The following is a 56,125-nucleotide window of genomic DNA, read 5'->3' on the forward strand; positions in this document are numbered from 1 at the left end:
TTTCCGCACCCCTTATGTGCTTTCTATACTTCTCGACCCCTATTATTCTTCCTTCATAGCCCCCGAGGGCAAGCTCGATGAGTATCGTCCCACTCCCGCAGAAGGGGTCTATGAACGGCCCGCCGTCCGGCTCGGCCAGCTCTATGAGCGCGTTGGCTATGCTCGCCTTGAGGTGCGCGGGGTGGTTGTAAACCCTCCACGGTCTCTTGTGGAGCGAGGAATCGCCGGTGGTGTCTATTCCAAGGAAGAAGACGTCCCCAACAAGTTCCGCCCTGAATATCACCGCAGGATGGTCGAGGTTCACCCTTGGAGTCCCGAAGCGGGAGAGCCTATCGAAGATGGCCTTTCCAACGGTTCTTGAGATGTCAAGGCTCGTTATTTTGTGCTCGCCCTTCCGGAAGGGCCTCACTGCAAAGGACTCGCTCGTCTTGACGTACCTTTCCACTGGAAGCCCTGAGACGAAGTCCTCTATCCTCTTGAGGGCAACCTCCGGCTCATTTTCCTCAATCCCCTCGAACCTCTCGCTCGCTATCTCCATGATCACGCGGTGGAGGAGCCTTGAACGCTCGTTCAGATAGGTTGAAACGCTCAGCTCCCTTTTCCTGCCCTTCTCGTCGGTGTAGTATGCCCCATCCACCTCGGCCAGAACCCTGCCCTCAACGCCTAAGGGCCTCTCCTCCACCCGAAACGGAACTCCCAGCTGGGAGAGCAGGTTCTCCACCTCTGACTTCGCCAGGTCTTCGATCCCTTTTGATGTTGTGAGTAGGAACCTCATGGGTCAGACTTGGAGGTGGTGTATAAATATCTTTTGAGGCGAGCGGGTTGTTGGGCCCGCGGTAAGGAAGAGAAAATTAAGAGGGAAACCAAACATCATCGAAGCCGAGTTTTATCTTGTGGACTACTCTTCAGTTTTAGAGAGAGGAAATCACGGCGCCCGTTTAAAGCCGTAGGCCTCAAAATCCCCGTCAAAGGTAAAAGCTTCTTTTATACCGAGCCTCTCCATGATGGCGAAGCTCAGGCAGTCTGTAACGTCCATCCCGTCGTGGTCGTCGAACCTCTCGAATATCTCCCACGCCCTCTCCCAGTCCTCCTCGGTTTCGTTTTCGACCCTTACGAAGTGGCTTGCCTCTATCAGCCTCTTGAGTTCAAGCGCAACCTTTTTTCCAGCCCTCTTCGATGCCCCGTTGAGGAACTCCATCAGGACGGGGCGCCCGATTACGAACCTCGCCCCGGACACTGCCTTAGACTCAAAGAACTCCACGGCCCTTTTGTGGTTCTTGTCGTTCGGGTTGAAGAACGCTATCAGCGCACTGGTGTCCATGTAAACGAGCTCTGGCTTGATGGCCTTTCCGCGCTTTCTCTTCCTCACTCGCTTGACCATTCGACCGTCCCCCACTCGTCCTTCTCGCTCTCATCCTTCTCGGCCCTCTTCAGGAGTCCGATGCCCTTCCAGAGTGGGTCTTCGTGTACCTCACGGAGCATCTCCTTCTCGGCACTCTCGGCGTACTCCCTGAGAATTTCCCGCAGAATCTCTTTGAGGGGCACCCCTCTATCCACTGCCATCGCCTTGAGTGCCCTGTAAGTCTCCATGTCGAGCTCGGTCTGAACTATCTTTGTGGAGGACATTTATAGTCACCTTAATGAAATATTGCATTTAAAACTAATAAATTTTGCTATCAAATGTAATGATGGAGAACAGAAAAATTGCCTCACTCCATTATCGCAACCACGCCCTTCCACTTCTTCCCGAAGCACTCGCTGGCTAAGATGTGCTTTCCGGTAAGCTCTTCGAGGAGCCTCAGTCCGGGGTGGCACTTCTTGAAGCCCGTCGCTATGCCGACGGTGAATCCCTCCACCTCACGGATTCCAACCCTCTTCTGGCCATCGAGTTTCTTCTCCAGAGTTTCCCCGTACTTCCAGAGTATTCTCCTTGGATCGAGGAGGACGTCCCTCTCTATGCCATCAAGCACCTCCTCGAAATCCCTCACGAACTCCGTCCTGCTCTCCTCCCTCCCGAAGAGGGTGAAGCGACCTGTCTGCCACTCGCGGAGGAGCCACCTCGCGGTCTCCTCGAGGTCAACCTCCCCTCCTGCTTTAACCAGCCCGCGCCTCTCTCCTATCCTTCTCAGGACGGCCTCCACGTCGTCGAAGTTATCCACCCCAAACTTCTCGGTTAAGGCCTCCCGACGCGTCTCTATAATGCGTTCTATGAGACGGAGTGCCGGCGGCACGGGGTTCTCTATCTTGTCCGCAGGGAAGCCGCCACGTATGACGAGCTCGTCGAAGTCCTCGATGGGCACAACCCCCGGGCTGTCCAGGAGCCATATCTTCTTGCTTAGCTTTATGAGCTGCTTCCCCTTCGTGTAGCCGGGAATGGGGGCGGTTCCTACCGCTCTTTTGCCCTTCAAGGTGTTGATTATCGTGCTCTTTCCCACGTTGGGGTAGCCTATGAGGGCCACCTTAACCCGCTCTTTCTCGTCCAGATGGGGTTTTGCGAGCTTTTTGATCTCTTTCCGGAGTATTCCAGTTCCCTTCCTCTCGCGGGCGGAGATGAAGACAACAGGGATCTCGCTCTTTCGCTTGTATTCCTCCGCCCACTCCTTTGGAACCAGGTCCGCCTTGTTCATGACTATAAGCAGGGGCTTTCCCTCTTCCACGATGATACGCTCCAGCTTGAGGTTCCTCGTGCCTATCGGGTCTCTCGCGTCAACTACCTCGATTATCATGTCCGCCTCCTCTATTACCTCCCTCACCACTCTCCACGCTTTCTTCTGCTTCATCTCTCACCACCGTTATCTCAAATATAACCGTCCCGCCGTCTGTGTACGGTGCTCCGGGATCGAGGCACTGGACGTAGGCTTTCTCTCCCCTGCCTAGGCCTAGCTCCCTCGCCTTAATACCCTTTCGGAGGGCCACGAGATGGGGAAGGAAGGAGGCAAAGGCGTGGGTGCAGAGGGCGTCGGTCTCTCTGAGGTTCACCCGGGGGCCCTCGACGACTATCCTGTCCCCCTTTTTGAAGACCGGGCATCTCCCCCTAACTTCGACAACTCGGATTACTACCCGCTCCATGCTTCTCACCGAAACTTAAATAAGGTTATTACTCATATTAATGACTTAGGATATCCAGTCTCAAAGTTGGGGTATCGGCATAACTCTCATGGTGGTGTCGGCTGTGTCTGAGAATATTGAGGAAAAGATTAGGAGATTACGTGAGCTGGGTAAAAGCGCGGCGGAACCGGAGCCTGTTGTTCCTGCAAAGCCCGCCCGCGTCGGCAAACCTCCTCGCAGACCCTCCAGAATTGGAAGTTTAAGGCAGAAAGAGCGTCGTAAGAGGGTTTTAATCGGTGCCATGGTCATAACAATAATCGCTATAATCATAGTCGCTTTTGTGTACACTTATATGCAGAACCAGGAGGTCAAGAAGCTCCAGAGCGCAAAGCAGGCCAAACTCGCGGAGGTCAACAAGTACTTCACGGGCAACCTAAGCAACGACCCGGTTAAGGCCCAGCTGATATCGCAGATCAACGCCGCCAAAACCGTGGAAGAGGTGAACGCCATAGACGTCAAGGGCGCCTACCAGCGTAGAGTCCAGGAGCTGAAAGCGCAGGAAGAACAGAGAAAACAGCAACAGCTGATGGAGGAGCTGAACGCCCTCAAGGAGCAGAAGAAGGCGGAGGTTGAAGCTGCATTCACCCCCCTCCTCGCGGAGCCCCTACCCTCCGACCTGAAAAACGAGGTAATCTCGACCCTCAATTCCCTCGAGGGGACTATAGACTCCGCCACATCGAAGGAAGAAGTTGGCACGGTTGACCCGACCCCCTACCTCAACGACCTGTGGAGGAAGTACTACTACTACCTCATAGACTCCGTCCCGACGGACAAGGTGGTCCTCAAGAAGGGCTCGGAGAAGCACATCTACACCAAGGTCGAGGCCAAATACGAAATAAGCAAGGTTGAGAGCTACACCGAACTCCTCCAATACGAGGTCACGAAGGCCGAGATGGTGAGACTGGCCCTCGTTCTCACGAGGGAGAGCGTTGTAAACGGCTACCTTGAGCCTGGAGCGAGGGTGCAGCTGTTCGCCAAGAACGGGAGCAACGTTTACGTTAGGATAGTTGATGAGGGATTCGTGAACGCGGTACTCCTCCCAACCCAGGCGGGGAGCATCTCAGTCAGCGAGAGCCAGAGTGATTCCTCCTCCTACACCAACCAGGCCAGCAGCTCCTACTCCGAGACGAGCTCCAGCCAGGAGAGCTACCAGCCGGGAAGCCAGAGCCTTAGCAATTCGGAGTCATCAACCTACAGCGACCAGCAGACAACGGGGCAGACCTCAACGGAGTCCTCAAGCGCCTCCTACACCTACAGCACGAACCTCGCCGAGATACTAAAGGCGCTGGCCGCGGGTAAGATAGTGGCTGGGGAGGACGTACAGCGGACCCTCGACCGCTACGGATGGAAGCTACTCGACCTGGAGCAGGCCACGAAGATGATGGTCCTTGACCCCAACACCCCTGTACTCGTTATAGTGGAGGTTCCCTCCGAGCTGGTGCCCGACATACTGACCTACAAGAACCAGCTCTACGTGGCCGAGATAGTGGGGTGATAGCATGAAGAAGTTTTCTTTCTTCTTTTTTGGGTTTTTGTTAGTTTCGGCTTCCCTTGCGATGGCCCAGAGCTACTCCCTCCCGGGCCAGGGTTACAATAACATAGGTATTAGCGCGTACGCCCTCGTTGATTTGAACCTCACCCTCGTTAACGAGGCCCCGTTTGATAAATTCGTTCTCCTCAACCCTCACTTCAACTACACGATATACAGGGAGAAGGGGGACCTGGTTTTTGGGGCCAACCGCTCGTTTAACCCCACAACCAACATGATGAACTACTACTTCGGTTTCTGGATTAAGCCCTATGAAGTTTTGAAGGTCAACATCAGGACCGTCGAACCCCTCACGGTGAACCTCACGGTTGAGGACGACGGAAACAACGTTCCCTACTCCCGCAGCGTCACCTACAGCGGTTCCGCTGTTTACGTGAACGCCGATGGTACCGAAGATGTGAACTTCTTCTACGGCACCCTCTATCCAAGCCTCATACTCTACCCCCAGAAGTACTACGACCCGAGGTTCCTCATGGGTGTTGACCCCTACATAAAAGTTCTCGAGTACGATGGAGAGGTTACCCTCGTCATCCAGGACGTGCCCGATGAGTTCGGGCTTTTCAGGGAGGTTTTTGCTGTTGGAGTGCCCCTCCTCTTCGAGGATGCTTACATGTACGACTTCACCCCCGAGTACACCATGAAGTACAGCGAGTACGTCCACGACTTCCTCCCAATGTACCTCGGCACCCCCTCCGTGGAGAGGGAAAAAGAGGATAAGAACGAAGAACACACCTCAAAAACGACCATGTTCTCTCTGACCGATAGTCTTCTGACTGGAGGCAAGGTTAAAAAGCCTGAGCCCGTGGGTAGGAAGAAGATAGAACCCTTTGATTTCCCCGTGTGGATAGTGTGGTTTGGAGGGGACCGGTTCGAAATAAGCTATCGTGTGAAATGGACAAATGAGGAGAGGGTGAGCTCACTTGGAGGAGAAAAAGAAAAAATCCGGTTTGTCCTGGATAGAAGAGATATTAGGTAATGAGAACGCTCCCCTTGATAGCCTCATCAAAAGGGAGGAGGAGCCCAAGAAGGAGGAGGTTCCTCCCAAACCCTCCAGCCTATTTGATATTCTGGGCAGCGAGAAAAAACCCTCCAGAGAGGAGATACTTCAGAAACGGCCCGTAAGACAGGAAAAGCAGGCAGCGGAGGCTTCACCCGCCGCTGCTGTCCCACCGGCCCGTCCGGGAGGTGGAATGAGCCTCCAGGATCTTCTCGGAGCCACTCAACCCAAGAAGCTTCCCATACCCAGCGTCTCCATGGGGGAGGGTGTCAAGGTTCTCGACGCCTACGGAAACGTACGCATCCTCCGCATAAAGGGAGAGCCCGTCCCGATTTACGAGCTCAGGATGCCTCAGCTCTCGAGGGAGGAGGAGAAGCTCCTCAAGATGGTGAGGGACAGGGCGATAGTGGAGATTCAGATTGATCCCGAGAGCATACCCAATCCCGAGGAGAGGAGGAGGGTATTCATAAAGGCAGTGAAGTCCATGGTCCGCGAGATGGCGCCCACACTGTCCGAGGGAAAGGCGGAGGTCATAACCGAGCTCATAGTGCAGAACATGATAGGCTACGGCAAGATTGACCCCCTCATACGAGACGACAACCTGGAGGAGGTCATGGTCATAGGAACAGGGAAGCCCGTCTACGTGTGGCACAGGCGCTTCAACATGTGCAGAACCAACATAGTCTTTGAGGAGGATAAGGAGATACTCCACATAATCGAGCGCATAGCAAGGGAGGTAGGGAGGAGGATAGACCAGCAGAGCCCCCTCCTGGATGCGAGGCTCTCCGATGGCTCCCGTGTTAACGCTACGATTCCGCCGATAAGTCTTGAAGGTCCAACCATAACCATCCGTAAGTTCAAGAAGGATCCCCTCACGATAATAGACCTCATAAAGTACGGTACCCTCAACTCGGAGATAGCGGCGAGGCTCTGGGTGATGGTGGACGGACTCGGCGTCAAGCCCGCCAACGTCCTCGTGGCGGGTGGAACGGGTTCAGGTAAGACGACCCTTCTAAACTCCCTCGCGATGTTCATCCCTCCAAGCGAGCGCGTTATCTCCATTGAGGACACCGCCGAGCTCCAGCTCCCAATAGAGCACTGGGTCAGGCTTGAGACCCGGCCGCCGAACATCGAGGGCAAGGGAGAGGTCACGATGGACGACCTCGTTAAGAACACCCTCCGTATGCGTCCGGACAGGATCATAGTCGGTGAGGTCCGTGGTCCGGAGGCAAGGACGATGTTCACGGCCATGAACACGGGACATAATGGTGCCCTCTACGACTTCTCGGTCATACAGCTTTCGGACGGGAGGTTCGAGCTCATAGGGGACCTAGTTGGTAAGCTCTTTGAGAAGTACTCCAACAGGGTTGAGACCTACAAAGACCTCGAATACATAACACTCGATGAGAAAGATCGCTTTGAGGTGGTGAGCGTCGGTCCGGACCTCAAGGCTGGAAAGCACGTTGTCTCAAAGGTATGGAGGAGGAAGGTCAGGGAGGGCGAGAAGCTTCTGAGGATAAGAACAAGGACCGGAAACGAGGTCATCCTCACCAAAACCCACCCGTTCTTTGTTTTCTCCGATGGCGATGTCGTGAGAAAAGAGGCAGAGAAGCTCAAACCCGGAGACAGGGTCGCGGTGATGCTCAGACCTCCGAAACCCCCACAGAGGAAGGCTGTGGTGTCTCCAGAGGTCTATGCTGGTATAAGCGACTATTATCTTGTTCCCAATGGGAAAGGCATTGTTAAAGTTCCCAACGACGGAATTCCACCAGAAAAGGCACAGTTCCTGCTCTCAATGAACTCAAACCGCGTTAAGCTGATCAGGGAGGTTGATGAGAGGTTATCCTACATAGTCGGTGTTCTCCTCGGGGATGGATATCTCTCTTCAAATGGGTACTATCTCTCCGCCACCTTCGATGAGATGGAGTACATGAACGCGTTCATCGAAAGCGTGTCCAATTTCCTTCCCGACACCAAACCAGCTATAAAGGACAACGGCACCAGTACCGTCGTTACATACGGCTCAAAGATCTTCGCCGAGATGCTTTCCCGTATATTCAATGTGCCTAGGGGTAAAAAATCCTCCGTGTGGGATGTTCCTGACGTCGTACTCTCCAACGATGACTTAATGCGCTACTTCTTGGCGGGCCTCTTCGATGCCGACGGCTACGTTGATGAGAGTGGTCCTGCGGTGGTTCTGACCACAAGGAGTGAAAGCGCCGCCAGAAAGGTCTGGTACGCCCTTCAGAGGCTCGGAATAATAAGTACTGTCTCAAGGGTTAGAAACAGGGGCTTCAAGGAGGGGATGATATTCCGCGTCACGATAAGCGGAGTCGAGGATCTGGGCAAGTTCTACCGGCTAATTCCCCTCCGCCACTCCAGAAAAATTGAGAAGCTTGAAAAAATCCTGAAGGAAAAGAAAGCCTGGCGCGGCAGGAGGACCTATCGTGTTCCCATCTCAAGCGGCATGATAAGGCCCCTCCGCCTGAGACTTGGACTCACGGTTTCAGACCTCTCAAAACTGGCCTCTCACCATGCAGGTGAGAAGGTCTCGGAGAGTCTCATAAGGCACGTGGAAAAGGACAGGATGGGGGAGATACGCCGCACCGCCCTCAAGGGAATCGCCCTCGCGTTCCAGCAGGTGGCCAAGGACATCGGGGATGAAGAAGCCTGGGTAATGGCCAGGCGCCTTGAACTGATAGCAGAGGGCGACGTTTACTGGGATGAAGTGGAGGGTGTGGAGGAGGTCTCACCTGAAGAGCTTGGTATAGAGTACCTCTACGACCTCACCGTTGACGATGACCACAACTACGTCGCCAATGGCATACTCGTCTCGAACTGTATGGGCACTATCCACGCCAACAGCGCCCGTGAGACCATTGTGAGGCTCGAGAGCCCGCCCATGAACGTCCCGAGGATCATGATTCCCGCTCTCGACGTCATCCTAATGCTCGTCAGGTTCCACAGCAGAAAGAAGGGAACCATAAGGCGCGTCACGGAGATAGCTGAGGTGTCGGGAATAGAGGGCGAGAGCGTTCAGCTCAACAAGCTCTACAAGTACGATGCCGCTAAAGATGAGCTCGTCTCAACGGGCGTTCCCAGCAGGTTCATAAACGTCCTCGCCCAGCACACGGGTATGACCCCCATGGAGCTTGAGCTTGAGATAGAGAAGCGCCGCCTGCTTCTCGACTGGATGATAGAGCGCGGAATCAGGAGCATCGAGGAAGTCGGCCACTACATAAAGGAGTTCTACATTGACCCGGAGGCCCTCCTGAAGCGCATAGGTGCATCCACGGAGACATCAGAGGGCATAAGCAAGAGAGCGCAAAGACTTGTGTAGGTGATGCAAAATGGGGCTTGGTGACGCTTTCATCCATTTTTTGGAGAAAATAGGGGAGCGTACAATAGAGGTTAGTGAAACCACGATCCTGCACCGCATTCCCGAGAGGGCAACGATACAGGAGCGCCTCCAGCTGCTCAAGCAGATGCAGGAGGAGATTGAGAAGGAGAAGGAGAGCAAGAAGGAGGAGGAACTTGATCAGATACTCGAGTGGAGGACGGAGGTGGAAGTTCGGGAGCCCATGATGAAGCGCCTCGCCGAAGCCCTGAGCCAGCAGATGAGGGGCCCCATAGAGTACCTGGCCCACTCCATCAAGGGTCTGGACTACGACCTCTACAGGGCCAACATAAAGACCGCCCCCAACGTCTACGTGGCCCAGATGATCATAGTGGCTATCGTGATGGGAATCTTCTCCGGCATATTCATGTTCCTGATGATGTTTCCCCCTGATCTCTCCGTCATGGTGGGTTTTCTGGGCTTCATAGCAGGTTTTCTTTACATGCGCAACTACCCCAAGATAGTCTTCCGCTCGAGGCTCTCAGAGTGTGAGAAAGCCCTCCCCTACGTCCTGAGGCATCTTGCCTCGCTCTTGAGTGCGGGTGTGGGTATAGCGGAGGCCATGATATCTGTTGCCAACGCAGACTACGGCCCAATCTCGGAGGAGTTTGAGCTTATAATAAAGGACATGCGCTCCGGGGCTTCCCTCGAGGACGCCCTCGAGAGGTTCGAGAGGAAGATGGGCTCGGAGAACATAAGCCGCGTTGTCAAGCAGATACTCAGGGCGGTTAAGTTCGGTGGGAACCTCGCGGACATTCTCTACAAGCTCGCGGAGGACTTCTCCTTTGAGTACCGCATGAGGCTCCTCGACTACGTGCAGAAGATAAACGGTTTCGCCTTCATCTACATGTTCCTCTCAGTTGTGATGCCCACCATGTTCCTAGTGGCGATACTCGCGGCCTCGGCGATGAGTCAAAGGCTCGTCCTCCCGCCCCAGGGAATGGCAGTGCTCCTGCTGTTTGGATTCCCCTCACTCTCGCTCCTAATGGTGGTTATGATAAAGCGTAGGGAGCCCAGGTGATAACGATGGCTAGAATATCACTGCTTTCAGGCCTTGTGAAAGTCACGAAGAAAGTGATCCCTGAGAGGTGGCTCAAGAGGTACGATGCCTACCTGTACTCCGCTGGAATAGGCTTCCTGGCCGCGGAGTACCTCACGGTTACGATACTCTTCGCGGTGCTCCTTGGGCTCGTCGTTGCCCTCCTCAACCCGCTGTACGGTATAGGGACGGCCCTTGCTGTGGGGCTGGGCATCGGTGTCTTCTACCCATACTGGCGCACGGCCAAGAGGATAGAGGATATGGAGAGGACGCTCCCCGATGCCTTCTTCTACCTTGCAAGCTCCCTCAGGGCGGGTATCTCCTTTTCCGAGGCCCTTGAGGAGCTCACCACTGCGCGCTTCGGTGCCCTGACGGATGAGTTCAAGAAGACGGTCTCCGAGATAAAGAAGGGGAGGCCCACGATAGAGGCCCTTAGGGCCTTCGCATTCAGGAACAGAAAGTCAAAGGTCATCTACCGCTCCATGATGATAGTTATAGAGGCCTTTGAGCGCGGTGCTCCGATGGCGGACGTTCTCGTCGCGGTTGCCAACGACGTCCGTGAGATACTCAGGATTCAGAGGGAGAGGAAGTCCTCGACAGGAATGCAGACCATGTTCTTCATAGTGGCCAGCGGTGCAGTGGGCCCGATGATACTCGGCATACTGCCCAAGATAATGTCCTCCATGACCGCCTCGGGCACCTTTACACTGCCCATTGACACCATAAAACTAATCCTGCTGGGTTTTGTGGTCCTTCAGGCCATCGTTTCCGGCCTGGGCATAGGGGTAATAAGAGAAGGGAAGTTTTCAGCGGGCCTCAAGTACAGCGGAATGCTCGTGGTAATGGGCGTTGTTGTCTTCCAGCTAATAGGAATATTGAACATAGGGTTCTGAGGGGTTACTCCCCCTCAGCCTCGGCCTTTTCTATGTCCACAATCTCGACCTCGAAGATGAGGGTCTTCCCTGCGAGCGGGTGGTTGAAGTCGAGCTTAACCTTGTCCCCTTCCACTCCCGCTATCTTCGCTATACCGCTGTCGGTCATGACGTACATGCCAACCTCCGGTGTGAGGCCGACCTCCTCGAACTGTGAAGCGTCTATGTCCACTATGAGGTCCTCCCTCGGCATACCGTACCCGAGTTCAGGTGGTACCGTGACCGTCTTCTTCTCCCCAACCTCCATTCCGAGAAGCGCCTCGTCCAGACCGGGGATGATCTCTCCAACGCCGACGTTGACACCGAGGGGACCGTACTCCCTTTCCTCCACGTAGATTTCGTTTTCCTTTGCGATGTCCTCGTAACTCGTGTCAAAAACTTCCCCGTTCTCAAACCTTCCGATGTAGTTAAAAACCACAAAATCTCCTTTCTCAACTTTCATACTTTCACCACACGTTTATATTCGAGGGTAGTAGGCGGTAGCCTTTATAATGCTTTTGGCCATTGTTACCCATTTATGGGTGGGAGAAGGTTATATACAATGCCGCGTATACTAACACGGTGAATAAGGTGGGATACTTCAGGGATATTTTGGAGGAGAGTTTCGGGAACTTGAGAGTTAAGGAGGTGTACTCAACCACCCTGGGCAACAGAAACGTGGAGATTCTGGAGGTTGAGGTGGACAAGGGAAGGTTTCTGGCAATGTTTCAGAGCGAGGAGAAGAAGCACGGCCTCTACCTCTGGTCGCTGATAATAACGAGTGCCAATAACACGCGCACGATTCAGGGTATGGACAGGATGGACACCCTTGAACTCCGCATACGCGACAACATAAAGTCAATAATAGAGGGGATAGAGGGTTAATCCTCGGGCAGGAGATAGTAGACGTAGTGGGGCCTGTTCCGCACCTCGTCAATGAAAACCACAACGCCGTTCTTCGGTGGTTTAAGGTAGTGCACCTCACCCTTCTTGGTCGTTACAGCCGCGAAGGCGTCGCTCTTCCTGACGCGGTTTCCAACGTCGGCTATTGGCGTTTTAACGAACCCCTCCACCGGAAGAAGAAGCAGCTCGTCCCCCTTCTTGAGCCTTATCTGGGTTCTCCTGTCCGGGAGAACGATTATGGCATCTACACTCATCCTCATCTCGTGGGCATCAACATAAAGGTAAAAGCGGTCGTAGACTTCCTTCCTCAGGAACTTGCTCTCCTCGGGGGTTATGAACCCGGGAAGTGAGTCTCCCTTTGAAAGCCAGACCTCAACGTTCCCCTGGATTACAACGCAGTCGTAAAGTGCCTTTCCTTCCTCAAAGCACTCCTCGTAGGGAGCCTCCACGAAAAGCATTGGCATCTTCTCCATTCCCTCACCTCCGTAGTGAGGGAGGCCGCAAATTATTTAAGTTTTTTTAATTTAATGGTTTGGGATTAAAATGAGGAAGATGGCCGTTGGTTATATTCTGCTTTTCCTCCTTCTATCCGCGGCGATGCTTTCAGGTAGGGTAAGCAACGTGGAAATCCATTCCGCCAACTACAGCTATGTGGGGCCGATGCTCTTCTGGGCGTTCTTCTTCGCGAGTGCGGTCGTTCTTGCTATCATGCTCCTCATGATGCGCGACCCCTTCCAGCGTCCCCCGGAGGGGAAGCTTGACCTATGGAACATCGTGGCGTACATGGCGGTCATACTTGTCATGGTGGGCCCCGCGGTTCTGCTGCGCAGGTTTAGGCGCCCCGGGGCGATGACCACCCCCGGAAACACCACTTCCGGCCCGATTGCGGGGGAAGCCACCAAAGCCGCCGTCCACTCCCCCGTGATTCAAAAGTTCGTTAGTTCAGACTACGTGAGCGGGGCGCTCATCGTGGCGGCCATAGGTGCGGTTCTCGTGGGTGTTCTTGTTTACACAGCCTTCAAGATGAGGGAGGCCATGAGGGTCAGGAAAATACGGGAGGAGCTTGAGAGCTTTGAAAGAAGGATGGAGGAGGGAGATTTCGACCTGAACAGGGATCCAAGGGAGGTAGTGGTTGAATCATACCGCAAGGCGGTGCTTTACTTTGACATGATAGGCGTCCCATACAGGGAGAGCTGGACACACTGGGAGCACTACGGCGTTGTGAAGTACCGGAGGGATGCCTTCAGGGAGCTGACGCTCCTCTTTGAGAAGGCCAAATACGCCCCGGAGAAAGTAACTACAGAGGACGCGAGGAGGGCCTACGCCCTCTACAGGAGAATAAGGGGTGAGGGAAATGAGGGCTGAAAGGGCCGCTTTCCTTTTAATAATCGCCATACTCCTCGCGGGGGCGTCTTTCGCGGGCTCCTACGGATTAAGATGGGTGTTCCTCCTCCTCGCTTCGATGGGTATGTTCGTACTCTTCCTCGCGGAAGCGAGGATTTACTATGCCGAGAGGCCGCGGAGGGAGAAGGAAGAGGAGAGAAAGGACGAGTTCGAAAGAATGACTCACCTGATTGAACTCGCTGGAAAGGGAAGCACGAGCCGAAACATACTCTACGAGCGCCTTATCGAGCTCTATGCCCGCCTGGAGGATAGACCGATCTCGGAAATTAAGAGCGATCCACCCGCGGCCCTCCGGGAATACTGGAAGGGTGATTTTTACGATTCCCTCGATGGGACGCTATCCGGAATTGAGGAGGAGATAGAAAGGAGGTTGAAGGTATGAAGGTGGAAGAAGTTCACCTTAAGGGTAAGGAGGTACTCAACGAGGTTTCTAGGGCGATAGTCGGCAAGGAAGATGTCCTCAAACTGATACTCACCACCATCCTCGCGGACGGCCACATACTCCTTGAGGATCTGCCCGGACTGGCCAAGACCCTCATGGCGAAGAGCTTCGCAAGGGCTCTCGGGGTGGAGTTCAAGCGCGTGCAGTTCACTCCGGACTTGCTTCCGAGCGACATACTCGGTGTGAGCGTCTTCAACCAGAAGAGCCTCGAGTTCGAGTTTAGAAAGGGGCCGGTATTCACGAACGTCCTTCTGGCCGATGAGATCAACCGCGCCCCTCCAAAGACGCAGAGCGCCCTCCTAGAGGCCATGCAGGAGCGCCAGGTAACCATAGAGGGGAAGACCTACGCCCTAAAGCGCCCCTTCATAGTGATAGCCACGCAGAACCCCATAGAGCAGGAGGGAACCTATCCTCTCCCGGAGGCCCAGCTCGACCGCTTCCTCGTCCGTTTAAGGGTGGGCTACCCGAGCAAGGACGACGAGATGGAGATCCTCAGGAGGAGGATAGAGAGGAGACAGGACGACGTGGAAATTCGGCGGGTGGTGACGCCGGAGGAGCTCCTCGAGATGCAGAGGGCCGTCGAGGACGTCTACATAAGCGACGCCACCCTGCAGTACATCGTGGACATTGTCGAGGCCACGAGAAACGACAGGAGGAACATCGAGATAGGCGCCTCCCCCAGGGGCAGTCTGGCCCTCATGAAACTCTCAAGGGCCTACGCCGCGCTGGAGGGCAGGGACTACGTTATCCCCGACGACGTTAAGGCGGTGGCGGTTCCGGCGCTGAGTCACAGGATAATCCTCAAGAGGGAGCTGTGGTACCTCCACGTGAGCCAGGAAAAGGTGGTTTCGAGCCTCCTTGAGAAGGTGCCGGTACCAAAGTTCGAGTGATGGCTATGGAGCAGATGGCTACCTCAAAAGCGGCCCTATTCCTCGTGGCCCTCTGGAGCGTCCTGCTGATGGCCTTCGGGCTTACCCGGTGGGAGCTGGTCTACCTAGCCCTGCCTTTCGTGGCGGTACTGACGGTGGCGCTCCTCTTCTTCAAACCCGTGCTGGACGTGGAGGTGGAGAGGGCCATCCCCAACGAGCGCATTCTCGAGGGGGAAACCGTCGAGATTAAGCTTAAAATCCGTTCCCGCGAGAGGATACCGAGCCTGCGCCTCGTTGACCTCCTTCCCCCGGGTCTTGAGCTGGTTGAGGGCAGTTCAGAGTTCATACTATCACTCCACAGGGGTGAGGAGAGGGAGCTGAGCTACAAGGTGAGGATGAGGAGGGGAATCCACGAGTTCGAGGGAGTTGTACTCGAGTACCGCGACCCCTTTGGCTTCTTCTTCATCTCCAAGCGGGTGGAGCTGTACGATGAAATCGTCGGTGTTCCGAGGCTGGAGGATGTCATAACCCCCTACTCCACGAAGGGAACCAAGGTCACCGTCGGCCCGCTCCCCAGCCCGAGGGTGGGGGAGGGCGTGGAGTTCCACGCCATCAGGGAGTACCAGCCGGGAGATCCCCTCAAGATAATCAACTGGAAGGCGAGCGCGAGAACCGGAAAGATAATGTCCAACGAGTACGAGAGCGAGAGGAAGATAGACGTGGTTGCAATCGTTGATGCAACGTACAAGGGGAAGGGCGTCTTCGACTATTTGATACGGGCCGCTGCATCCTTCCTCCTCGATGCGCTCAACAACGGCACGAGCTTTGGTCTGCTCATAGCGGAGGAGGTTCCGCTCTGGATAAGGATAGACTACGGGAAGAGGCACTTCTTCAAGTGCGTTGACTTCCTTAGCATGTCCAAACCGGACAGGAACAACATGATAGCCTACCAGGTGGAGCACCTCCTCAGGACGCGCTTCCCCGCCAGGGTGCAGGTGCTCTACTTCTCCCCCCTCGTGACGGAGGAGGGCATTGAGGCGCTCAAGCTCCTCTACCGCTACGGCTACAACGTCGTGGTGATAACCCCCAACCCCTACTCGGGCATAGAACCCAAAACGAGGGAGGAGAAGCTGGCCAGGAAGTTCCTGCTGATTGAGAGGAAGGCCCTTCTGGCGAAGCTCGCCGCCTACGGTCTGATAATTGACTGGGACGTTAGGAAGCCCCTTAAAACGGCCATAGGGGAGGTGGTGCCCGTATGAGGCCAAGGATAAGGTTCTCTGTGCTCCCGTTCTTCCTCCTGCTCCTCCTCACCTACGGCACGCGCTTTTTCGTCCCCTCCCTGCTCCTCGCCCTCGGTTTTCTATCCTACGCCATGGGCATGCTCGCCCTCCTGGCCCTCGTCCTCTTCATAGTTTACTACAGGGCGGGCGGCCTCTACGGGATGGGGCTTGTGGCTCTCTCCCTCCTCTTCCTCGAGAGTGCGGAGATGGACAGGAAGAGGGCCCCCGGGGAGCACTACCTCATACTGCTCCTGGCGGTCTTCCTTGCGCTGCCCCTCTACTACCTCGTCGTGGGACTCGCACCCCTGATGCCCTCCCTGGAGGTTACGATGGTGGCGGCGCTGATGGTGGTGCTCCTCTATCTCGTCTCGAGGCTCGTGGTCGCTGAGCAAACTAAATAAAGGAAGTGGTAGTAGGGGATAAAGGGGGTAGTGATGGCGATCTTCGGTGGGAAGGAAAACAACGTGTTCGAGGTCATTGAGGAGCACCTCAAGGCCGTGGGAAAAACCCTCCAGAAGTTCAAGGAGCTTGTGGAGGCGTACGTTGAGGGGGACGAGGAGAGGGCCAGGGAGCTCATGGGCGAGGTGGAGGATGCCGAAAGGGAAGCGGACGGCCTCAGGAGGGGCATAGAGGAGATGCTTTACGGTGGGGCATTTCTCCCGTCCAGCAGGGGCGACTACGCCAGGCTGATAGAGGTCGTGGACAACGTGGCGGACGCGGCCGAAAGCGCCGCCCACGTTCTTATACTTGCGAGGCCCAAGGTTCCGGGGAGCCTGAGGGAGGAGATAATCAAGACCGTCGAGGCCGCCCTCGATACCTACACCACCCTTAAGAAGGCCGTATCGAACCTATACAGGGACGTTGACCTTGCCATAGAGTACGCGAAGAAAACGGAGCACCGCGAGGAGATATCCGATAAAGTGGAGCTAGACCTCATGGGAAAGATTTTTGAGAGCGAGGACGTAAGCACCTACGCCAAGCTTATATGGCAGCAGGTGGTAACCAAAATCGGCGATATAGCGGACAGGGCGGAAGACGCTTCCGACCAGGTCCTGCTAATAGCTATTAAACGGAGGGGTTGATATGAAAGTGCTCGTTGCTGCGCCGCTTCATGAGAAGGCCCTGGAGGTTCTGGAGAACGCGGGCCTTGAGGTCGTTTATGAGGAGTACCCGAGCCAGGAGCGCCTCCTCGAGCTTGTGGGCGATGTTGAGGCGATAATCGTCAGGAGCAAGCCTAAGGTCACTAGGGAGGTTATAGACGCCGCCCCGGGGCTCAAGGTCATAGGAAGGGCCGGCGTCGGTCTCGACAACGTGGACGTTGAGTACGCCAGGGGGAAGGGCATCGAGGTCGTCAACAGCCCGGGGGCAAGCTCAAGGAGTGTTGCCGAGCTCGCGATAGCCCTCATCTTCAACGTGGCGAGGAAGGTTGCCTTCGCCGACAGGAAGATGCGCGAGGGTGTATGGGCCAAGAAGCAGGCCATGGGAATGGAGCTTGAGGGCAAGACGCTTGGCGTTGTGGGCTTCGGAAGGATAGGCTACAGCGTTGCCAAGATAGCCAGGGCCCTCGGCATGGAGGTTCTCCTCTACGACCCCTACCCGAACGAGGAGAGGGCGAAGGAAGTTGGAGGAAAGTTCGTTGAGCTTGAGACGCTCCTCAAGGAGAGCGACGTGGTAACGCTCCACGTCCCGCTAATTGACGCGACCTACCATCTCATAAACGAGGAGAGGCTCAGGCTCATGAAGAAAACTGCTATACTCATCAACGCCGCCAGGGGAGCCGTCGTTGACACCAACGCCCTCGTCAAGGCCCTCCAGGAGGGCTGGATTGCCGGAGCTGGTTTGGACGTCTACGAGGAGGAGCCTCTCCCGAAGGACCACCCGCTCACCAAGCTCGACAACGTCGTCCTAACGCCCCACATCGGCGCCTCAACCGTCGAGGCCCAGATGAGGGCTGGAGTAGAGGTGGCCGAGAAGGTCGTTAAGGTTCTCAAGGGTTGATTGCCCTTTTCAACTATTTTATCAACTTACTCAAGCCCCCTGAACTTCCAGAGGAGCAACACTCCAAAAACCGCCCAGATAAGAGAGATTAGGGTTGCGTTTCCAGCCTCTCCCGCTATTAATCGGGCCGCGCTCACCGTTGGAAGGAGGTTCATAATCGCGGCGATTTTCTCGGGGAGAACGCTTCCAGGGTAGTAAACCGGCGGAAAGACCGTTAGGGCCGTAACGGTTAGGTTGGAGAGCCTCATAACGGTTAGCGGCTCCCTTGTCTTAACCCCCATGAGAAAGCCAATTCCAGCGCTCCAGAGCCAGAGCGAAACTATTCCAAACAGCATCCCGGGCACCGCCTTCAACCCGAGGCGCCACGAGAGGAGGAAGAAAAGGAGCAGGACGTAGGGAAAGGCCGGGATGCTCATGCCGATGGAGATTCCAAGGGCCTTCCTCCAGTTCCCTCCTGGAATGGACATCACTATGTCGTAGAACTTCGAGCGGGCCTTCATGCCCACGAGCTCGATGGAGAGGTCGGCCATCCCGACGCCGGCTATGAAGCTCACAATCGCTCCCGCCAGGGCTCTGTCGAGGAACCTCCCGCCGCTCACGACGTAGACGATGAAGATGAAGGAAACTGGCTGAAGCGCGAAGCTCACCAGCGCAAACTTTCCCTTCGTGAGGGCCCTAGCGTAGTACTCAATCAGCGCCATCATCAATACCACCGACCAGGAAGACGTCCTCTATGGTTACCCCCTCCCTTTTGAAGGGGACTCCGAGCTCCTCAAGCCTCCCGATGATTTCCCCCTCCTCCGCTTTGGAGCGCGCGTAGATGTAGGTATTCCTTCCAGTCCTTCTCAGGGTAAAGCCCTCAAGTGAAATCTCCTCAAAGGCGACGATCTTCGAGGCAAAACCCCTTAGATAGTCCCTAGCTATTTCCTCCGGTCTGCCGTCGGCGACTATCTTTCCCGCTTTGAGGAGGAGCACTCGATCACAGACGCTCGATATCTCGTTTAAGTAGTGGCTCGTGAGGATTATCGTTGCTTCCTCAGCCCTTTCTCTAAGCATCTCCCACAGCTTGAGCCTGTTCTGGACGTCGAGGCCGACGGTTGGCTCGTCGAGGAAGTAGAGCGGAACCTCGGCGGAGAGAACCATAGCCAGAAGGGCCCTTCTAACCATCCCTCCGGAAAGGGTAGAAAAGAGCTCATCCGCATAGTCTATCCCGAAGGTTTCCATTGCTTCATCGGCCTTCTTCATGGCTTCCCCCTTTGGGAGACCGCGCATTCTCAGGTAGTGATAGACGTAATCCCTCGGCGTGAGCGTGTAGAAGTGGGCCCTGACGTCCTGGGGCAGGAGCGCGAAGAACTCCCTGGCTTTCTCGGGTTCCCGCCCAAAGAGCCTCACCTTTCCAGAGTCGGGCTTCAAAAGCCCCGTGAGTATTCTAATCAGGGTGGTCTTTCCGGCGCCGTTGGGGCCGATTACCCCCACTATCCCTGGCCCTTCTATGGAAAAAGAAACGCCATCGAGGGCACGCTTTGAGCCGAAGGATTTTGAGAGGTTCTCGGCTTTGATGGCGGGCATACATAGAGTTTAGACGAATCCCCGATAAAAAAGTTTTTGGAAAATTGTCCCGTTGTCGGCATTCGCTGAAAGAGAAAATGCAAAGAGAGCGTCAAGGGCCCACGACTTCCGGGATAAGGGCACTGCACTTCCGCTGAAGCTCGGGATTGGCTCTCAGGAGCTCTTCAGCTGGATATTTACCGTTTTCGCGCCATTTTACCACAAAGTTGTGGATCATGTCCAATCCCTCGCGGACTGCAGGTATGTTGGCGGTTCCGTTTAGGACGGCATCTCGGGAAACCTCTATAAACGTGATACAGCCGTCATTTTTCGTCATATTTGCCACAGTTGCATTATCGGGGAAGTCCTCCGGAAAGATGAGCATCGCTGACCTTACAAGGTTCGACTCCAATCTTGAAAGATCGCGGGTAAGCTCCACCATTGAAAGATTAAAGGTCTCCGTGGAGTTCTGCTCCAGCGACTCGAGCGCCACTTTCGAATGGAACCTAATGTCACTGAGAGCTATCGAGGTCATCTGGTGAATGCAGAGTTCCTCGCGGTCTCTCTGCCCCTCTATGAACCTTTGAGAGCCGTATTCGCCTATCGAATGGTATAAAACGCCACCAACGACGATCAGGGCGAGGGTTGCGAGGATTATCCTGCCTTTCATAGGTGTACCCCCAAAGGAATTTGATTTCCCTGTTACCGCTTTCCTTGGCACTACTCCAATATCATCGGGTCCCTCTTTTGGTCCCTCCACGATGTTTAATCTTTGCCAGTATTAACTCTTTTTTGGATAGGAAGTATAAATTTTGGAGATTTAAAAAACTTGCTCCAGCTTGTTGAGTCATTTATCAGTACCCCAAAGATCACCCATGTAAACACCTGAGCCTTCCCCTTCACACCGAAACGCTGACTTCCACACGTGTCTCGTGGGAATCGTAGAGGGCAACGAGTCTGTAGTAGGGAATGGGGGGAGCAGGGCCAAACTCGTGTTTCCTGTGTTGGTTGTCCTCACGCCCACATTAAGAGGACGGAAAAAGCCGCCAGGGCGCTCTTTAAGCAGCCCACTTCCACAGAATATCGTTTGTCGTGGGGTTTAAAATCAAAGAAATCAGAAAAGGTTAGGAAAGGACTTCACTCGAAGTCCTCGCCGCCGCCCATTCCGCCTTCGCCGCCCTTCTCCTTCTCGAGCTTGCTGGCAGCTATGACGTCGTCAATGCGGAGTATCATTATCGCGGCCTCGCTGGCGCTCTTGATGGCCTGCTTCTTGACGCGAACCGGCTCTATGACGCCGCGCTCCATCATGTCTGCCGGCTCGCCCTCGAAGACATCAACACCGATGGTCGGTCCCTTCTCCTTGTGGGCGGCGGTGACCTTAACGAGGGTCTCTATCGGGTCGAGACCTGAGTTCTCGGCGAGGGTCCTCGGTATGACCTTGAGGGCCTCGGCGAAGGCCTCGATGGCAAGGGCCTCCTTACCGCCAACCTCCTTCGCGTACTCGTCGAGCCTGACGCTGAGCTCTATCTCTGAGGCTCCTCCACCGGCGACTATCTTGCCGTCCTCGATGATGTCCTTGACGACCTTGACCGCATCTTCGAGGGCCCTCTCAACCTCGTCAACGACGTGCTCGGTTCCACCGCGGATGAGGATGGTCACTGCCTTCGGGTTCTTGCAGCCCTCAACGAAGATCATGTTCTCGCCGGCAACCTTCCTCTCCTCAACGAGCTCGGCCTCACCGAGGTCTTCGCTCGTGAGGTCGCGGATGTTGGTGACGATCTTGGCGCCGGTGGCTTTCGCGAGCTTCTCCATGTCGCTCTTCTTGACCCTCCTAACCGCGAGTATTCCGGCCTTGGCGAGGTAGTGCTGGGCAAGGTCATCAATGCCCTTCTGCACGAAGACGACGTTGGCCCCGACCTCCTTGATCTTCTCGACCATCTCGCGGAGCATGCGCTCCTCCTGCTCGAGGAAGGCCTGGAGCTGCTCCGGGCTGGTGATCCTTATCTCAGCATCTGTTTCAGTCTCCTTGACCTCAAGGGCCTCGTTTATGAGCGCTATTTTAGCGTTCTCAACCCTCTTGGGCATTCCTGGGTGGACGCGCTCCTTGTCAATGACGACACCCTTGATGAGCTGGGTGTCCCTGGTGCTTCCCCCCTCCTTCTTCTCGAACTTGATGTTGTCAATGTCAACCTTGTATGCCTCCCCGACCTTCTCGGCCACCTGCTTGACGGCCTCGACCGCTATCTCGGCGAGGTACTCCTTCTCCTCCTCGGCGGCCTTTCCGGTGATTGATGTCATGGCGGCCTTCTTGAGGCTCTCCCTGTCCTCAACGTCAACATCCTTGGCTATCTTGTCGAGTATCTCCTGGGCCTTCTCGGCCGCCATAGTGTAACCCTTAACTATGATACTCGGGTGAATGTTCTGATCAAGAAGCTCCTCAGCCTTCCTGAGAAGCTCACCGGCGATGACAACGGCGGTTGTGGTGCCATCACCGGCCTCCTTATCCTGAGTCTTGGCAACCTCAACCATCATCTTGGCGGCCGGGTGCTGGATGTCCATCTCGTCGAGTATGGTGGCACCGTCGTTGGTGATGATTATGTCGCCGAGGCTGTCAACGAGCATCTTGTCCATGCCCTTCGGGCCGAGGGTGGTCCTGACGGTCTCGGCTATGATTCTTCCGGCGAGAATGTTGAGCCTCTGGGCGTCCCTTCCAACATACCTCTGGGTCCCCTCGGGGAGAATAACAACCGGCTGACCTGCGAGCTGGGCCATCTTGACCCACCTCCTTTTATTTTTTTGTGTGAGGCTTTTCCGGTTTTAGTTACAATATGTGCTTCCGCTCATATGTTCCTTTGGGTTATTTATAAATTTTTCGGTTGAAGACCAGGAGGCGAGAATTGTGCTGGAAAGTGATACGAAGCGGCACATACGTCTCCGTGGCCTTTTAGAGTGTATTTGCCTCAGGTGGGGATAAAACGTCTTCATCGCAGCGCTCCGCTGGGATGACACTCATCATCGGCGGTGAGAGTTCTCCCTCCATCTTAATAACCTTTTGCAGGAGAGATGGCCCATGGGGGAGATAAACTTATTTACGCTCTTCCCGCACTCCATCACATGCCCCGCTTAACCCTCGGAGGGAGGGAAATTGAATACGAGCTCGTGCTCAGAAACGTCCGCTACGTCAGGATTAGCCTCCTCCCCGATGGGCGGCTGAGGGTTGTCTCGCCCACGGCCGATGTTGAGCCTTTTCTCCTTAAAAAACGCCGCTGGATACTCGGAAGACTGGCCCTCCTTGAGGAGGCCCGGGTGGATGGCTTTCCCTACTTCGGGGAGTTCCTCAACGAGCCGCCTGCTCGGGGTGGTGAACTTGAGACGCTCTTAAGGAAGGAACTCAGAAAAACGGTTATGCCACTCGTGGTGAAGAGGAGCGCTGATTTCAACGTTTCTCCAGGAAGGGTTTACATCCGAAAAGCCCGGAGCAGGTGGGGGAGCGCTTCCTCCAGGGGAAACGTCAGCTTCAGCCTCGCGCTCGCCGCCCTGCCCTTGGAGATTATAGACTACGTGGTGACCCACGAGGTGGCCCACCTCAGGCATATGAACCACTCCCGGGCATTCTGGTCCCTCGTTGCGAGCGTGCACCCCGACTGGAGGGAGAAGCGGAAGGAACTCAAAAAATGGTGGGCGGTTGTGAGCTTAAACGACGTGTGGCGGGAACTCCTCACTCCAGGGGGGGAGCCCTCACCTATGAGGTGCATCACGACCTTCCTGTGCCGGGGCCTCACGTCCAGCTCCACGAAGAATATCTGCTGCCATATCCCCTTCACCAGCTTCCCCTTTATGACGGGAAGCGCCAGTGACGGCCCGAGGAGACTCGCCCTCAGGTGGGAGTGGGCGTTGTTGTCTATTATGTCGTGCCGGTAGCCCTTACCCTTGGGTATCAGCTCCTCCATCATGCGCTTGAAGTCCTCCACAAGGCCATCCTCGTTCTCCAGGGCAACCACCGCCCCCGTGGCCCCTGGAACGAATATAAGCACGTGCCCATCGCGAACGCCGGCCCTCTCCACGAAGCGCTCCACCTCATCCGTGATGTCAACCATGTCAATCTCACCCTTCGTGGTGAAGTGCAGCTCCTCAATCACCACCTTCATTCCTGACCCTCCAAATCCCGTATCCAACGGCAAACCCTATTAGGTTTGCGGCCATATCGTGGAGGGAGAACGTCCTGCCCGGCACGGCGAGCTGGAGCACCTCGAGCAGGATGGGGAAAACTACAAGCCACGCCCTCCCCCCGAGGACGCCGAGCAGGAGAAACTCAATGAGATGAACCACCTTGTCCCCGTTGGCGACGGGGGAGGCTGGAACCACGGGGAAGAGGTTCAAAAGGAAGAGGAGGATTACGTAGGCTTTTAAGCCCCTCATAGAAAGCTCTCCAGCAGCTTTACCTTCCTCAGAACGTCGAGGGGGTCCTTCCCGAAGATGTATATGACGGGCTCTATACCGAAGCCACCCTCGTCCACCACCGCGTCCAGCGCCTCCCCTTTGAAGAGGTCTATGATCCTTTTCACGGTCTCCTCCTCGCTCCTTTTCCCGGGTTCTATGCTCGCCGTCCTAAGGCCGGCCTTTTGGAGTGCCTCCTCTACCCTCTCATCGTACTTTATGTTGATGACGCTCCTCAAATCCACATCGAGCCCGATGAGCCCGAGCAGTATCGAGGCGGAGTGCCTGCTCGCCCCGAATTCAGCTGGCAACGCGTACACCTTTCCCTTCGAGAGAGTTATTCTCCCGGGGATTGCCGCGACGTCTTCTATACTCCGAGCATCCGGCAGGGCGTAGGCGAAGTTGCTCCGCACCTCTGGAATGAGCGAGGGGAAGAGCTCATCTCTTGAGAGCTCCCGCACCGCAAGGTTCAGGAGGGTTAGGACCTCGGACCTGTCCTCGCTCGGGGCTAAGAGCTCGCCGCAGAAGCTTTCGTTATCTATCCCTGCGTATCGCAGGTACTCCCCGCAGAGCTCCCCATCCAGAAGCTCGAGGAAGCGGCGGAAGGAGTACTTTATTATCTCCTCTCTGGGCGCCCCGTAGAGTATCATGTCGCCTATCTCGCGCGCGCTGTCCTCTATAATGGCCTCTATCTCTTCCACCTTTTTGTACTTCCCGCCTATGTACTTGCTCACCATCGCCTGGGTTATGCCGAGGCGCTCGGCTATCTCCGACTGGCTCATGCCCCTCTCGTAGAGGTAGCGCGCCACCATGGCCCTCAATCCCGGGGCCACCACCTCGGCCCAGAAACTGCACGGCGTTCTCATCCCACCACCTTATTGAATTGCTAAAACCGGGTTATAAAACTTCCCTGAGTTTTTGGACATTTATTTGTTTAAAAAGCTTTAAAAACCGGGGTATTTTTACATTGGGTGGGCACTTATGTGGAAAGGACGTGACGTGATAAGCGTTAGGGATTTCTCGAAGGACGACATCGAGTTTGTTTTAAAAACCGCGGAAAGGCTTGAGAATGAGCTCAATGAGGAGGGCTCTCTTGACTACGCGAAGGGGAAAATACTCGCCACTTTGTTCTTTGAGCCGTCAACGAGAACCAGACTGAGCTTCGAAAGCGCAATGCACAGACTCGGCGGCTCTGTTATAGGGTTCTCCTCGGCGGCGAGCACGAGTGTCAAGAAGGGGGAGAGTCTGGCAGACACGATAAAGACGGTCGAGCAGTACAGCGACGTAATCGTTATCCGCCACCCGATGGAAGGGGCCGCGAGGCTCGCCGCTGAAGTTGCGGACGTTCCAATACTCAACGCCGGCGACGGAAGCAACCAGCACCCGACGCAGACGCTTCTCGACCTCTACACGATCAAGAGGGCCTTCGGGAAGATAGACGGTCTCACGATAGGCCTCCTTGGAGACCTCAAGTACGGGAGAACCGTCCACAGTCTAGCAGAGGCTTTGGCCTTCTACGACGTTGAGCTCTACCTGATCTCGCCGGAACTCCTGAGGATGCCGAAGCACATCGTTGAGGAGCTCCGCGAGAAGGGCGTTAAGATCCACGAGACGACCGACCTTGAGGGCGTTATTCCCGAACTCGACGTCCTCTACGTCACGAGGATACAGAGGGAGCGCTTTCCGGACGAGGAGGAGTACCTGAAGGTGAAGGGCAGCTACCAGGTGAACTGCTCCCTGTTGAAGGGGGCCAGGGAGACGCTCAAGGTGATGCACCCGCTCCCGAGGGTGGACGAGATTCACCCCGAGGTGGACAAGAGCGAGCACGCCCTCTACTTCCGCCAGGTCTTCTCGGGAGTGCCCGTTAGAATGGCCCTGCTCGGGCTAACGCTGGGGGTGCTGTGAATGGCCGAACTTAAGGTTACCGCGATTAGAGAGGGAACGGTTATAGACCACATTCCAGCGGGCAAGGGACTCAAGGTCATCGAGATACTCCACCTCAACAGGGTGAACGGCGGCGTTCTATTGCTCGCCGCAAACGTGTCCAGCGGCAAGCTGGGCAGGAAGGACATAGTGAAGGTCGAGGACAAGTTCCTGAGCGAGGAAGAGGTCAACAAGATAGCTCTTATAGCGCCCAACGCGACCGTGAACATCGTGAGGGACTACAGGGTGGCCGAGAAGTTTAAGGTGGAGATTCCGGACGAGATAGTGGGCATACTCACCTGCCCGAACCCCAACTGCGTCAGCAACCACGAGTACGTGAGGTCGAGGTTCCACGTGGAGAGCAAGGAGCCTTTGAAACTCCGCTGCCACTACTGTGAGAGGACCGTTGAGGGGGAGGACATCCCCCGCAGCCTCTGACATCTTTTTTAATTAAAATTAAAGATGCTCACTCCCGCACCACGTGGGGGAGCGCCCTCAGGACGGGCACTATCACGAGGAACGCCCCGATAACATCAACAACTGTCTGTATTGCGTTGGGGAGGCTTATCGCCAGCCAGAATGGCATGTGGGTGAACTCCTCGACCAGTGGAATCACCTGCTCCCTGGGAACTCCGAACCATACGGGGATGGCGTAGTAGTAGTTCATCGCCATCATGAGGGGTGCCCTTATCAGAATCCCGAAGACCGTACCGAGAACTATGAATGGCAGGTACTTCTCGGGGGAGCCGACCTTGAAGTGTGTGAGCCTCTTCGCGAGCTCGAGGCCGAGGACAACGCTCAGCGTGGCTAGGAACTTCATGCTCGCCCCGAGCCACGAGGAGCTGCCCACCATGCTGATGCCGAGGAACAGGAGCACCAGGCCGAGGAAACCCGTTTCCAGGCCGTAGAGGAGATAGAGCAGCACCATCGGCACCGCCACGAAGTCAATGTCCATCCCCCACGGTGTTTTGACCTTCAGGGGGGAGAGCTGGAGGACGAGTGCGAGCGCGAGCATCAGGGCAAGTATGGCAACGTCTCTCGCCTTCATGGACTTCACCGGAAGAAACAATGTTCCAAAATTTATAAAAGTTTGTTCCAATAATGGAACAAAAGAGGAATCAGAGGAAGGCGTGTCTGTTCTTGTAGAGGGCGTAGGCCGCGTAGCTCAGGAGGCCCATGCTGATGAGCCCGAGAACGAGGACGAGGGCCACAACCCCCTGTGCAAAGGAGAGTGATTTTCCAAGGGCCTCCGCTATGCGGGCGAGCTCCTCGGGGTTGTTGATGGCGTATATCCCATACCTCACTGAGAAGCCCGCCATCACGAGCGGGACGGGAATGGCGGCAAAGGCGAGCATAACCCCGAGGCTTCCCCTCTTCCTGATGCTGAGCATTGAGAGCAGGACGGGCACTATTAGTATGAGCGCCGTCAGCGCATAGGCCGGTCCGAATATGCCGGCCAGGATGAAGAATGGCACCATTCCAAATAGGTACGCCTTGTAGGCCTTGTTTACCTCCATTATCCTCTCCGTGAAGTCGTAGGGAGCTGATCTGGAATACTTGAGCATCAGCTCAACCTCGCGGAGGTAGGATTTGGTGTCCTCTCCAACAGTCTTCTCTTTGGTCATGTTCTTCAACCTGACGGCGCGCTTGTAGAAGAAGTTCGCCAGCTCCTCGTTGTCAATCGTTACACTTTCGCTCAGCTCGAGAAAGTTCTTCTTGGCCTCTTCAAGCTTATTTATAACCTTAATCTTCTTCTTGTCCGGAAGGGATGATAGTGAGTTAACCTTCTCCTGGGTCTCACCCAGAACCTCGGCTGTCTGCCTGAGAATCTCGGGACTCTTCATGAAAACACCTCCAGAGGAAATAAAAAAGGGAGGGCTATAAATTTATTGCCCTGCCTTCAACAGCTTGGGAATGCTCCACCCCATGAGGGCAAATATGAACCCCCATGCAACAAGGAGGAATGCCAGGGCTCCTGCGTCCATCTTAACCACCTCACATCTTTATAATGACCTCGTTCTTGGCGAGCTCTTCGCCGTACTTCTTCTTGATGGCCATGTACGCCTCGATGGCGCCGATGATGAGTATTGCTATGATGACCAGTCTTGCCCTGAGGACTATTGGAACCGCATCTGGGTAGGTTCCGCCGAGGACACCCTCAACGTAGGCCTTGGAGACGTGGAGGGCAAGGGCACCCATGCTGTAGTAGTCCTTGGTGTTTCCTATGAGGAGGACTATCATGAAGAGCGGCGCTATTATGGTCATTATCGGCTTGAACCAGCCCGGAACGTCAATGTAGGCTCCCTTGTGGAGCTCCTCCCAGAAGTTGTCGGGCTTGAAGAGCCAGACCGCAACTATGACGTCGAAGAGACCGAGGAGCACGAGGAAGTATGAGCCAACCCACATGTCGAGCTCGCTGAGGTAGACGAGGCTGCTGTCGAGCGCAACCGGCAGTCCAAGGAGGAAGAGGAATCCGAAGACTACCCAGGTGCCTATCTTCCTGTCGAGCTTTATGTCCTCCTCGAGCATTGCCACCAGGTAGTTGTAGGTAGCTATGGCCGAGGTGAATCCTGCGAACCAGAGGAGCAGGAACCAGAAGGCACCGAATATCTGTCCTGCGGGCATGTTGGCGAAGACGTTCGGCAGGGCCATGTAGGCGAGACCAACGCCACCCTTAACGGCCTGCTCCGGACCGAGGTAGGCGAAGGCTATCGGTATGGCGAGTGAACCACCGAGGATAACCTCTGCGAACTCGTTGAGCGAAACCGTAGCGATACCGCTGAGGGCAACGTCATCCTCCGGGCCGAGGTAGGAGGCGTAGTTGTGTATGATACCCATACCCAGCGAGAGTGTGAAGAATATCTGTCCTGCCGCGGCCAGGCTTATCTTGAAGAAGTTCTGGCTTAGGGCCTGGAAGTTCGGCTTCCAGATGTACTCGAGACCCTTGATGGCGCTCCACTCGGGCTTGACCGGTGAACCGAGGGTGAGGGCCCTCAGCACGAGGATGATAGCGAAGACGTACAGAGCGGGCATCATAACCTTAACCCATCTCTCGATACCCTTGCTGACGCCCTGTGCCACCGCTATTCCGAGTATAACCATCGTCAGGGCCCAGAAGAAAATCACCGCCTTGGTGTTGGTGACGTAGCTGATGAAGAACTGCACGGTGTCCTTGCCGAAGTATGCTCCCGTGAGGCTGTAGTAGGTGTAAGCCGCTGACCAGCCTATGATCTGGTAGTAGTAAGAGCTCAACAGTGATGCCACCGAGAAGGCTAGCATTCCACCGATGATACCGAAGATCAAGGCCGTCTTCGGCTTTACGCTCTCCCTGGCCATGAGGTAGAACATCGGTCCAATCGTTCCGTGTCCGTACTTTCCTCCGTACCTTCCCGTGGTCCACTCAACCCACATCACGGGAATACCGAGGAATATCAGTGCCACGAAGTAGGGTATCATGAAAGCCCCGCCACCGTTGCTTGCGAGCTGGTAGGGGAATCTCCAGAAGTTTCCAAGGCCTATTGCGTTTCCGGCCATTGCCAATATAAGACCGAGTTTAGTTGCCCATCTATCCCTTTCTTCCATTTCATTCCACCCCTTTCATTAGTCCCAAACCCAAAACACAAATGGACATGAACCAACACTAATGTTAAGGATTGTGGGCATATAAAAAGCTTTCTCTCGCCTTTTTTCGGCAAAAGCCGACTTACTACGGTTCTAACGTAGGAAGTTAAGTTTCGTCGTTTTGGAACAGATCGCTAAGTGATATACTAGATATCTGACACAATGACAAAAACTTGGGCGAGTAAAGACTTCCACTATCCTGCAGAATAAGAGATGATTTGTGATCATTACAAGAATTGAGGCATTAAGTCAGAAATAAAGGGAAGGAGAAGAAATCACTTCTTCACCCATCCGCGGTGCTTCATGGCCTCGTAGACCCTCTGGACTGAGACAACGTAAGCGGCATCCCTCATCGGGATGTTCTTCTCCTTGTGGGTGTTGTAGACGTCCCAGAAGGCCTTGGTCATCTTGTCGTCGAGCCTCTTCCTGGTCTCCTCGACGGTCCAGTAGAAACCGTTTATGTTCTGGACCCACTCGAAGTAGCTGACGGTAACACCGCCGGCGTTACAGAGGAAGTCCGGTATGATGAGGACGCCCTTCTCGTGGAGTATCTCGTCGGCCTCCGGGGTGGTCGGACCGTTGGCGAGCTCGGCAACGATCTTGGCCTTGATCTTGTCAGCGTTGTCCTTGGTTATGACACCCTCGATGGCACTCGGGGCGAGAACGTCAACCTCGAGCTCAAGGAGCTCCTCGTTGGTTATGTTGGTCGCGCCTGGGAAGTCCTTGACACTACCGTTCTTCTTCTTCCACTCGAGAACCTCATCGGCGTTGAGGCCGTCCGGCTTGTAGATGCCGCCCTTGCTGTCGCTGACGGCGACGACCTTCATGCCGTACTCCTCGGTCATGATCTTGGCCATGTAGTAACCGGCGTTACCGTAGCCCTGGATGGCGATGGTCTTGCCCTTGAGGTCCATGCCGAGGGCCTTCGCTGCTTCCCTAACGGTGAAGCTGGCGCCCCTGGCCGTGGCGTCCATCCTGGCGACGATACCGCCAACTCCCGGCGGCTTGCCGGTGATGACACCGAAGGCCGGGCCCTTTCTCCTGCTTATGACCTCGTACTCGTCCATCATCCAGGCCATGATCTGCGGGTTGGTGTAAACGTCAGGAGCGGGGATGTCGGTCCACGGGCTGATAACGTCGTAGATGGCCCTTATGTAGTTCCTGGCGAGCCTCTCCTTCTCCCTGTCGGAGAGCTCCTTCGGGTTGACGATGATGCCACCCTTACCTCCACCGTAGGGGAGGTCAACGACTGCAACCTTCCAGGTCATCCAGGTGGCGAGGGCCTTAACGGTGCTGAGGGTCTCGGCCGGGTGCCACCTTATACCACCCTTGGTCGGACCGCGAGCCCAGTTGTGCTGAACACGGAAACCGGTGAAAACCTTGACAGAACCGTCGTCCATCTCGAGCGGAACGCTGACCTCAACAATCCTCATGGGCTTCTTGAGCCACTCAAGGGCCTCTTCGCTTATGTCCATGAACTGGGCAGCCCTCTCGAGCTGCTTAACGGCCATCTCAAACGGGTCTATGTTGGTCATGACTCATACCTCCTGCCAATAAGTTGATTGGCGATGTGATTTTCGATAATTACCTATATAAACCTTTCGCTAAAAAGCATGGAAAGCCGTCTGTTTTAAACAAATGGTTACATAGTCCGTTTTTGAGGCAAACACTAGAATCACCGCTCTTTTCCATCTCAAATCTCCCCTTAACGGCCTTATTTTACATACATCCATGTCCATAGGCGTATATCAATGTCTTAAAATTTTGGACACATGAAATATTTCATCAACAAACCCATATTTCAGCGCCCGAAAGCACCCATTAGAGCTTTGCACCAAAAGGGTGTTAAGAGATGAGGGGGAAACTACCCGTGAGCACCATGGAAACAAGAGATGCCATAATGGAGCACATCCGGAGAAAGCCTGGGATAACGTTTCGCCAGCTTGCCAGGGAGCTCGGGTTAGGCATTGGCACGGTGCAGTACCACCTCCACCGCCTGGAGAGGGAGGGGAAGGTGGTTTCCTTCAGGGCAAATCGAAAGCGCTACCTGTTTCCAAACGACTTCAACGAGAACTACGAGGCACTGATGACCGCGATATCTAACTCCACTCAAAGGAGGATCCTGCTGCTTATAGCGGAGGAAGAGAGGACCCTCAGTGACATAGCATCGGCCCTGGGGCTGACACCCGCAACCATAAGCTACCACATGAAGCGCCTCGAGAAGCTGGGGCTCGTGGAGAGGCGCCCTTGCGGGAAGTACGTGGCCTTCAGGCCGGCCTTTGATGTGGACACCCTGCTGAGGCTGCTTAAGGAGTACCGCCCGAAGATATGGGATGAGCTCGCTGACAGGCTCGTTGACCTCGTGCTCAACCTGAAGGGGGAGGGAGAATGATGGCCCATCTTGCCCTCATCATTGACATGATCATACTGGCACTTGCGGCCCTGCTGGCCTTCATCTCCTGGAGGGCCTACAGGAGAAGCAACCTTAAGAGCCTGCTGCTCCTGATGTTCGCCTTCGTCCTGGTGGGGCTCAAAAAGATAGTGGAGAACCTGCCGGCTGTGGGAACGCACGAGTATTCGGAGCTGGTTATCGGACTGATAGAGCTTTCGTTCGTGGTGCTGGTGTTTGTGGCTATCGCGAAGGAGAGGTGAGGAAGATGCCGCTTGGGATATACGTCCTCAGGGTGAAGCCCGGGAAGGAGAAGGAAGTGAAGGAGAAGCTCCTCAACGAGTTCAACTTCGATGAGGTGCACATAGTTACGGGCCCCTTCGACTTGATAGGGAAGATATTCGTGCCCCTGACGAGAAGGGGATTCGAGGAGCTCAAGGGCGAGATAGAAAATATGGAGGGGGTAATAGAGGTCAAGTACCTGGAGGCCCTCGATTAGCGCACTATGAGCATGGGCGGCTTTATTAGTCCTGCCAGCTCCTCCAGGAGGCTGCCTATTCTCGTCTTTCCGCTCTTACCGTAGGCGCCGAGAACCACCAGGGAGTAGTTCCCGTTGTTTGCCTCCTCCAGTATTCTGTCCTTCGCCGTCCCCTCAACTATCTTTATGGAGCAGTTAACGCCCTCCTCCCTGCAGAGGTTGAGAAGGTTTGTGAGGACGTCGTGGACATCTTTCTTCATGCGCTTCCATATCTCCTCCTCGAAACCCTTGATGTCCTTGACGTCGCCGCTTCTAGCTCCCATGTTGAAGGCGAAGGCCTTGGCTTCCCTCCTGTCGAGAACGGAGAACAGGACGATCCTTCCTCTCTTCCTCTTGGCCACGCCCACCGCGTGGAGAGCCGCCTTCTGGCTCCACTTTGAGCCATCAACGAGCACGAGTATCTTCACTTTCATCACCCCACGTACCTAAGCCAGAGTATCCCTACACCCGCCAGAACTGTAAGGGTCATTATCACCATGCCCACCTTCAGGAAGTCGCCGAAGGTTATCTTAACGCCCTCACGCTCGGCTATTCCTATTACGACCACGTTGGCGCTGGCACCTATCGCGGTTCCGTTTCCCCCAAGGCACGCCCCGAGGGAGAGCGCCCACCAGAGGGGGTAGGTGTTGAGGGAGCCGCCCATGGCTTTTATCAGGGGTATCATGGTCGCGGTGAAGGGTATGTTGTCAACTATGGCCGATGCAAACGCCGAGAACCACGATATTATGAGGAGGGCCTCTCCCTCGCTGTGAATATGGGAGGTAATCCAGCGGGCGAGCTGGTCAATGGTGCCAGTCTCTACAAGGGCCCCGACTATTATGAAAAGCCCCCCAAAGAAGAACAGCGTGGGCCACTCAACCTTCTCCAGAACCCCCTCGGGGTCTTCCCTCGCCCATAGAAGTATGGCTGAGGCCCCGGTCAAGGCCACGACCGCGGGCTCTATGCCCAGCCTGTCGTGCACGAAGAACACCGCCACAATCATGAGTATAACGATTACGGACTTCCTGAAGAGGACTATGTCCTTTATGGCGGCCCTCTCGTCTAAATCCTCAAGCGTGCGGAGGATTCTGCGTCTCTCCTCGCCGCTGACCTTGAGGGTCCCCCTGTAGGCAAGGTATATCACCCCCACCGTGACCAGCAGGTCAATCAGGGCTATGGGCCCCATGTTCACTATGAACTCGTTGAAGCTTAAATTGGCGGCAGAGCCTATCATTATGTTCGGAGGATCGCCTATGAGCGTCGCCGTTCCGCCTATGTTCGACGCAAAGACCTCCGAGAGGAGGAAGGGGACAGGGTTGAGCTCCATGAGCCTGCTAACGTAGAGGAGCATGGGCGTGAGGAGGAGAACCGTGGTGACGTTATCGAGGAACGCACTCACAACCGCGGTGACGACGGAGAAAAGGAGGAGCACACGTATTGGACTCCCCTTTGCCAGTTTTGCCGTCCTTATTGCTATATATTCAAAAAGACCGCTGTTTCTCGCGGTGTTCACGACTATCATCATGCCCGTGAGGAGCAGTATCGTGTCGAGGTCGAGGTAGATGTGGAGCCTCTCCCAGGGGACTATGTCGAGGAAGAGAACCACTGAAGCCCCTGCCATCGCCGCTATGGTCCTGTGGATCCTCTCGCTCATCACGAGTGCGTACGTAAGGAGGAACACTGTAACGGCCACTGCCTCAGCGTTTATCATCTCCATCACCTCAGTACACTATCACCGGCTTCTCCACGTGCTGAACAACCTTGAAGACCACGGGGCTTATGGGGGACACCTTGGTTATCTCCGAGCCGTATCCCTTTGACAGGACTACCATGTCGTAGTCATCGGCAAGTTTTATCACGTCCTCGCTTTTGTCACCGAAGAACAGCCTCCTCTGGACGTTGAGTCCGCTCTCCTTCAGCCGCTCGCTTACCTCCTCAAGGAGCTCCATGCCGTAGGCCTCCTCGTTTTTTCTGAATTCTTCGCTCGCCTCGCCGCTGAGTGTGTCTCTGATTATTGAGAACAGGGTGGCGTCTATTATGTAAACCAGCGTCACTGTGGCATCGTAAGCCGAGAGAGTCTCGTAGAGTTCTTCGGGAATCTCGTGAACGAATCGGTCCAGGGGCATGAGTATCGAGTGTATCTCCGGAAGGACCATCTCCTCCTCAGTTAGGAGGAACTCGCGGTACTCCCTGAGAATCTTCTCGTAGCGCTTTCCCGCTATGTTCTTAAACTTCCTCTCGATGAGTGATGAGTAGAGTCCCATGTTGCCTCCCCTCTCGCCGCTTCATCTGAATGTTTTTAAATATGTCGGTCATGCCCGAATTTTAAGAAATTTTGAACCGTGAACCACAAGGGATATTTAAGGTTTTGGCGAAGGTTTTTCCGGGTGGTGAAGATGAAGAGAGTACTCGGAGTTCTGGCGGTTCTCATGGTGGCACTCTCCCTAGCGACCCCGTCTTTAGCGCAGTGCCCCGCCGAGGGGAACACGGTCTACATAAAGGCCCCGGCCGTTTCGAGAACGGCCAGCGGTGAGCTCGTTGGTGTGGCAACGACCTTCTCCATAACCGTGGCCCCTGGTAGCGGTCACGTTTACGTGGAGACGTGGCCACTCACGGAGGTTGATATGCAGGCCTCGGCGAGGCTCGCGGCGCAGATCGCGGGAAAGGTGCTCGGCGTTGATATGAGCAAGTACGACGTCTTCATACACGTGGCCTCGGACGCGCCAACCATAGGCGGCCCCTCCGCGGGCGGAACAATGACCGTTGGGATTATCGCGGCCCTCAAGGGATGGAAGCTCCGCGACGACGTCATGATGACGGGGATGATAAACCCCGATGGGAGCATAGGCCCCGTGGGTGGAATCCTCGAGAAAGCTTCCGCTGCCCACGATGCGGGCATGAGTGTCTTCCTTATCCCGGAGGGCCAGAGGATTCAGATGGTTCAGCACACGGAGAAGAGCCAGATCGGCCCCCTCGTCCAGATAACGAGCAAGGCCGAGCCCGTTGACGTTGTGGAGTACGCGAAGGAGAGGTGGGGCCTCCAGGTTGTTGAAATAAAGGACATATACGATGCCATCTTCTACTTCACGGGCCACAGGATAGAGAGGCCCAAGGCCCCGGAGAGCATCTCAATAGACACGTCCTTCGTTAAGGATGACGCCCTCCGGGACTACGACAACACAACCGCCTACTACAGCCTCGTGGAGAAGGAGCTCAACGACAGCGACGTGGGCTACTCAACCTACAACCTCCTCAAGGGCGCCCTCAATCAGGCCAAGGAGAAGATAGACTCCGCCAAGGAGAACATTGACAAGGGCAGGTACTACACCGCCATGAGCCTCGACTTCCAGGCGAGAATAACGATAAGGACGGTGGAGTGGAGCCTCAAGGCCGACACTCCGGAAAAGGTCGAGGATCTCCTTAGGAGCGTTGAGAGCGACATCAAGGAGATGGAAAACCAGAGCTACACCATAAGGGGCGTTACAATGCTGCAGGCCATAGCGGGTAGCGAGGAGCGCGTTGAGGAGGCCAAGGAGTACATGAAGGACGCGTGGAGCGCCTACTACCAGTCGGACTACTGGAACGCCATAGGCAACGCGGCCTTCGCCTACGAGAGGCTTCAGACGGCGAAGTTCTGGGCCCTGCTCGGCCAGAGGTACGCCAAGGGTGACGTCATAAGCCCCGAGGTCGTCAGGGACACCGCCAGGAACTACCTTGACAACACGAGGCTCGTGGTTACTTACATAAGCTCCATGTTCGGCGAGGCCAACGTTGGGGACCTTGTGAAGGAGCTGGACAAGGGTGAGGAGTACTACTCCGAGGGCAAGTACTCTGCGGCCCTCTTCTCGGCGATAGAGGCGAGCGCCAGGGCCAACATACTGCTCGACACGATAGGCATCGAGAACGAGACGGTGCTCACCAAGAAGCTGGAGGAGATGAAGAAGGACGCGGAGGTGGCGATAGCGACCGCTCAGAGCAAGGGCGTTTACCCGCTCCTCGGCGTGGCCTACTACGAGTTCGCCCAGAGCTACGAGGAGCAGGGCGGCCTTGAGAACCTCGTTACCGCCATGACGTTCTACCAGTACGCGAAGGAGTCCTCAACGATATTTCTGAGCTCCACGATCACCCCGAAGGTAGAGGATATTACGCCGGAGGTGCCGCCCATCACCACGGTTACTACCACCACAACGGCAACGGAGAGCGAGAAGCGTCCAGCCACCCCCGAGAGAAGTCAGCCCGTCCTGCTCGCGGGCGCGCTAATAGTGGGCTTGCTCTTTGGCATAGGAATCGGCAGGAAGCTTTGATTCCTCTTTTCATTTTAGCGAGGTCTTCCCCCTGCTGAGGAACAGGTAGGCCTCTTTCTCGAGCTTCTTCGGCACGAAGTCCACCAGGATGTCGGCCTCTCTGATCGGGCCGCGAAGGTGCTTGCCCAGGGGCACGCTTCCCCTCTCGAGGAGCCTCACGAGGGTCTCCACTATGTCCTCCTCCTGCTCCCTCTCCGCGTAGAGCGTTCTCTCAACTAGCCACACCCTATCGTACTTTTCGTAGAACATCTTCCCCTGCTCGGAGTAGAACTCGGGGCCGCGCTGGAGCCTCACCCCCGGCCTCTCAATCCTCTCCACCTCGAACATTATGAAGCCCCTTCCCCAGGTGTGGCCCCTCACGGTGAAGCCCTCCACATCGAGGCCCCTCGCTATCCCCCGGGCGCTCTTCTCCACCTGGGGAAGAACCACGTCGTCAACACCCTCCGGAGCCTCAAAGAGGAGTGTGAGCAGGTGCGTCCCCTTCTCCCTGAGGAGCCTCAAATAGTCCCCGCTGAAGGGCTCGGGCGGGAAGAAGTGCTCCACGGAGGGCCTTTCCAGGAACTCCCTCGCCTTGAAGTAGAACCTCCCAAAGCGCTCCCAGCTCAGGTTGGCCGCCACGTTCCTCCTTGGATCCACGGGATCGAGCACCACGAGCGGCTTCTCTTTTTCACGCTCCACGGTGGCCATCGCGAGCTCCCTCTCCCTCCTGAGCCAGCCGGTGCTGTCGATTATCTTCCCCCTCAGCATAACTTCCGCGGAACTCAGAACTTCCCGGAACGAGCCGTATTTGATGACGAGTATCTCCGCGAGGTAGCCCGAGAAACCCCTAACGTAAACCTCGCTGCCGTAGGCTTTTATCCCCTTGAGGAAGCGTTTTAATAGCCTAACCTCGTCGTTTTTCCCGTTAATGTTCTCGAGAACCCAGCGCGTGTGGAGGATTGAGCGGTCAACGGCCGTCCTCACGTCCCTCCAGTCCCTCACGTCGTAGCAGGGGACGAGGTCAACCTCCACATCCCTGTAGAGCCCCCTCACGTAGGGGTGCTCCGCGTAGGCCACCTCGTGGGAGTCGAGATTTTCCGCTATGGCCTTTCCGAGCTCTAAACCTCTCTCCCTCAGCTCTTCAATTGGTGTATCGAGCGGAAAAGCTAAGAAAAGGTCAACGTCGTGGTCTCCAGCTAAATATGTATCCTTGGCGAGCGAGCCGACGAAGTACGGCCTGACGTCGAGGCCGAGCCCCTCTATTGCCTCCCACGCGATTTCCTCAAGCTCCTCCATCAGTTCATTAACGAAGGCCCTCTCCTCCTCGGTTGGCACGATTTTTTGAAGGATCTCCTCAATGACCCTCTCCATGTCCATGCTCACACCTGATTGATAGTTTGATATCAAAATATTTATATATCTTTTGTTACTATGCTATCAACGATGGGATATGGAGGAGCTTATGGCCGTCCAGAACCCGTGGTGGGCCGACCCCGATGCGATATACGATGATGAACGGGTAAAAAGGGCCCTCTCTCAAACGCCCCGGGTTGAATACCGATTTGAACCAACCAACAAGGTTCTAATCGGGCCGAGACAGGTCGGTAAGACCACGTACATGAAGCTCTCCATAGCGAAACTTATCGAGGCGGGAATCAGCCCGAGGAACATTCTCTACTTCTCCTGCGACCTTTTGAGGGATTACAATGAGATAGTTTCGCTTGTCAGGTCTTTCTTGAGGATGGTAAGGGGGGAGGCTTACGTCTTCCTCGACGAGGTTACCTTTGTCGAGGGCTGGGAGAGGGCGGTCAAGTTTCTTCTCGATTCCCCGCTTTCTTCACGCATGGTTCTTCAGGTTACGGGCTCGACCTCGGCGGGCCTCAGGCGTGAGAACTTCCCCGGAAGGGATATAATTGTGGAAGGGTTTCTCCCCCTCAACTTCAACACCGTTGCGAGGATTTTTGATTCAAGGCTTCAAAAAGTCGAGCTTCCCCACAAAAGCCCGAAAACGCCCATGGAGTTCTATGAGAACGCCCTCGAGCTGTACCCCTATTTCGAAGCCCTCTCCGGGGCTTTGGATTTCTACATGACATCCGGCGGCTACCCCCGCGCCGTTTATGAACTCCTCGAGGGGGGAATAAGGCCGGAAACCTACGAGATGGTTTACAACGCCACCGTCCTTGACGTCGCAAAGATCGGGAGGAGCGAGAGAATTGCTCTTTCGATGGTTCTTGGGCTCATGAGGAGGTACGGCGACAGGATAACCCTTAACTCCCTCGCCAAGGAGCTCGAGATAGGCTCCCACGTCACGGTCAGGGACTACCTTGAACTCTTTGAGGAGCTGTTCATTGGGAGGAACTACTTTCAGGTCAAACTCGATGATTTCACACCCCTTTTTAGAAAGGAGAGGAAGTTCTACTTCCTGGATCCCCTCCTTGTTGGGACATTCTCCAGGCTCTTTGGTTTCTCTCCGGACACTTCGAGGGTAATAGAGGGAATAGTTGGGGAGCATCTAAAGCGGCTCTACCCGACGTACTTCTTCCACGGCTCCCGGGAGGTGGACTTCGTTACGCCCCATTTCGGGGTGGAGGTCAAGTGGCAGGGAAGGGTTTCCCCCTCGGATTTCCCGAGGGTCGGGATAAAGAACAAAATACTGCTCTCAAAGGAGGGGCTGGACTTCGTTGAGGGCAGGAACCTGGCGATAATCCCTGTCCCGCTCTTCCTCTTCCAGCTTCACTCCGCCAGCTCGAACCTCGCAACCGTCTCGTAAATCGGCCCCTTTGGAGTGAGCGTGCTCTTCTTCAGCTCTATCGCTTCAACCTCGAACTCCCCGAAGTCCTCGTTCGCCAGCTCCTTCAGGGCCATGGCGAGCTCGAGCTTGTCCCTCACGAACTTTACCCTGCCAATAGTGATATGGGCCACGAAGTCCTTCTCCTTCTTGAAGCCGAGCCGCCTCATGGCCTTCTCCACATCTTCAGCTATCGCTCTTATCCCCTCGTCGTTCTCTATCCCCGCCCAGATTACCCTCACGTAGTTCGGGTTAGGGAAGACGCCTATCCCCCTCACCCTGGCGCGGTGCTTTCTGTGCCTCTTCGCTATTTCCTCCAGGGCCCTTTTGACGTCCTCGGCCGTTGTCTCGTCTATCTCCCCAAGGAACTTGAGCGTCAGGTGGAGGTTTTCAGGCTCGACGAACTTTATCTTCGCCGCTTTATTTCCTATCCTATCCTGAGCCTTAACGAGGTTGCTCCTGACGGCATCGTTAACCTCTATCGCTATGAACGCCCTCATAACACCACCGTAGAAAAGGGGAAGTTAAAGAATAAAAACCTTCCCGGACTCACTCGATGTTCTTCAGCACGCCGAGGGTCTCCCTGAGCCCCTCGTAGCCGAACTCGAGGTAAGTCCTGCCCTCTTCCTCGTAACCGTCTGCGTAGGCACTCCATGCCCTGTTGAGGCTCCTCTCCGCCCTGCTGAAGGTCGTCATGAGCTCTCCATATGCCTTGATGCTCTCCACCCTTATTGGCTGGGCCTTCTCGGCGAACTCCTCGAGCACCTCGAGCACCCTCGAGAGCGTGCTCCTGATGGTGCCGCTTTCCCCTGCGCTGAGTGCCTTCTCGAGCTGCGCTATGCTCTCTTTGAGGAGCCTCTCAAGCTCCTTGACTCCGCCGCTTCCGCTTTTCGCTGCCCTGTGGAGCTCTTCCTTCTCTCCACGTCTCCTGAGGACTATTCCCGCTCCCATAACGACGAGCGAGCCCACGAGACCGCCCCACATTGGGGGTATCCTAGCGGAGCTTATGGCCCCGCCGATGAGTCCCGCGGTGAGTAAGAGGTTTCCTGCGAGCTTCTTCATTTCCATCACCTCACGGGTGGAGCACTCCCGCCACGGTGAGCACCGCGAAGAGCAGGGTCATCGCGGCCTCGCCGACCATGAGTCCCGCGGCGAAGGGGAGCACCTTCTCGGTTATGAACTCGTGGCCCTTCCTCCTCTTCACGACCTCGTTGACCACGCAGCCGAGACCGTAGGGGAGGATGTAGAGCATCGGCAGGTACATGGAGAGGCCCACGAGGACACCAAGTCCCGGAATCCCGCTGAGTGAGAGGGCGAAGCCGAGTATTCCGCCGGCGAGGAACTTGTCAACCGGGACGCTTCCCCCGAGGATGGCGTCAACCATTGACTTGAGGGCCATCGCCTGCGGGGCTGGGACCATGTCGTTTCCTATGCCGTAGGCCTTCCATATGAGCCCGACGACGGTGAGGGCTATTATCGGCCCTATCCACGCCGTTAGGAGCTCGACCTTCTGCTGCCTTGAGGGTATGCCACCCACGAGGTGGCCGGTCTTGAGGTCCTGCATCATGTCCGCTGCGCCGGAGATTGCCACACCGACCGTGGCGCCGAGGAGTATGGTGAGGGGCACGTTCTTGTTGGTGAGGTAGAGGAGTATCATGACGGAGACGAGCGAGAGGCCGGAGACCGGACTCCAGTCCGTCATTCCCGTGGACATGGCAACGAGGAGGGAGGCTATGAATATCCACGCGACTCCGACGAGGGCAGTGAGGAGGCTCCTTCCAAGGCCGAGGTCGGAGAGCCTGTAGGCGGTGACGAAGAGCAGGAGGAACGCTAACCCGGCACCCACGTAGAGGTAGCTTATCGGGAGCTCCTCGTTCTTTCCGGATTCGAGCTTGCTGGCCCTGGCGATGCTCTTAATGGCCACGGCTATGACCGGGAGGGAGAGTATGAGGCCGGCTATCGAGCCGCCGAGGAGCATTCCTATACCGAGGGGCCTCGTCATGTTGGCGTAAACGAAGCCGCTAACGCTACTCCCGGTGACGTCGCCCGGGAGCCACCCGAGGGCCTTGACCACGGGGGTGATTATGTAGTAGGAGAGCGCCCCACCTGCGAGGACTATGAGGCCGTTCCTTCCTGTGATGAGGCCCATACCGAAGACCATGAGCGAGAGGGCCATGGCGAGGCTGACCCAGCTCGGGAGGTGGAGGGCCGCGCCGATGTCCACGACCTCCGGGAGGACGTGGGGAAGTCCAAGGAGCGGAAACTGCTGGACGAGGTAGACGACGGCGCTAAGCGCCATTCCGAAGAAGAGAAGCCTCGCCTTCTCTATTCCGCTTCCAGGGGTCTTGAGAACGGTGGCGACGGCGGTCCCGGTCGGGAAGCGGAGGCGGTCTATCTCAATCATCTGCTTCCTCAGCGGGATGATGAAGGTGATTCCGAGTATGGCTCCCGCAGCGGTCGCGAGGAAGAAGTAGAGGGTGTTGATCTCCTGGTGCAGGCCCATTATGTAGAGGGCCGGTATGGTGAAGATGACTCCCGAAACTGAGATGTTGACCGCCGAAGCGATCGTCTGGACGATGTTGTTCTCGACGACGGTTCCCTTCTTGAGGATTCCCCTGAGGACACCCCATCCGACTATGGCCGCTATGGCCGAACCGCCGGAGGTGAAGCCCATTATCATTCCCGCGTAGGTGAAGCTCGCCGCCATGAATGCTCCCCAGAGGACACCGAGGATTATGGCGGCGGGAGTGATTTCACGATAGGTGCTTCCACCGTCTTTGGTCACGTTCTTTGGCATGTCTCCAAAGCTTTCCATCCTTCAACCCCCTGTACGTTTATGTACATTACGTTCGGGTTCAATTCCCTGTAAGCAAAAGCAGGACATAATGGCTTTTCTGCACATATAAAGTTTTTTAGAGCGTTTAAATTCACAATGGGATGTTTTTAATCAGCGGTTGCTAAAAAACCGCCATAATATGGCTTTTTATTCATCAATGAAATTGATTTCATCATAAAAATGCATACATGGACACTAGAGCACGTTACGACATTGGAGATGAGGAGGGAATGGGAACATTGGGAGGAAAGCTGCTGACTCCCGTGGGTAAAATCCAGCCGTTCAAAAAGGGGACGAAAATCAGAGGAGCCCCTCGTAGATCACCTTAAGCCTGTAGGCGTGCTTGAGCTCCTCGGAGGCCATCATTGAGAAGAGCTCCCCGAGGGTCCCCCCGAGGATTTCGGAGAGCCTGCTGTAGAGCTCGTAGGCGTGCTTCTCCCTTATGAGGGCCTCGAGAATGAGGTCTTCGATGCTCTTCGGCTCTGCCCTCTCGTCGGAGAAGTAGGGCTCTATTTCCAGGCTATCGAAGTAGTCCACGGGATAATCCCCGAGGGTCTTCTCTCTGAGGAATGATTCCGCGGTCTTCCTGTGCCTCAGCTCCTCACTTGCGAGCCACGCGAAGTGGGGCACGAGGGAGGGCCTTTCGTAGGTTGCGAAGGTTTCTCCGAGCTTGTAGAGGTTGTAGAGCTCGTTCTCCTGGTGGATTATGCCCTTCAGAAGCTCCTTTGCGTTCACAGCACCGCCTCCAGGTAGCTTAGGAGTTCCCCAACGTCAGGGAGCACGAGGTCGGGCTTAACCTCGGAGCGCTCCACATCGCCCAAGGTACTTACGCCTGTGAGAACCATGATGGCCTTCATGCCGAAGCGTTTGGCGAAGGCAATGTCGGTATCGAGCCTGTCTCCAACCATCCAGAGCTCATCAACGCTCAGCTTCTCCCTGACGACCTCATAGGCCGCCTCATTGGGTTTGCCGATGATGAGGGGCTTAACGTCCGTCGAGGCCTCGAGGGCCGCCAGAATGGAACCGGCCCCAGGGTAGAGGCCCTCCTCGGCCGGATAAGTTGTGTCCGGGTTCGTGCCTACAAAGCTCGCCCCGTTCCTTATGGCCAGCGTCGCGTACTTGAGCTTCTCGTAAGTAAGGTGGGGATCAAGGCCGACCACGACGTGTTTCACTTCACGCCATGCACCGTCCCTTGCATCTTCAACCCCAATCACGCCCCAGCCGAGCCTCTCCATCTCCCTCCTGAGTCCTTCGCCCCCCACGACGAACACCCTTCCGGGCTCGAGGTGCTTCTCCATGTAGAGCCTCGTCGCGAGGCCCGAGGTTAGTATGGCCTCCTCCGGGACGTCCATCCCCATGGAGCGCAGCTTCTCCCTGTACATGGAGGGGTCTCTCGTGGAGTTGTTCGTGAGGAACAGGAAGGGAATTCCTCTGGCCTTCAGAAAGGCTATAACCTCCTTGGCGCCCCTGACGGGCTCTTTCCCCCGATAGAGAACGCCGTCCATGTCAAAGATGATTCCTATCATCGCTGGCACCGAAAGAATAGGGGGAGGGGAGGTTTATAGGGGTTCCGCTACTGGCTCGCGTAGACTCTCAACGTCACCTCCATCCTGTCGGTGAGGCACTCGTTGCCCGCTGAATCCACAAGCCTCAAGAGGGCTTTTATCTCCATCCGCTCACCGGGGCCAAGGGGCAGGCCCGGGAGGTCAATCCACGTGCCGTTGAGCTCCTTCAGGGTTTTTCCATTAACGCCATCAACCTCGAAAACCTGACCCTCCTTCACCACCTTGAGGGCATTTACCACGACCTTTCCGCTCAGCTCGCCGACATCCGCTGTTCCGTCCACGGAGGCCTCAAGGTCGCTGTAGTCCTCCTCGAAGTCCTCAACCTCAAAGGCCAGCTTTAGAGAGGAGAACGGAACATCCCCGGCGTTCTTAACGTGGAATGTAACCTCCTCCTCGTCCCCCGGCTTCAGGTTCCCGAACTCAAAGAGCTTGACCTCATCGTAGAACCTGCTCCCGTCCCTGCTTATCCTGACGTCGAAGTCTCCCGTGGAGAGCTCGTTGCCCTTTGAGGTCGCCACGTCGCTGAAGAGCGCTCCCCCGTAGTGGGCACCTAAAGTCCCCACCATAATTCCCACTAAAAGAACCACGAGGAACTTCCTCATGCACATCACCTCGATTTACAACTTAAAATTGTTAATTAGCACTATAAAAAGTTTTGTGAATTAAAATATTCATCGAAATAAAATGGTGGGGGTTGTGGAAGGTTTCAACCGACATGAAAAAGTCAAAAACCTAAATCTCCCTCACCTCGATGTTGAGCTTCAGGCTCTGCACGGTGCCGTTTATGGCCTCGAGAATCCTCCACGTTGCGTTCGTGGGGGCGTAGTCCCCGTTGATCGGCTCTGGCAAGTATGGTTTTTCGTCCTTGAATAGGAGGAACCAGAGCTGCCACTTTCCGGGTTTGTCTATGCTGAAGGTGTAGTTTCGCTCCCACTGCGGCGTCCAGTTCCCCTCGATGTCCACGGGCTTGTGGGGGAGCGTGACGTTGAGGTAGTCCATGAAGTACATGTTATGAATTAGGGTCTCGTTGGTCGTGGTGTTGTAGGTTAAATTCACGAGCCATACTTCTACGTGGTACGTCACGTTCCTGTACTCGTGGTTGGCTATGCCTATTATCACCGTTCCGTTCTCCCCAACGAAGAGCTCTGTTGGATAGTCGGCCGCCTTCCCTCCCGGCCCGAGGATGTAGAACTCCGTGAACTTCTCGCCGGGCTTCGGATGGGTTATAACGTAGCCGAGGGTTGCTATGGAGGAGATAATCGCTATTATGAGTATGACCGTTAGGGCTTTGTCGAGCCTGCTCGCCTCCTCCCACTCGAGCTCCTCCTTGAGCCTCTCAACCGTTATCCACGGCACCCACGGGTTTATGGCATTCGCCCTGCGATAGATCGCGGCGAGGGCAAAGAGGACGTTGAAGACGGTTAAGCTCACGAGGATCGGCGTGAGCCTTATCCCCCAGGGGGTGTAGTTGAGGCCGAGCCCTATGAGAGGGACTATCGCTATGCTCAGGCCGAAGCTGAGCGCCAGCCTCTCCAGGTTGTCGAGCTCCTTCTTCTCCGGGAAGAGAGCTGTTACGAAGGCGTAACCCGGGAAGAAGAGGACGAACGCTAAACCGAGGGCCTTCCTCGCCAGGCTCTCCGGGAAGTAGAATATAAGGAGGTCAAGGAGCAGTGAGAGTGCGATGATGGTTATTAAATCCCAGTACCCCTTCCATCCTGCCGGTTTGGCTTTTTCCATTATTCTCTCACCCCGCGAGCACCTCGTAAACCTTCTTCATCACTATTATCGCGAAAATCACAAGAAGGAGCTCCACCAGGGGCGTCAGGTTCTCCTTCTGCTCCCTGCTTAAAAACAGACTCCCCACCTCAAGGGTTATCAAGAGCCCGATGAGGGTCAGGGTGAGGAATACATCAACGCCCTTTACAGCCAGAGCCGAGACAAGAACCCAGAATGAGAGGAAAAGGAGCATGTAGTCCTCTACATCCATTCCCTAACGCCTCCGAGCTTTTTGCCCCTTATCTCAATGCCGTAGTCCTTTTTCTCAACACCCTCTACCTCAATGAGCTGGCCCGTTGCCTTCGCCAGCGCGAGCAGGACGGAGGAACATACCGGACACGGCACCCGGCTGCACCCCTCGGGGGAGCACCTCACACCGGGCCTCACCACAACCCTGTAGTTCTCCTCCTCTTCCTCTATGTAGACGGTGCTTGCGAGACCGAGCGCCCTGAGTACCGCCGAGGAGGCGCTCTCAGCCTCGGCCACGCTTCCCAAGGGGCCCTCAAGGTGCTCCTCGAACTTCTCAACGAGGTTGGCTCCCGGGGGGAGCAGACAGAGCCCCATGCCCTTCTCGTTCGGCACGTCCGTTAGGAAGACGACCTCCTCGTCGAGTCTCGCCAAATCGAGGGTGAAGTCCCGGTGCAGGGGCAGGAAGAGCCCTCCCCTCGGCAGGTTCTCGTAGGGGGGTACGAAAACCGCGTTCCCCTCGAGGTTCAGGGAATCAACCATCCCATCGAGAACAGCCTTCTGGGAGTTCAGAACTGTTTCCAGAGCTTCCTTTCTAACGTAGGTGGATGGTTTGAGAACGAGGATGACGGCCCCTATCACCATTGCGGCTATCCCGAGGTTTATGTAGCCCGTTACACCATTTAAAAATCCTCTGAGTGCCAGAAGTCCGCCGAAGGCTATGAGGGCCCCGCTCACGATGTACTTCATGTTCATCAATCTCCCCCAAGGTTGGACAACCACTAATCTTAAAAGGTTTACCCGGAGAACTCAGAGACGGTGGAGATGAAGGCGAAGATTGCTGGAATACTGCTCGGACTCCTGATCTTGAATTCACTCCCTATTCAAGCCGGGCCCCCAGTGCAGAGGGACGATTCGGGGGCTTATGCCTATTTCAACTCCCTTCTCTTGGACTTCGGCGAAGTTCTTGACCTGATCTCCGAGGGCAGTAACGAGAGCGTGAAGCGAGCAACCCAGTTCTACGAAGTTACGGGTACAGCCTATGAGGAAGTTCTCACGTACTCAAACAAAGGCGTTGGGGAAAACGTCCTGAAGCTCTCAAGGCTCTTCAGAGACCTGGGAGAAAACTCACTCCGCCTGGCCACCAGTGTGGAGAGACTCCGTATGAGCATGACCACCAAGGACTATTCCACGGCAAGGCAGGCCCACTTCACGGCTGAGGCTTCCCTTGAGGAGTGTTCACGGCTCCTCGAGCAGATAAAGGGTGTGAGTCTCCTTGGGGCTAACGGGGAGAATCTCACCCTCGATGTGGAAAATGTCACTGATAGCACGTCCAAACTCAGGAGTATCCTCTCCACCTACGGGGATATGTTAAGCAGAACCGTAACGCCCTCCGACTTCGAGATAATAGCCGCCAGCCCCGAGATGATAGCGGGGGAGAACATCACTTTTAAAATCTTTGTGAACACGAGTGCTTACCCCTTCCTGAGTCAGAACACCTTTGAGTTCTCCGCGAGGTTCAACAAACCCGGAGAGTATGTTCTGTACGGCATCACGGCCAACGGGAGTAGGCTGACGTTCAGCAAACCCGTGGTAGTCAAGATCAACAAGATACCTACCAGAATAGTGACCTCGGAGTATCCAAACGGTGTTCTGAGGCTTGAGGGCCACCTAATTGACTACTCGGGCAACCCCCTCCTCAATAAGACAGTCTATCTCATCATAGATGGCTACGCCTTCCCCACCATAACTGAGGAGAACGGACTGTTTTACTTCAACATAAGCGGCCTCACGGAGCCAATAAACGCCACCCTCATATTCAAGGGGGATGAGTTATACGAAGGGACAGAGACGAACGTGACCCTCGTTCCACCCAAGCCGAGGCCGGTCATACGGCTCTTCCCTCCGGAGGGGAGCCTCCTCGCGGGAAAGACCTTCGAGATAAATGGCCTTATCAACGGCACCGACGAAGAAATCCCCCTGGAGGTGGTGGTGGACGGGAAGGTGAAGAAAGTTGAGAGGTTCTCGGGGGAGTTTTCCCTTCTGCTCTCTTTGGGCAGTGGGAACCACACCGTCCAGGTTGTTTTTCCGGGGAATGATCGGTACGAGCGGAGCGAATCCAACATCGTTGAGCTCGACGTGAAGCCCTACAGCCTCGTGAGAAGGCTGATCATCGCGGCCCTAGTCCTCATCATTGGTGCACTGCTCTATCGCCTCGCCGGAAGGAGGAGAAAGCCCCATGTCGCGGAAGTGGAGGAGCCGCCTTCACAGATGGAGACCGGGGTCATTGAGGGGAGTTCCCCAACGTTCATTGAGGCGTACCGCTTACTCTACACCCTTCTCCTCCGCCTCTACCGCCTCCCCCGCTCCCTAACGCCGCGGGAACTCCTCAAGACACTGAGAGGGGAGCCGTTCTTTAGAGAGCTGGGGGAGCTCACTTACATTCATGAGGCTATGGCGTACGGGAAAAAGGTGCTGGGGGAAAGGGCCCTTGCTAGAGGGCTAAGGAAGGTGTCGAATGTCATAGCGACAGTTATTGTGAGGGATGAACTGTGAGAAGGGCCTTCTACGCCATCCTCCTCATCGTTGGCATCGGGCTCATGGTAATGCCCCTCTCCGTGCCCGTGATGAAGAGCAACGCAAAGTACAGCGTTTTAAACACGGGCCCCAGGGGTGTTTCAAGCTTCGGAAGGCTCCTCTACTCGAGGGGCGAGATATTCCCCCTCCTCTCTACGTATGATTCCTCCGGCTTGGGGGGGAAGAGGGGCACCCTTCTGGTCATAGGGCCCAACCTAGCCTTCACGGACGAGGAGGTGGGCGAGCTCAAAGTTTTCCTCGAGGGGGGAAACACGCTGATTCTGGCCGATGATTTTGGAACGGGGAACGCCCTTTTAAGCGCTCTGGGTGTTAAGGAACGGTTCTCGAAAGGGGAGGTTATAAGCCCCATCTACCGGGAAGCCTCCGGATCCGTGATGACGTCCAATGTGCTGCTCCCCGAGCTTCAGAAGGGTGTTGAGGTCGTGGTGACGCTCAGACCCTCCGCCGTCCTAAACCCCTCCAAACCGCTGGTGCTCTTTCCCAACGCCTCGCTCCTCAACGGAAAATACGGTGCATTTACACTGGTGGATGAGGTGTCCTACGGTTCCGGGAGGATAATCCTCGTTTCGGACCCGGATCTTTTCACAAACGCCCTGTTTAAAGACAACGAGGCATTTATAAATAACCTCCTTGACTACGCAACGGGGCCATTCTACATCGACGAGGCCCACCATAGCGATTTCAACCCATACACCTCGGGAACAATAACCATAAAGCGGGTTGTCAACAAGGAGCACGTGTTCTACTACGTCCTCTTCGTTGCCTTCGTTGTTTTCATCATTGAGAGCGGCCTCTGGCTTCTCCTTCTCGAGAAGATGCGCTCGCTTCTGTTCTTCTTCGTGAAGGAAGAAAAAATGGAACTTGAGGAAATCGTTAAAAGCCTCGAGGAAGAGGGACTTGACGGCGAGGTGTTGAGGAAGATAATCCGTGAAATAGAGACAGGTTCAAAGCTTGGTGATGCCCATGGACGGTAAGGGATTCATGGAAAGGCTTAAGAAAGAGATTAGGAAGGCCGTCGTCGGCAAAGAAGATGTAATAGAGTTGCTCACAATAGCCCTCCTATCGGAGGGACATGTCCTCATAGAGGGCATTCCCGGTGTGGCCAAGACAACCATAGCCAAGGCCTTCTCGCAGGCGATAGGGTTGAAGTTTTCGAGAATTCAGCTCACCCCCGACCTCCTTCCAGCGGACATAGTGGGTATCTTCTACTACGACCAGAAAACCGGCGAGTGGACCATAAAGCACGGGCCGATATTTGCCAACGTTGTTCTCGCGGACGAGATAAACAGGGCACAGCCCAAAACCCAGAGCGCCCTCCTAGAGGCGATGCAGGAGAAGCAGGTCACCATCGAGGGCACCACGCACAGACTCCCTGAGCCATTCTTCGTCATAGCCACCATGAACCCTCTGGAGCACGAGGGCGTCTACGTTCTTCCGGAGGCCCAGCTCGACAGGTTCATGCTCAAGGTTGAAGTCGGCTATCCACCAAAGGAAGAGGAGCTTAACCTTCTTCGCAGGAAGAGTACCAACGACTTTGGTGAAATAAGGCCCATTGTGACACATGGGGGCCTCATGAGGCTCATAAGCGAAGCTAAGAAAGTCTCTGCCAGTGACGAAATCATCGAGTACATATACTCGATAGTCGCAAGGACGAGGGAGGATGAGAGACTGCTCTTCGGAGCGTCCCCCAGAGCTGGAGAGCACCTCCTCTACGCGGCAAAGGCCTCGGCTTTCCTCGACGGGAGGGATTATGTCATCCCCGACGATGTCAAGAAGGTGGCAAAGCCCGTCCTCGTGCACAGGCTCATCCTCAAGGCGGAGTACGAGCTCGAAGGATTAAAAACGACGGACGTCATAGAGGACGTTCTGAGGAGCACAGCGGTGCCGGTGTGAGAGATGACGCGCGAAGAGCTTCTTCTGCTTCTCTCTTTCCTCCTCGTTCTTGAGGGTTACCTCGGTGAGAACACGGCCCCTGCGGTGTTGGGGTTCTTTATCCCCCTCTACCTCCTCGCCGTCAAGAGACGTGTGAGCTTTCAAATTGGCGGTGGCTTTGAGGCGCCAAAAAGCCTCGAGGAGGGTAGGTGGGGGAAGGTTCTTCTTAAAGTGAGGAACGGGGGGAGAAATGCGAGGGTTAACGTGGGGTTGAACACGGGGGGACTTGAAGTTGAGGAACCAGGGGAGGTCTTTCTCTCGCAGGGAGAGGAGATAGAGATCGAGCTGAGGATAAGGGCCCACTCGAAGGGAGAATTTTCGGTGGGGCCCGTGAAAGTGAGAGCGGAGGACGAGAGGGGCCTCTACTTTGAGGACTTTACCCTTGGGGAGGAGGTAAAGCTCCCGGTTTATCCCTCCGTGGAGGCGATAAAGGAGGCGGTGAGGAGCGACCACAACATACGCCTAGCTGAGATGTACAGACGGAGTCAGTTCCTCGGGAGCGAGAGCATGGAGATAAAGGAGCTCCGCGAATTCCAGCACGGGGACGACTTCAAGAGGATAGACTGGAAGGCCTCGATGAGGCTTGGGGAACTCATAGTGAGGGAGATGCTTAGGGAGGAGGAGGCCGACGTTTACATATTCGTTGACAACGGCAGGGAGATGAGGAAGGGCATAGAGAGGGCCAAAATAGACTATGCAGCTACCCTTGCCCTCCAGCTGGCCTCCAACCTTATAAAGTCGTACAGGATTGGGATGGTAATCTACGACGAAGAAAATGCTGACTTCCTGAAGGCCTCCAGGGGAGCGGCGCAGCTGGGGAGAATGAGGCAAAAGCTTGCCATACGGAGGGAGAAGAAGGAGATGAGCCTCAAGTTCGGTCTTCAGGTGGCGGTGAGCGAGAGAGCTAGGGAGTTCTTGAGAAAGGTGTTTCCCCTTAGAAAGGGCAGGCGCGGAAGCAAAGGGGTCTTCGAGGGCCTCTCCCTCGTAAAGCAACCCTCAATCCTCATCTTCATAAGCGACCTTAGTAATCCCTCGGACCTATACAGGGCCATAGCAAGCGCGAGAAGGATTCACCGCGTTCTTCTCCTCTCGCCCAACCCTGTACTGTTCTACTCGAAGGAGCTCGACGAAGAAACCCTAAAGCGGCTCTACAGGGCCTATCTGGAGAGGGAAAGGCTAATCAAACGCTTCGGCTCTCTAGTTCCAACACTCGACCTCGGGCCCAGCGACTATATAAACGAGATAGCGAGGGTGATGTGAATGATAGGGGTTGCGGCTGTTATAATTTCATCGTTGGTGCTGGGGCAGCCGGTTCTGCTACTTGGTATTTTTCCCTTCATCCTCTCCATGAGAAGCAGGGACGCTGGTTTGGGAGCCTATTTCCTCTACGCCCCCTATGTGGCTTCGAAGGTTCCCCCATTGAACCTCTACAGCTATCTGGATGGGATCAGCATTCTCATCTTCGCCCTCTCACTTCTCCTCCTTCTGGAGGACGTTCTAAGGAGCACCATCAAGATTAAAAAAACCGAACTTGCAGCGGGGGCAATAATGCTCCTGTCCCCGCTCTTCCCGGAGGCTTTCATAGTGGGGGCACTCCTTTACCTGGCCTCCCTGAGACCGGAACCCCTGGTGATGCTGGCTCCCGCTATGGTCACGGTTGTGATGCTCATCGCCCGGGACACCCTCCAAAACCTCGGGGGCAGCGGGGGAGTTCTCGTCCTCGGGGGGTTCACGGCCCTCACCGCAATCCTCCTAGCGCTGAAAAACGTTAAAAGTAGTGAAATGCTTATACCGGGAGGGGATTGATATGGACGTAGAAAAGCTCTTCAGGCCAAAGTTTGCGGTTCCGGGCATAACGCTTATTACACTCATATACCGTCTCATACCCCTCCGCTTCAAGTACCTGCTCGGCTTCGACCCCTACTTTCACCTCGCTTACATAGAGGAGGCGTTGAAGGCCGGCGAATGGTTCAACTTTTTGACCATCGCGGGTGGTCCATGGGGGTATCAGGTGAAGCTCGTCCATCCCCTCGGCCTCTGGATGACCCCCGCTTACGTCTATAAATTGCTGAGCATCTTCGGTCTCTCCCTCCAGACGGCCTTCAGGATAACGCCCGTTATATTTGGGACGCTGACGGTTCTGGCGTTCTACTTCGCCCTTTTGAGGCTCTACGATGAGAAACGTGCCTTTTTTGCCTCACTGTTCTTGGCCATAAGCTACGGGCACGTGTTCAGATCAATGGCCAACTACTATCGCGGCGACAACTACATGCTCTTCTGGTACAGCGTGGCATTCCTCGGGATTGCCCTTGCGCTCACCTATAAAAAAGGGCCCAAGCGTTTTGCCTTCTATCTCATCCCCGCCCTTGCGAGCGGGTTTGCAAGTATTTTCTGGCAGGCGTACTATCCAATCTTCATCTTCCTCCTTTCAAATGCTCTCCTTATCGGCGCTGGTGCCTTCATCCTCGGTGAGAAAGAGGGTTTTAAGGACGCCATGTTAATCGTTCTTTCCACTGTCCCCGGCGTTCTACTTGCAAACGCCCTTGGGGGGAAGTTCGGCTACGGGATGTTGGGGTATAATGACTGGACGGGGAAGCGTATCGCTGAAGAACTCGGACTTAGCTTTGGCATCCTCAAGGACGCTTACCTGATTGTTCACCTGAGATATCTCGTTCCCCTCTCGCTTGCGTTTATTGTTTTCCTGTTTCTTCTCGTGAGGATTTTGAAGGATAAGCGCCACAGGGCAGGATTCGTTATTGTTCTCGCCTTCATAGGGATTCTTCTGCTCTTCAGGGGGGCTGGTCCGCTCAAAGAGCTCTCCGCGGGATTTGGAATCTTTAAAAACTGGCCCGTCCAGGAAACAGGCCCTCCAACTAAAGGTGACCTGTGGGCATCATACAATCTCGCCCTCTTCCTCCTCCCGCTCTACGCCCTCTCCTTCAGAAGGGGGAACGTCAGGGACTTTCCGCTTCTTGGGTTAATGCTCCCATCACTTTACATGCTGGCCTTCTGGAAGCGCTTCCTTTTCATAGCCTCCCCCGCTATAGCCTTTCCAGCAGGGATTGGGCTGGTGGAGCTCTACGAAGCTATTAGGCCGCGCTTGAGTGGAAGGAAGTTCCTGGCCATCGGACTAGTACTCCTTGTCCTGATTCCCTCCACATCCGGGGCACTCGCCCTCTCGAAGGTATGGAACACGAAACCAATAATAACCGAGGAGTGGGTCGAGGCACTCACCTGGCTCAAGGAAAACTCCAACGAGAACGACATAGTTCTGGCGTGGTGGGACTACGGACACTGGATAACTTACTACTCCAGAAGGTCTCCTGTGGCGCAGGGAAGCTCCAACCCTTCCGTTGCAGCCTACCTCCTCGGCCTCCTCGGCGAGAACTGGGCACAAAATCTAGGTGTGGACTACGTGATAGTCTCTTACGAGGACTTCCTCAAACTGGGACCGATTATCAACACGGTAAAACTCTCCAAGCGGTGGGAGAACATCACGGATGAGGAGTACGGCTTTGCCCTCCTCCCCCTAACGGGGGTGTATGGAAACATATTCACCTTTGAGAACGGTCCTTATAAGGCTCTCGTAGCCAAGAGGAACACAATCTGGGAAGCAAAGGTTGTGGCGGGCGGCGCTACCGGGTATCCCTCGGAGCTCCTGGTGGAGGTTGGCAATGAAACTATCAACGCCCCGCTTTCCTCCCGCGCTTCTCTCGGTCCCGTCCTCTACGTCAACCTGAACTACGGCTATGCGTTCCTCATGAGCCGAACCATAGCGAACACAACCATGGCGCGCCTCTTTACTGGCGATGCTCCGAATCACTACCGTCTCGTTTATTCGGACGGCGGAAGGATTAAGATATACCGATTCGAGCACCCCAATGTGATAGTTACAAGAACAAACGGCACTGTAGTGTTTCACTTCAAGAACACCACAGGAACGGGACTAGGAATATGGGGCTTCCTCGACAACGGGACGCTCGTCTTCAAGAAGTGGTACGGTGTTAAGGGTCTTGAGGAGTTTGAGCTGCCGGGAGATGTTAACGGGACAGTGATAAGATATGCCTATGCAGAGGGAAAACAAATTGTTGACAGGGGAGTGTTCAGATGCAATGGGAGGAAGCAAAATGTGTCAAAAAGTAGTGTTTTACAAATTTTCGTATCAAAAAACTTATTAAATGCGCGGCGGTAAAGCCTAATAACCTGATCAGTATGGGGGTAATCACTCCAACAGGGGACGGACATGAGGACGCTGATAATAATTCCCGCGTACAACGAAGAGCTTACGATTGGATCAATCGTTGCGCTGGCCAAGAAGTACGGCGACGTTCTGGTAGTTGATGATGGCTCAAGCGATAGAACATCGGAGATCGCTCAAAAGGCAGGGGCCATCGTTATAAGGCACAAAACCAACAGCGGCAAGGGTGCCGCCCTGAGGACGGGCTTCGAGTACGCGCTTAGTAAGGACTACGATGTTGTTGTAACAATTGACGCCGATGGACAGCACAACCCTGAGGAGATTCCTTACCTCGTTGAGCCACTCATTAAAGGAGAAGCTGATTTTGTTATAGGCTCCCGCTATCTTAACGGTTCTAAGAAGAAGATACCGTTGTACAGGAGACTCGGCCTCTGGGTGCTTAACAAGAGCACCAAAGTTGCCTCGAAGATGGAAGTTGACTCGCAGAGCGGGTTCAGGGCCCTAAGGAGAAAGGCCCTTGAGAAGTTGAACTTAAGCAGCAGTGGCTACGCCGTTGAGACTGACATGGTGATCAACGCAAGGGAACAGGGGCTTAGGATTAAAGAGGTCCCGATAAGTGTGAGGTACGATGTCCCGAACAAGCACAAGAAGAACCCGGTTTCCCACGGCTTGGGTGTCCTGGCCAGCGTTGTTGGTTTAATTGGGTATAAAAGGCCCCTCCTGCTCTTTGGGGTTTTGAGTTTGATGTCCTTTGTAACTGCTGGAGTACTGGCTTACTTGGCCCTCCAGCCTTATTATCACGGGGGAAGGGTTTTTTTAACTCAGGCAATAGGTGCGGGCATATTTACTATAATAGGAATACAGCTCTTTGTTGCAGGACTGACGTTGAACGTGTTAGCGAAGATGGTGAGGGAGTGAGTTATGGTGTTAAAATCACCAAGTATTGCTCTAGTGGGCTCTAGAGGCATTCCAGGGAGGTACGGGGGAACTGAAACAGTTGTTCATGAACTCTCGAAGAGATTGAAAGCCAAATTTCAGGTTTATGTAACATGTGAGTCCGATAGATTCTCTGAGGATGAATATGACGGAATAATCAGAGTTCATATTCCATCTGTCCAAGGAAAGAGCTTGACTATCCCCTCGGTCAATGACGTCATTGCTACCACGTACCTCCTTCTTAGACACTCCAAAGACGTTGATCTTATTTACCACGTTTCGCCTGATGGTGCTCTGGCAGCTGTTCTCTCAAGACTGGCAAAGAAGAGGGTCCTAATAAACTCTGATGGTGTTGAGTGGCGCAGGTTAATAAAGAGGAGCCGGTTTGTGCCGTTTCACCTCTTCCCGCTTTACCTCGCTACGATGGTACACATGTACCTGATGGAGCGCCTTTCCTGCAAGTTGCCGGATGTCACTATTGCAGATTCTCTTGCCATCGAAGAACATCTTAAGAGAATGCACAAACCAAAAAAAGTGGTATACATTGCCTATGGGGCGAGGGAATTGATGCCCTCAAGCATTCCAAAGGAAGAGGAGCGTAGTATTTTAGGAAAATTCGGCATTAAACCTAGAGGATACTATCTCACTGTGGCTAGAATAGTTGCGGAGAACAACATCCACATTGAACTGGAGGG

Annotated in this window: 58 protein-coding genes and 2 pseudogenes (1 of these 60 cut by a window edge); 29 read left to right on the top strand and 31 right to left on the bottom strand. The window is 55.2% G+C overall.

Features of this window, described 5'->3' with window-relative positions; all coding sequences use genetic code 11:
- From trm14 to PFER_RS11860, 5 genes are all read right to left on the bottom strand, one after another.
- Nucleotides 1-775 (bottom strand): tRNA (guanine(6)-N2)-methyltransferase (gene trm14 / locus PFER_RS07245; protein ID WP_048150900.1); only part of this gene is annotated, 775 nt, incomplete at its 3' end.
- 150 nt (nt 776-925) lie between these two features.
- The gene (locus PFER_RS07250; RefSeq protein WP_245612490.1) at nt 926-1,381 is read right to left on the bottom strand and encodes a type II toxin-antitoxin system VapC family toxin; all 456 of its coding nucleotides are present in this window, start codon (nt 1,379-1,381) and stop codon (nt 926-928) included.
- Entirely contained in the window at nt 1,366-1,626 is a 261-nt protein-coding gene (locus tag PFER_RS07255; protein WP_048150510.1) for a hypothetical protein, read from the bottom strand. The genes PFER_RS07250 and PFER_RS07255 overlap by 16 nt, the downstream gene beginning before the upstream one ends.
- Before the next feature lie 83 nt (nt 1,627-1,709).
- A complete protein-coding gene (locus PFER_RS07260; protein WP_048150513.1) occupies nt 1,710-2,780 on the bottom strand; it encodes a GTPase in 1,071 nt (356 codons plus the stop codon).
- Nucleotides 2,707-3,069, bottom strand: a complete 363-nt coding sequence (locus PFER_RS11860) for a TIGR04076 family protein (protein WP_052696199.1) — start codon at nt 3,067-3,069, stop codon at nt 2,707-2,709. The genes PFER_RS07260 and PFER_RS11860 overlap by 74 nt, the downstream gene beginning before the upstream one ends.
- Nucleotides 3,070-3,172: 103 nt before the next feature.
- Between PFER_RS11860 and PFER_RS07270 the strand changes: the two genes are divergently transcribed.
- Genes PFER_RS07270 through PFER_RS07290 form a run of 5 tightly spaced genes read left to right on the top strand, consistent with a single transcriptional unit; the run spans nt 3,173 to nt 10,983 of the window.
- Complete coding sequence (locus tag PFER_RS07270; protein WP_048150519.1) at nt 3,173-4,603, top strand: DUF515 domain-containing protein; 1,431 nt, start codon at nt 3,173-3,175, stop codon at nt 4,601-4,603.
- A 4-nt stretch (nt 4,604-4,607) separates the two neighbouring features.
- Nucleotides 4,608-5,633, top strand: a complete 1,026-nt coding sequence (locus PFER_RS07275; protein WP_048150522.1) for a hypothetical protein — start codon at nt 4,608-4,610, stop codon at nt 5,631-5,633.
- On the top strand, nt 5,578-8,994 hold the full coding sequence (locus tag PFER_RS07280) for an ATPase, T2SS/T4P/T4SS family (protein ID WP_048150524.1): 3,417 nt from the start codon (nt 5,578-5,580) through the stop codon (nt 8,992-8,994). Before PFER_RS07275 ends, PFER_RS07280 begins: the two co-directional genes overlap by 56 nt.
- A gap of 10 nt (nt 8,995-9,004) precedes the next feature.
- Nucleotides 9,005-10,072: a type II secretion system F family protein gene (locus PFER_RS07285; RefSeq protein ID WP_048150528.1), complete on the top strand. Its 1,068-nt coding sequence runs from the start codon at nt 9,005-9,007 to the stop codon at nt 10,070-10,072.
- Nucleotides 10,073-10,077: 5 nt separating this feature from the next.
- On the top strand, nt 10,078-10,983 hold the full coding sequence (locus PFER_RS07290; protein ID WP_048150531.1) for a type II secretion system F family protein: 906 nt from the start codon (nt 10,078-10,080) through the stop codon (nt 10,981-10,983).
- Between the two features lie 4 nt (nt 10,984-10,987).
- On the opposite strand, the gene PFER_RS07295 is transcribed toward PFER_RS07290, so the two are convergent.
- Entirely contained in the window at nt 10,988-11,464 is a 477-nt protein-coding gene (locus tag PFER_RS07295; protein WP_048150535.1) for an FKBP-type peptidyl-prolyl cis-trans isomerase, read from the bottom strand.
- 119 nt (nt 11,465-11,583) lie between these two features.
- Here PFER_RS07295 and PFER_RS07300 point away from each other — a divergent pair, with 119 nt between their 5' ends.
- Nucleotides 11,584-11,886 (top strand): hypothetical protein, encoded by a 303-nt coding sequence (locus tag PFER_RS07300; RefSeq protein WP_245612492.1) that lies wholly within the window; start codon nt 11,584-11,586, stop codon nt 11,884-11,886.
- On the opposite strand, the gene PFER_RS07305 is transcribed toward PFER_RS07300, so the two are convergent.
- On the bottom strand, nt 11,883-12,377 hold the full coding sequence (locus PFER_RS07305; protein ID WP_048150540.1) for a DUF2118 family protein: 495 nt from the start codon (nt 12,375-12,377) through the stop codon (nt 11,883-11,885). The genes PFER_RS07300 and PFER_RS07305 overlap by 4 nt on opposite strands.
- Before the next feature lie 70 nt (nt 12,378-12,447).
- Here PFER_RS07305 and PFER_RS11865 point away from each other — a divergent pair, with 70 nt between their 5' ends.
- From PFER_RS11865 to PFER_RS07340, 7 genes are read left to right on the top strand one after another with little or no spacing between them, the layout of a single operon-like run.
- Entirely contained in the window at nt 12,448-13,269 is an 822-nt protein-coding gene (locus PFER_RS11865) for a DUF4129 domain-containing protein (protein WP_052696201.1), read from the top strand.
- Nucleotides 13,259-13,690 (top strand): hypothetical protein, encoded by a 432-nt coding sequence (locus tag PFER_RS07315; RefSeq protein ID WP_048150543.1) that lies wholly within the window; start codon nt 13,259-13,261, stop codon nt 13,688-13,690. Before PFER_RS11865 ends, PFER_RS07315 begins: the two co-directional genes overlap by 11 nt.
- Nucleotides 13,687-14,640, top strand: a complete 954-nt coding sequence (locus tag PFER_RS07320) for an AAA family ATPase (RefSeq protein WP_048150548.1) — start codon at nt 13,687-13,689, stop codon at nt 14,638-14,640. The genes PFER_RS07315 and PFER_RS07320 overlap by 4 nt, the downstream gene beginning before the upstream one ends.
- 5 nt (nt 14,641-14,645) lie before the next feature.
- Nucleotides 14,646-15,878 carry a DUF58 domain-containing protein gene (locus PFER_RS07325; RefSeq protein WP_245612494.1) on the top strand — a complete coding sequence of 411 codons (1,233 nt, stop codon included), beginning with the start codon at nt 14,646-14,648 and terminating at the stop codon, nt 15,876-15,878.
- Nucleotides 15,875-16,300, top strand: a complete 426-nt coding sequence (locus PFER_RS07330; RefSeq protein ID WP_048150557.1) for a hypothetical protein — start codon at nt 15,875-15,877, stop codon at nt 16,298-16,300. Before PFER_RS07325 ends, PFER_RS07330 begins: the two co-directional genes overlap by 4 nt.
- 33 nt (nt 16,301-16,333) lie before the next feature.
- Nucleotides 16,334-16,981, top strand: coding sequence for a TIGR00153 family protein (locus PFER_RS07335; RefSeq protein ID WP_048150560.1), 648 nt, complete (start codon nt 16,334-16,336; stop codon nt 16,979-16,981).
- A 1-nt stretch (nt 16,982) separates the two neighbouring features.
- Complete coding sequence (locus PFER_RS07340; protein ID WP_048150563.1) at nt 16,983-17,897, top strand: D-2-hydroxyacid dehydrogenase; 915 nt, start codon at nt 16,983-16,985, stop codon at nt 17,895-17,897.
- A 26-nt stretch (nt 17,898-17,923) separates the two neighbouring features.
- Here PFER_RS07340 and PFER_RS07345 read toward each other — a convergent pair whose 3' ends face one another.
- The 4 genes from PFER_RS07345 to thsB form a co-directional block, all read right to left on the bottom strand.
- Nucleotides 17,924-18,601 (bottom strand): hypothetical protein, encoded by a 678-nt coding sequence (locus tag PFER_RS07345; RefSeq protein ID WP_048150565.1) that lies wholly within the window; start codon nt 18,599-18,601, stop codon nt 17,924-17,926.
- Entirely contained in the window at nt 18,585-19,466 is an 882-nt protein-coding gene (locus PFER_RS07350; RefSeq protein ID WP_048150568.1) for an ABC transporter ATP-binding protein, read from the bottom strand. The genes PFER_RS07345 and PFER_RS07350 overlap by 17 nt, the downstream gene beginning before the upstream one ends.
- A gap of 91 nt (nt 19,467-19,557) precedes the next feature.
- Entirely contained in the window at nt 19,558-20,115 is a 558-nt protein-coding gene (locus PFER_RS07355) for a hypothetical protein (protein ID WP_048150571.1), read from the bottom strand.
- Nucleotides 20,116-20,582: 467 nt separating this feature from the next.
- Nucleotides 20,583-22,217, bottom strand: coding sequence for a thermosome subunit beta (gene thsB / locus PFER_RS07360; RefSeq protein WP_048150573.1), 1,635 nt, complete (start codon nt 22,215-22,217; stop codon nt 20,583-20,585).
- Nucleotides 22,218-22,850: 633 nt separating this feature from the next.
- Between thsB and PFER_RS12455 the strand changes: the two are divergent.
- Nucleotides 22,851-23,060: pseudogene (locus PFER_RS12455) on the top strand (M48 metallopeptidase family protein); the annotation flags it as partial.
- A 122-nt stretch (nt 23,061-23,182) separates the two neighbouring features.
- Here PFER_RS12455 and PFER_RS07365 read toward each other — a convergent pair.
- From PFER_RS07365 to PFER_RS07375, 3 genes and pseudogenes are all read right to left on the bottom strand, one after another.
- Nucleotides 23,183-23,593 (bottom strand): annotated as a pseudogene (locus PFER_RS07365) (secondary thiamine-phosphate synthase enzyme YjbQ); the annotation flags it as partial.
- Nucleotides 23,577-23,864: a VanZ family protein gene (locus PFER_RS07370; RefSeq protein WP_048150576.1), complete on the bottom strand. Its 288-nt coding sequence runs from the start codon at nt 23,862-23,864 to the stop codon at nt 23,577-23,579. The pseudogene PFER_RS07365 and the gene PFER_RS07370, both read right to left, overlap by 17 nt.
- Nucleotides 23,861-24,748, bottom strand: coding sequence for a thiamine-phosphate synthase family protein (locus tag PFER_RS07375; RefSeq protein ID WP_048150578.1), 888 nt, complete (start codon nt 24,746-24,748; stop codon nt 23,861-23,863). The genes PFER_RS07370 and PFER_RS07375 overlap by 4 nt, the downstream gene beginning before the upstream one ends.
- A gap of 115 nt (nt 24,749-24,863) precedes the next feature.
- Between PFER_RS07375 and pyrB the strand changes: the two genes are divergently transcribed.
- Nucleotides 24,864-25,787, top strand: coding sequence for an aspartate carbamoyltransferase (gene pyrB, locus PFER_RS07380; RefSeq protein WP_048150581.1), 924 nt, complete (start codon nt 24,864-24,866; stop codon nt 25,785-25,787).
- A complete protein-coding gene (gene pyrI, locus PFER_RS07385) occupies nt 25,788-26,243 on the top strand; it encodes an aspartate carbamoyltransferase regulatory subunit (RefSeq protein ID WP_048150584.1) in 456 nt (151 codons plus the stop codon).
- A 28-nt stretch (nt 26,244-26,271) separates the two neighbouring features.
- On the opposite strand, the gene PFER_RS07390 is transcribed toward pyrI, so the two are convergent.
- From PFER_RS07390 to gdhA, 4 genes are all read right to left on the bottom strand, one after another.
- Nucleotides 26,272-26,853, bottom strand: coding sequence for an ECF transporter S component (locus tag PFER_RS07390; protein WP_048150588.1), 582 nt, complete (start codon nt 26,851-26,853; stop codon nt 26,272-26,274).
- Between the two features lie 70 nt (nt 26,854-26,923).
- The gene (locus PFER_RS07395; protein ID WP_048150590.1) at nt 26,924-27,649 is read right to left on the bottom strand and encodes a hypothetical protein; all 726 of its coding nucleotides are present in this window, start codon (nt 27,647-27,649) and stop codon (nt 26,924-26,926) included.
- Between the two features lie 151 nt (nt 27,650-27,800).
- Entirely contained in the window at nt 27,801-29,387 is a 1,587-nt protein-coding gene (locus tag PFER_RS07400) for a sodium-dependent transporter (protein WP_048150593.1), read from the bottom strand.
- Between the two features lie 314 nt (nt 29,388-29,701).
- On the bottom strand, nt 29,702-30,961 hold the full coding sequence (gdhA, locus tag PFER_RS07405; RefSeq protein ID WP_048150595.1) for a glutamate dehydrogenase: 1,260 nt from the start codon (nt 30,959-30,961) through the stop codon (nt 29,702-29,704).
- 317 nt (nt 30,962-31,278) lie between these two features.
- Here gdhA and PFER_RS07410 point away from each other — a divergent pair, with 317 nt between their 5' ends.
- From PFER_RS07410 to PFER_RS07420, 3 genes are read left to right on the top strand one after another with little or no spacing between them, the layout of a single operon-like run.
- The gene (locus PFER_RS07410; protein ID WP_245612495.1) at nt 31,279-31,818 is read left to right on the top strand and encodes a winged helix-turn-helix transcriptional regulator; all 540 of its coding nucleotides are present in this window, start codon (nt 31,279-31,281) and stop codon (nt 31,816-31,818) included.
- Nucleotides 31,815-32,078, top strand: a complete 264-nt coding sequence (locus PFER_RS07415; protein ID WP_048150599.1) for a DUF7521 family protein — start codon at nt 31,815-31,817, stop codon at nt 32,076-32,078. Before PFER_RS07410 ends, PFER_RS07415 begins: the two co-directional genes overlap by 4 nt.
- Nucleotides 32,079-32,083: 5 nt before the next feature.
- Nucleotides 32,084-32,314 carry a hypothetical protein gene (locus tag PFER_RS07420; protein WP_048150602.1) on the top strand — a complete coding sequence of 77 codons (231 nt, stop codon included), beginning with the start codon at nt 32,084-32,086 and terminating at the stop codon, nt 32,312-32,314.
- Here PFER_RS07420 and PFER_RS07425 read toward each other — a convergent pair.
- The 3 genes from PFER_RS07425 to PFER_RS07435 are packed head-to-tail and all read right to left on the bottom strand — an operon-like array spanning nt 32,311 to nt 34,596.
- Entirely contained in the window at nt 32,311-32,760 is a 450-nt protein-coding gene (locus PFER_RS07425; protein WP_048150606.1) for a universal stress protein, read from the bottom strand. The two genes, PFER_RS07420 and PFER_RS07425, sit on opposite strands and share 4 nt — an antisense overlap.
- A 5-nt stretch (nt 32,761-32,765) precedes the next feature.
- Complete coding sequence (locus PFER_RS07430) at nt 32,766-34,049, bottom strand: ArsB/NhaD family transporter (RefSeq protein ID WP_394296997.1); 1,284 nt, start codon at nt 34,047-34,049, stop codon at nt 32,766-32,768.
- A gap of 4 nt (nt 34,050-34,053) precedes the next feature.
- Nucleotides 34,054-34,596: a universal stress protein gene (locus PFER_RS07435; protein ID WP_048150612.1), complete on the bottom strand. Its 543-nt coding sequence runs from the start codon at nt 34,594-34,596 to the stop codon at nt 34,054-34,056.
- Nucleotides 34,597-34,728: 132 nt separating this feature from the next.
- On the opposite strand from PFER_RS07435, the gene PFER_RS07440 reads away from it, so the two are divergent.
- Nucleotides 34,729-36,636 (top strand): S16 family serine protease, encoded by a 1,908-nt coding sequence (locus PFER_RS07440; protein ID WP_048150615.1) that lies wholly within the window; start codon nt 34,729-34,731, stop codon nt 36,634-36,636.
- 9 nt (nt 36,637-36,645) lie between these two features.
- Here PFER_RS07440 and cca read toward each other — a convergent pair whose 3' ends face one another.
- Nucleotides 36,646-37,992 (bottom strand): CCA tRNA nucleotidyltransferase, encoded by a 1,347-nt coding sequence (gene cca / locus PFER_RS07445; protein WP_048150618.1) that lies wholly within the window; start codon nt 37,990-37,992, stop codon nt 36,646-36,648.
- Between the two features lie 73 nt (nt 37,993-38,065).
- Here cca and PFER_RS07450 point away from each other — a divergent pair, with 73 nt between their 5' ends.
- Nucleotides 38,066-39,385, top strand: coding sequence for an ATP-binding protein (locus PFER_RS07450; RefSeq protein ID WP_048150621.1), 1,320 nt, complete (start codon nt 38,066-38,068; stop codon nt 39,383-39,385).
- Here the strand turns inward: PFER_RS07450 and thpR are convergent.
- From thpR to PFER_RS07495, 9 genes are all read right to left on the bottom strand, one after another.
- On the bottom strand, nt 39,349-39,903 hold the full coding sequence (thpR, locus tag PFER_RS07455) for an RNA 2',3'-cyclic phosphodiesterase (RefSeq protein ID WP_048150623.1): 555 nt from the start codon (nt 39,901-39,903) through the stop codon (nt 39,349-39,351). The genes PFER_RS07450 and thpR overlap by 37 nt on opposite strands.
- Before the next feature lie 49 nt (nt 39,904-39,952).
- Entirely contained in the window at nt 39,953-40,471 is a 519-nt protein-coding gene (locus tag PFER_RS07460; protein ID WP_245612497.1) for a cell division protein, read from the bottom strand.
- A 4-nt stretch (nt 40,472-40,475) separates the two neighbouring features.
- Nucleotides 40,476-42,218 (bottom strand): OPT family oligopeptide transporter, encoded by a 1,743-nt coding sequence (locus PFER_RS07465; protein ID WP_048150636.1) that lies wholly within the window; start codon nt 42,216-42,218, stop codon nt 40,476-40,478.
- 321 nt (nt 42,219-42,539) lie between these two features.
- The gene (locus PFER_RS07470) at nt 42,540-42,974 is read right to left on the bottom strand and encodes a ferritin family protein (RefSeq protein ID WP_048150638.1); all 435 of its coding nucleotides are present in this window, start codon (nt 42,972-42,974) and stop codon (nt 42,540-42,542) included.
- On the bottom strand, nt 42,971-43,765 hold the full coding sequence (locus PFER_RS07475; RefSeq protein ID WP_048150640.1) for an HAD-IIA family hydrolase: 795 nt from the start codon (nt 43,763-43,765) through the stop codon (nt 42,971-42,973). Before PFER_RS07475 ends, PFER_RS07470 begins: the two co-directional genes overlap by 4 nt.
- Before the next feature lie 47 nt (nt 43,766-43,812).
- Nucleotides 43,813-44,412: a CalY family protein gene (locus PFER_RS07480; protein ID WP_245612499.1), complete on the bottom strand. Its 600-nt coding sequence runs from the start codon at nt 44,410-44,412 to the stop codon at nt 43,813-43,815.
- A 124-nt stretch (nt 44,413-44,536) separates the two neighbouring features.
- Nucleotides 44,537-45,541, bottom strand: a complete 1,005-nt coding sequence (locus PFER_RS07485) for a DUF1616 domain-containing protein (RefSeq protein WP_048150643.1) — start codon at nt 45,539-45,541, stop codon at nt 44,537-44,539.
- A 7-nt stretch (nt 45,542-45,548) separates the two neighbouring features.
- On the bottom strand, nt 45,549-45,791 hold the full coding sequence (locus tag PFER_RS07490) for a hypothetical protein (RefSeq protein WP_048150645.1): 243 nt from the start codon (nt 45,789-45,791) through the stop codon (nt 45,549-45,551).
- The gene (locus PFER_RS07495; protein ID WP_048150648.1) at nt 45,782-46,522 is read right to left on the bottom strand and encodes a hypothetical protein; all 741 of its coding nucleotides are present in this window, start codon (nt 46,520-46,522) and stop codon (nt 45,782-45,784) included. The genes PFER_RS07490 and PFER_RS07495 overlap by 10 nt, the downstream gene beginning before the upstream one ends.
- Before the next feature lie 63 nt (nt 46,523-46,585).
- Here PFER_RS07495 and PFER_RS07500 point away from each other — a divergent pair, with 63 nt between their 5' ends.
- The 8 genes in view from PFER_RS07500 to PFER_RS07535 are tightly spaced (at most 51 nt apart) and all read left to right on the top strand, a layout consistent with a single transcriptional unit that may run on beyond the window.
- Entirely contained in the window at nt 46,586-48,322 is a 1,737-nt protein-coding gene (locus tag PFER_RS07500) for a hypothetical protein (protein ID WP_157255151.1), read from the top strand.
- Nucleotides 48,319-49,338 carry a DUF4350 domain-containing protein gene (locus PFER_RS07505; protein ID WP_048150653.1) on the top strand — a complete coding sequence of 340 codons (1,020 nt, stop codon included), beginning with the start codon at nt 48,319-48,321 and terminating at the stop codon, nt 49,336-49,338. The genes PFER_RS07500 and PFER_RS07505 overlap by 4 nt, the downstream gene beginning before the upstream one ends.
- Nucleotides 49,328-50,257 (top strand): AAA family ATPase, encoded by a 930-nt coding sequence (locus PFER_RS07510; RefSeq protein WP_048150656.1) that lies wholly within the window; start codon nt 49,328-49,330, stop codon nt 50,255-50,257. Before PFER_RS07505 ends, PFER_RS07510 begins: the two co-directional genes overlap by 11 nt.
- Nucleotides 50,258-50,260: 3 nt before the next feature.
- Nucleotides 50,261-51,556, top strand: coding sequence for a DUF58 domain-containing protein (locus PFER_RS07515; protein WP_048150658.1), 1,296 nt, complete (start codon nt 50,261-50,263; stop codon nt 51,554-51,556).
- On the top strand, nt 51,557-52,102 hold the full coding sequence (locus PFER_RS07520; protein ID WP_048150662.1) for a hypothetical protein: 546 nt from the start codon (nt 51,557-51,559) through the stop codon (nt 52,100-52,102).
- 1 nt (nt 52,103) lies between these two features.
- The gene (locus PFER_RS07525) at nt 52,104-54,488 is read left to right on the top strand and encodes a glycosyltransferase family 39 protein (RefSeq protein WP_084593934.1); all 2,385 of its coding nucleotides are present in this window, start codon (nt 52,104-52,106) and stop codon (nt 54,486-54,488) included.
- A gap of 51 nt (nt 54,489-54,539) precedes the next feature.
- Nucleotides 54,540-55,412: a glycosyltransferase family 2 protein gene (locus PFER_RS07530; protein WP_048150665.1), complete on the top strand. Its 873-nt coding sequence runs from the start codon at nt 54,540-54,542 to the stop codon at nt 55,410-55,412.
- A 3-nt stretch (nt 55,413-55,415) separates the two neighbouring features.
- Nucleotides 55,416-56,125, top strand: the 5' portion of a protein-coding gene (locus tag PFER_RS07535; protein ID WP_048150667.1) for a DUF1972 domain-containing protein. Its footprint extends 484 nt past the window's final position; the window shows 710 of its 1,194 coding nt (coding positions 1-710); it begins with the start codon at nt 55,416-55,418; its stop codon lies off the right edge, out of view.

The organism is Palaeococcus ferrophilus DSM 13482 (assembly GCF_000966265.1).
Taxonomy (GTDB): domain Archaea; phylum Methanobacteriota_B; class Thermococci; order Thermococcales; family Thermococcaceae; genus Palaeococcus; species Palaeococcus ferrophilus.

Coding starts and splice junctions, on each gene's coding strand:
- PFER_RS07290 (WP_048150531.1), top strand. CDS start 10,078: ATGGCTAGAATATCACTGCTTTCAGGCCTTGTGAAAGTCACGAAGAAA.
- PFER_RS07330 (WP_048150557.1), top strand. CDS start 15,875: ATGAGGCCAAGGATAAGGTTCTCTGTGCTCCCGTTCTTCCTCCTGCTC.
- PFER_RS07285 (WP_048150528.1), top strand. CDS start 9,005: ATGGGGCTTGGTGACGCTTTCATCCATTTTTTGGAGAAAATAGGGGAG.
- PFER_RS07465 (WP_048150636.1), bottom strand. CDS start 42,218: ATGGAAAGCTTTGGAGACATGCCAAAGAACGTGACCAAAGACGGTGGA.
- PFER_RS07450 (WP_048150621.1), top strand. CDS start 38,066: ATGGAGGAGCTTATGGCCGTCCAGAACCCGTGGTGGGCCGACCCCGAT.
- thsB (WP_048150573.1), bottom strand. CDS start 22,217: ATGGCCCAGCTCGCAGGTCAGCCGGTTGTTATTCTCCCCGAGGGGACC.
- gdhA (WP_048150595.1), bottom strand. CDS start 30,961: ATGACCAACATAGACCCGTTTGAGATGGCCGTTAAGCAGCTCGAGAGG.
- PFER_RS07410 (WP_245612495.1), top strand. CDS start 31,279: ATGAGGGGGAAACTACCCGTGAGCACCATGGAAACAAGAGATGCCATA.
- PFER_RS07250 (WP_245612490.1), bottom strand. CDS start 1,381: ATGGTCAAGCGAGTGAGGAAGAGAAAGCGCGGAAAGGCCATCAAGCCA.
- PFER_RS07345 (WP_048150565.1), bottom strand. CDS start 18,601: ATGATGGCGCTGATTGAGTACTACGCTAGGGCCCTCACGAAGGGAAAG.
- PFER_RS07495 (WP_048150648.1), bottom strand. CDS start 46,522: ATGAACATGAAGTACATCGTGAGCGGGGCCCTCATAGCCTTCGGCGGA.
- PFER_RS07275 (WP_048150522.1), top strand. CDS start 4,608: ATGAAGAAGTTTTCTTTCTTCTTTTTTGGGTTTTTGTTAGTTTCGGCT.
- cca (WP_048150618.1), bottom strand. CDS start 37,992: ATGGACATGGAGAGGGTCATTGAGGAGATCCTTCAAAAAATCGTGCCA.
- PFER_RS07295 (WP_048150535.1), bottom strand. CDS start 11,464: ATGAAAGTTGAGAAAGGAGATTTTGTGGTTTTTAACTACATCGGAAGG.
- PFER_RS07335 (WP_048150560.1), top strand. CDS start 16,334: ATGGCGATCTTCGGTGGGAAGGAAAACAACGTGTTCGAGGTCATTGAG.
- thpR (WP_048150623.1), bottom strand. CDS start 39,903: ATGAGGGCGTTCATAGCGATAGAGGTTAACGATGCCGTCAGGAGCAAC.
- PFER_RS07320 (WP_048150548.1), top strand. CDS start 13,687: ATGAAGGTGGAAGAAGTTCACCTTAAGGGTAAGGAGGTACTCAACGAG.
- PFER_RS07305 (WP_048150540.1), bottom strand. CDS start 12,377: ATGGAGAAGATGCCAATGCTTTTCGTGGAGGCTCCCTACGAGGAGTGC.
- PFER_RS07475 (WP_048150640.1), bottom strand. CDS start 43,765: ATGATAGGAATCATCTTTGACATGGACGGCGTTCTCTATCGGGGGAAA.
- PFER_RS07415 (WP_048150599.1), top strand. CDS start 31,815: ATGATGGCCCATCTTGCCCTCATCATTGACATGATCATACTGGCACTT.
- PFER_RS07530 (WP_048150665.1), top strand. CDS start 54,540: ATGAGGACGCTGATAATAATTCCCGCGTACAACGAAGAGCTTACGATT.
- PFER_RS07375 (WP_048150578.1), bottom strand. CDS start 24,748: ATGAGAACGCCGTGCAGTTTCTGGGCCGAGGTGGTGGCCCCGGGATTG.
- PFER_RS07515 (WP_048150658.1), top strand. CDS start 50,261: ATGACGCGCGAAGAGCTTCTTCTGCTTCTCTCTTTCCTCCTCGTTCTT.
- PFER_RS07430 (WP_394296997.1), bottom strand. CDS start 34,049: ATGGAGATGATAAACGCTGAGGCAGTGGCCGTTACAGTGTTCCTCCTT.
- PFER_RS07420 (WP_048150602.1), top strand. CDS start 32,084: ATGCCGCTTGGGATATACGTCCTCAGGGTGAAGCCCGGGAAGGAGAAG.
- PFER_RS11865 (WP_052696201.1), top strand. CDS start 12,448: ATGAGGAAGATGGCCGTTGGTTATATTCTGCTTTTCCTCCTTCTATCC.
- PFER_RS07440 (WP_048150615.1), top strand. CDS start 34,729: ATGAAGAGAGTACTCGGAGTTCTGGCGGTTCTCATGGTGGCACTCTCC.
- PFER_RS07315 (WP_048150543.1), top strand. CDS start 13,259: ATGAGGGCTGAAAGGGCCGCTTTCCTTTTAATAATCGCCATACTCCTC.
- PFER_RS07480 (WP_245612499.1), bottom strand. CDS start 44,412: ATGTGCATGAGGAAGTTCCTCGTGGTTCTTTTAGTGGGAATTATGGTG.
- PFER_RS07395 (WP_048150590.1), bottom strand. CDS start 27,649: ATGAAGAGTCCCGAGATTCTCAGGCAGACAGCCGAGGTTCTGGGTGAG.
- pyrB (WP_048150581.1), top strand. CDS start 24,864: ATGTGGAAAGGACGTGACGTGATAAGCGTTAGGGATTTCTCGAAGGAC.
- PFER_RS07520 (WP_048150662.1), top strand. CDS start 51,557: ATGATAGGGGTTGCGGCTGTTATAATTTCATCGTTGGTGCTGGGGCAG.
- PFER_RS07400 (WP_048150593.1), bottom strand. CDS start 29,387: ATGGAAGAAAGGGATAGATGGGCAACTAAACTCGGTCTTATATTGGCA.
- PFER_RS07435 (WP_048150612.1), bottom strand. CDS start 34,596: ATGGGACTCTACTCATCACTCATCGAGAGGAAGTTTAAGAACATAGCG.
- PFER_RS11860 (WP_052696199.1), bottom strand. CDS start 3,069: ATGGAGCGGGTAGTAATCCGAGTTGTCGAAGTTAGGGGGAGATGCCCG.
- pyrI (WP_048150584.1), top strand. CDS start 25,788: ATGGCCGAACTTAAGGTTACCGCGATTAGAGAGGGAACGGTTATAGAC.
- PFER_RS07390 (WP_048150588.1), bottom strand. CDS start 26,853: ATGAAGGCGAGAGACGTTGCCATACTTGCCCTGATGCTCGCGCTCGCA.
- PFER_RS07260 (WP_048150513.1), bottom strand. CDS start 2,780: ATGAAGCAGAAGAAAGCGTGGAGAGTGGTGAGGGAGGTAATAGAGGAG.
- PFER_RS07255 (WP_048150510.1), bottom strand. CDS start 1,626: ATGTCCTCCACAAAGATAGTTCAGACCGAGCTCGACATGGAGACTTAC.
- PFER_RS07370 (WP_048150576.1), bottom strand. CDS start 23,864: ATGAGGGGCTTAAAAGCCTACGTAATCCTCCTCTTCCTTTTGAACCTC.
- PFER_RS07350 (WP_048150568.1), bottom strand. CDS start 19,466: ATGCCCGCCATCAAAGCCGAGAACCTCTCAAAATCCTTCGGCTCAAAG.
- PFER_RS07525 (WP_084593934.1), top strand. CDS start 52,104: ATGGACGTAGAAAAGCTCTTCAGGCCAAAGTTTGCGGTTCCGGGCATA.
- PFER_RS07340 (WP_048150563.1), top strand. CDS start 16,983: ATGAAAGTGCTCGTTGCTGCGCCGCTTCATGAGAAGGCCCTGGAGGTT.
- PFER_RS07485 (WP_048150643.1), bottom strand. CDS start 45,541: ATGGAAAAAGCCAAACCGGCAGGATGGAAGGGGTACTGGGATTTAATA.
- PFER_RS07355 (WP_048150571.1), bottom strand. CDS start 20,115: ATGAAAGGCAGGATAATCCTCGCAACCCTCGCCCTGATCGTCGTTGGT.
- PFER_RS07460 (WP_245612497.1), bottom strand. CDS start 40,471: ATGGAAATGAAGAAGCTCGCAGGAAACCTCTTACTCACCGCGGGACTC.
- PFER_RS07490 (WP_048150645.1), bottom strand. CDS start 45,791: ATGGATGTAGAGGACTACATGCTCCTTTTCCTCTCATTCTGGGTTCTT.
- PFER_RS07325 (WP_245612494.1), top strand. CDS start 14,646: ATGGAGCAGATGGCTACCTCAAAAGCGGCCCTATTCCTCGTGGCCCTC.
- PFER_RS07510 (WP_048150656.1), top strand. CDS start 49,328: ATGGACGGTAAGGGATTCATGGAAAGGCTTAAGAAAGAGATTAGGAAG.